The sequence below is a fragment of the Variovorax sp. GW821-FHT09D07 genome (assembly GCF_059416345.1).
Genome location: NZ_JBWKOY010000009.1, coordinates 1 through 57671, shown reverse-complemented (window position 1 = coordinate 57671; position 57671 = coordinate 1). Strand labels below are relative to the sequence as shown.

The window sequence follows — 57671 nt, the reverse complement described above, 5'->3', positions numbered from 1 at the left end:
TCGAGTGCGGCTTGGGCGGCCTGTGCGCGCGCCAGCGTGGGGGCGGCGATGGCCGCCACGAGGCCGGCCATGGCCAGCACGGTGGCGAGGCGGCGGCGAGCCGGGTTGAAGGAAGAAGCGAAAGCGGGGAGGGCGCGCGGGATCATGAAGGGGGTGTCCTTGTTGTCGATCGGTCGGTCAGTCATTGGCCTGGAAGTTCACGGCCTTCATGATGCCGGCCCAGCGGGCAATGTCTTCGCGCATGGTCTTCACGAGCGCCTCGGGGCCGTCGGCCACGGGGTACATGCCGTTCTGCAGCAGCAGCTGGCGCACCTCGCGCGAGTTCACGGCGCGGATGATTTCGGTGCGCAGTTTCTCGGCGGTGGCGGGCGGCGTCTTCAGCGGCGCGTAGTAGGCGAACCAGGCGGTGGCCACCACGTCCTTGTAGCCGCTCTCCACGAAGCTGGGCAGCTGCGGCATGAGCGGCGAGCGCTTGTCGCCGCTGGTGGCCAGCACCTTCACGCGGCCGGTGGGCAGCATCTGCTGCGCGCCGCCGATGGTGTCGAAGTACACGGGCACGGTGCCGCCCATCACGTCCTGGCGCGCGGGCGTGGAGCCGCGGTAGGGCACGTGCACCATCTTCAGGCCGGCCGCGCGGTTGAGCATTTCGCCCAGGAAGTGCGAGGGCGTGCCGGCGCCGTACGAGCCGAAGCTCACCTTGTCGCCCTGCGCCTTGGCCCAGGTGATGAACTCGGCCAGGGTGTTGGCGGGCACGTCCTTGTGCACGGTGAGCGCCAGCTCGAAGCGCGCGGCGTTCACCAGCGGCACGAAGTCCTTGATGGGGTCGTACGACAGGTTGCGGTAGGCGCTGGGGAACATGGTCATCATGCTCGCGGTGCCCAGCAGCAGGGTGTGGCCGTCGGGCGGCGCGGTCTTCACGGCGTCCACGGCAATGCGGCCGGCCGCGCCCGAGCGGTTGTCGATGATGAGCGGGCCGAGCGAATCGCGCACCTGGTGGGCAATGGCGCGGGTCAGCACGTCCTGCGTGCCGCCGGCGGGCACGCCGATGAGCACCTTGATCGGCTGGCCGGGGGTGAAGGCGGCGGGCTGCTGCTGCGCGAACGCAAGCGGTGCGAAGGATGCAAGGGGGGCAAGGGCCAGCCCGCCAAGGGTGGTCAGGGTGCGGCGGCGGGTCGGGTCGGGAAGCTGGGGCATCGTCAATCTCTCCGGGGTCTCGTTCGGCGTTCGGCAGGGTCTGTGCGTGGCCGGGGCGGGTGGCCGCGGCTGCGGACGATTCTGGAGACGCTACATTCGATTGATCAAATCAACCATCGCCCGGATTTACCCGGCCTTTCGAGACGCCACCCCATGAAAGCCGAAGACGCCGCCACCCCGCCGCGCCGCCCGCTGGACGACCTGCTGCTGTACCGGCTGTCGCGCCTGCTCGCGGTGGCGGGCAGCATGGTGATCCGGCTGTGCGAGGGCCGCTTCGGCATCACGCGGCGCGAGTGGCGCCTGATCGCGGTGCTGGCCAGCCGGGGCGAGCTGGGCTCGTCGCAGCTGGCCGAGCACGCGCAGCTGGACCGGGCGCGCACTTCGAAGGCGGTGGGTTCGCTGGTGGCCAAGCGGCTGGTGTCGCGCACGGCGCTGGCGGGCGACCGGCGGCAGGTGCGGTTGGGCCTCACGGCGTCGGGGCAGGCGCTGTACGACGAGCTGTTTCCGCTGGTGACGCGCATCAACGCCGAGCTGATGGGCACGCTCGACGCAGACGATGCCGCGCGCTTCGACGACGCGCTGCACCGGCTGCAGGCGCACGCCGAAACCATGGTGGCGCAGGCGGTGCTGCCCAAGGCCGACCGGGGGCGCCATGCGGCTGCGGCTGCGGCGGCAGCAGCAGGCCAGGGCAAGAAGAACAGCACGGCGCGCAGCGGCAAGGCCGTCAGTCCACCTTCATCCCGGTCGCCTTGACGATGCGGCCGTAGCGCGCCTGCGCCGTGGCCAGGCGCGCGGTGGCGGCGGCATCGGTTTCGGCCAGCGGCACCATGTCGAGCGAGGCCAGGCGGGCCTTCAGTTCGGGCAGGGCAAGCGCCTTGTGCAGCGCCTGGCGCAGGGTCTGCATCACGGGCTCGGGCGTGGCGGCCGGCACCATGGCGAGGTAGAGCACTTCGAACTCCAGGTCTTTCAGGCCCAGCTCGCCCACGGTGGGCACCTCGGGCAGCAGCGGCGCGCGCTGGCGGCCGGTGACGGCCAGGGCGCGCAACTTGCCGCCCTGGATCTGCGGCAGCACACCGGGCGTGGCGACGATGCCGGCCTGCACCTCGTTGCCCAGCATGGCCATCACGGCCGGGGCGTTGCCCTTGTAGGGCACGTGCACGATCTTCGCGCCCGTGGCGCTCGCGAAGATCTCGGAGGCAATGTGGCCCGGGCTGCCGTTGCCGGCCGAGCTGAAGGTGGCGGGCTCGGCCTTGGCCTGCGCGATGAAGTCGGGCAGCGTCTTGGCCTTCACCGAGGCGGCGGTGGTGAAGCTCAGGCCCGACGAGCTGAAGATCATCAGCGGCTTGAGGTCCTTCGCCGCGAAGGGCATCGACGCATACAGGTGCGGGTTGACGGTGAAGGTGCTGTCGATGCCCAGCAGCACGGTGTAGCCGTCGGCCGCGCTCTTGGCCACGGCGTCGGCGCCGATGTTGCCGCCCGCGCCGGGGCGGTTGTCGACCACGAAGGGCTGCTTCAGGTCTTTCTGCAGCGCGTCGGCCAGCGCGCGCCCGAGGATGTCGATGGGGCCGCCGGCCGGGAAGTTGACGAGGAACTTCACGGGCTTGGCGGGGTAGCTCGCCTGGGCCTGCGCGGCCGGCGCGGCGAGGCCGAGGGCCAGTGCGGCGCAGGCGGCGGCGAGCGTGAGGCGGCGGCGCGTGCCGAAGATTGAAGAGGAAGGCTTCGAGGAAAAAATCGTGGTCATGGGCTGCTTTGTCTGTCTCCGTATCCACGGCACTCTAGAAGGCTGCGCGGCGCGGCACAACTGAAGTCTCTTCCGCCAGCTATTCCCTCTGGTTATATTTGAAAGCACACCGCACCCGAGGCTTCGAGGAGAACCGCATGTCAGCCATGAACTTTGAGCGCCTGAAGATGCGCCACCTGCAATGCCTCGTCATGGTGGCGCAGGAGCGCAACCTGGTGCGCGCGGCCGAGGCGCTGTCGCTCACGCAGCCGGCGGTGTCGAAGACGGTGGCCGAGCTCGAAGAGATCGTGGGCCGCCAGTTGCTGCTGCGCCGCCGCCGCGGCGTGGAGCTCACGCCGGCCGCCGAGGTGCTGGTGCGCCACGCGGTGTCGGCGCTGCGCGGCCTGCGCGAAGGCCTGGGCCTGGCGATGGACCAGCCCGAGGCCGACCAGCTGCGCGTGGCGGTCGGCGCCTTGCCGAACATGGCGGCGCACCTGCTGCCCGAGGCGGTCGCGCGGCTGCATGCGGCGCACCCGGCGATGCGCGTGCGCGTGGTGAGCGGCACCAACGCGCAGCTCATGACGCAGCTGCGCCAGGGCGAAATCGACCTTGTGCTCGGCCGGTTGGCGCAGGCCTCGGCCATGGCCGACCTGGCCTTCGAGCAGCTGTACAGCGAGGTGCTGCTGCTGGTGGTGCGCCCCGGCCATCCGCTGGCGTCGCGGCGCAAGCCCACGCTCGACGCGCTGGCCGCGTACCCGCTGGTGCTGCCGGTGTCGGGCACGCTGATCCGGCACACGGCCGACGCCTTCCTCATCGCGCAAGGGCTGGCGCTGCCGGCGCGGCTGGTGGAGGCGACCGACACCAGTTTTGCGGTGGGCCTGCTGCAGCGTTCCGACGCGGTGTGGTTTGCGCCGCAGGGCGCGGTGGAAGGCTTCGTGGCGCGCGGCGAACTCAAGCGCGTGGCCATCGACACGGCGAGCACCGAAGGCCCGGTGGGCGTGACCGTGCGGCGCGGCAGCGAGACGGGCGAGGGCGCGCGGCTGTTGCTGGACACCATCCGGGGCATTGCGGCCACACGCGCTGCCTGAAGGGTTTCTTCAGGCTTCCTTCAGAATAGATCGAGCGCTCGGTCTAATAATTCGGGCATGACCGAATTCCGCGAGAACCACCGTGCGCAAAGTTGACCCCGAACGCCAGCAGGCCAAGCGCCGCCAGATCCTGGAGGCCGCGGGCGACTGCTTTGCGCGGCGCGGCTTTCATGCCACCACCACCGCCGAGATCTGCACCGCCGCGGGCATGAGCCCCGGCAATCTCTTTCATTACTTTCCCAGCAAGAACGCGATCATCGAGGCCCTGGCCGAAGAGGAGTGGCGCGACACGGCCGCGTACTTCGCCGCGATCGACGACGACCCGCCCGACCCGCTGGAGGTGGTGCTGTCGTTCCTCGACGTGGTGATGGTCTTTGCCTCCGACCGCAGCTACTCGCGGCTGGCGCTGGAGGTGGCGGCCGAGACCCTGCGCAACCCGGTGGTCTGCGCCAGCGTGGCCGCGGGCGACACCGAAATGCGCGACGGCCTCGCGGCCCTGCTGCGCAAGGCGGCGGCGCGCGGGCAGATCGACCCCGAGCTCGACCCCGTGCAATCGGCCAACTGGATCGCCGCACTCATCGACGGCGTGTTCTCGCGCCTGGCACTGGACACGGGCTTCGACCCGGCGCGCGAGGCGCCGATGCTGCGGCGCGTGGTGGGCCGCTTTCTCGCGAAGCCGGGGCGGGGCGCATGAACCCCACTCCAGTAGCGGTCGAGCGCCAGTCGCTCGTCGATGCATTGCGCGGCTTTGCGCTCTTGGGCATCCTGGTCGTGAACATCGCGGCCTTTGCCTCGCCGTACTACGGCCAGCCGCTGCCCGACCCGATGATGCGTTCGGGGCTGGACCGCGTGGCGGCCTTTGCCGTCGCGTTCCTGTTCGAGACCAAGTTCTACCTGCTGTTCTCGTTCCTGTTCGGCTACAGCTTCACGCTGCAGATGCAGTCGGCGCAGCGCAGCGGCAAGCCCTTCGTGCCGCGCCTGGCGCGCCGGCTGGTGGCGCTGTGGTGCATCGGCGTGCTGCATGCGGTGCTGCTGTTCCATGGCGACATCCTCACGACCTATGCGGTGCTCGGCGCCGTCCTGCTGGCGCTGCGCCACCAGAGCGACGCCGTGCTCGCGCGCTGGGCGCTGCGGCTGGTGCTGGCGACCGCGATGGTGTGGGGGGCCATCGGCATGCTCGCGATGCTGGGCGGCCCGGCGACCGAAGACGTTCTTCGCACCGCGAGGGCCGACGCGGCCTCGGCGCTCGCGGCCTACCGCGGCACGGCGGCGACGGTCATCCGCCAGCACCTGCGCGAGCTGTCGCAGGTGTGGATCGTGCTCGGACTGGTCCAGGCGCCGATGGCGCTGGCGATGTTCTTCGCGGGCGTCATCGAGGGCCGCCGCAACCTGTTCGCGCGGGCCGACCGATATCGGCCGCTGTTCAAGCGCCTGCTGGTGCCCGGGCTGGTGCTGGGGCTGCCGGGCGCGGCCGTGTATGCGTGGACCGCGTCGGTCGTGCCGGGCTCGCGCTGGGACGTGCTGGGCCTGGCGGTCGGCGTCTTCACCTCGCCGCTGCTCACGGCGACGTACGTGGGCGCGATGATGCTGCTGTTCCAGTCGCGCTGGGGCGGCTGGCTGGCGGATGCGCTCGCACCGGCGGGGCGCATGGCGCTGTCGAACTACCTGCTGCAGTCGGCGGTGTGCGCGTGGCTCTTCCTGGCGTATGGGCTGCGGCTCATCGGCGAGTTCGGGCCGTTCATGAGCCTCATGGTCGCCTTCGGCATCTTCGGCGCGCAGATGCTGATCAGCCGCTGGTGGCTGGCACGCTTTGCGTACGGCCCGGTGGAGTGGGTGCTGCGCGCCTTCACCAACCTCGAGTGGCCCGCCCTGCGGCGTATGCAACGGTCACGTTGAACGACGAGAATGCCCTCGTTCCAACGAGGAGGATGCGCCGATGAGTTCCATGGAAGACGTGTGGGCCTACCGCGAAGAGACGCTCTACCCGCGCCTGTTCGGCCCCGAGCGCACCGGCATCTACGTGCTGGACTTCGACGAGTTCAAGGCGCTGGGCGCCGAAGACGTCGACCCGCGCTGGCTGCACCTGGGCGTGTTCGAGTTCGCGCCCACGCCCGTGCGCAACACCTGGCTGTACGCGACCTCGGGCGGCTCCACGCCCTGGGAGACCGAGCCGGCCGACTACGACCCGGAAGACTATTCGTGGATCGGCTCCGAGCTGGTCATCGAAGTGCCGTCGCAGCCGCAGGACCAATGGGCCATCAAGCTGCTGCGCCGCCTGCTCGCCTACAACGTGCTGCTCGCGCACTCGCATTTCGGTGAAGACAAGCAGCCCTTCGACTACGGCGACCGCATTCCCGTCGGCGAAGCGATCCGCGAGAAGGGCACCGTGGCCCTGCGCCATGTGGTGCTGATGGAGCCGAAGCACTACCCCGCGACGGCGCAGCTCGATTCGGGCCGCTTCGACTTCCTGCACCTCGTCGGCATCAACGACTCCGAACGCGACTGGGCCAAGGCCCACAGCTCCGAGGCGCTGCTGCGACTGCTCGAAGTGCATGGCGGCGCACCCGTGACCGACGCGCGGCGCAAGGCGGTCGTTTGAGCCGCGCCAAAGGTGCGGCCGCCGCCGGCGGTGCCGAGCGTTCGCACGGGCGAGCGCTCGAGCTGGCCGAGTCGCTCGGCGCGATGGGCCCCATCGAGGTCAAGCGCTTCTTCGGCGGCTTCGGCCTCGTGCAGGCCGGCGTGCAGTTCGCTTTCGTGATGAAGGGCACGCTGTACCTGCGCGTGGACGACGCCACCCGGCCAGAATTCGAACGCCTGGGCGCGGTGCCGTTCTCGTACGCGACCAGCGCCTCGACCGTGAAGGTCGCGAGCTACTACGAGGCGCCGGTCGATGCGCTCGAAGACCCGCACGCCTTGCGCGAGTGGGCGACGAAGGCGCTGGCGAGCGCACTGGGTGCGCGCAAGCCCGCGCGCCGCAAGCCGGCGGTTAAAGCCATCTAGTCGATTCCTCAGCGCGACAGCAACGTCGACAGCTGAAACACCGCAAAGCCCAGCAGCAGTGCGCCCGACAGCTTGTTGATGCCCTGCAGCACGCGCGCGCCGAGCTTGTGCCGCACCATCGACACGATGCTCGACAGCCCCAGCCACCACAGCGCCGAGCCGAGGAACACGCCCATCACCATCGTGAGCGCCGCACCGCTGCCGCTGCCCACGTGGCCGCTGCCGAGCGAAGCGAACACCGCGACGAACGACAGGATCGTCATCGGGTTGGCCAGCGTGAGCACGGACACCGACAGCAGCGCCTTCACCGGCGTGGCCGCGTCTTCCGCGGTGCGGGCCTGCGTGGCCGCCGGCGCGCGCAGCAGCTGCACGCCCATCCATGCGAGAAAGGCCGCACCGCCGAGCGCCAGCGGCACGCGCGCCGCGACCATCGTCGACACCACGGCCGACACGCCGAACGCACCGATGGCGCCGTAGCAGGCGTCGGCCAGCGCGGCGCCCAGGCCGCTGAGGAAGCCGATGGTGCGGCCATGCGCGAGCGTGCGCTGGATGCACAGCAGGCCGATGGGGCCCACGGGTGCGGCGATCGAGAGCCCGATGACGAGGGCCTTGAGAAAGAGAGGGAAGTCCATGCCGTCGATTGTTCGGCGCTGCCTGCATGGCGAGAATGGCGAAATTCAGGCACACGGCATGCCTTGCCTGAAATCGGAAGCGAAATTCTCAATCAGGCCTGAAATCCATGGAAATCGACGCCAAGAACTGGCAGATCCTCGATGCGCTGCAGCAGGACGCGCGCACCTCGCTCACGGCGCTCGCACGGCAGGTGGGGCTGTCGGTGCCATCCACTTCCGAGCGCGTGAAGCGCCTCGAAGAGGCCGGCGTCATCGAGGGCTACCGCGCCGTGGTGCCGCCGCGCAAGGCGGGCTACACCGTCACCGCGCTGGTCGGCATCACCACCGCGCAACCCGACAAGGCCCGGCTGCTGAAGCTGCTCGACAGCCGGCGCGAGGTGCTCGAGTGCTTTCACGTCACGGGGCAGGACTCGTACGTGCTGAAGGTGGTCGCGCGCGACATCGAGCACCTTGAATCGTTCGTGAGCAGCATCAACCACCTGGGCGAGACGCGCACCTCGATCGTGATGTCGGTGCCGATCGCGGCGCGCGCGGTGGCGGCGCCGGCGGGCACTGTGCCCGACTGAGGCGCGCTTCTCTCGCCCCAAAAAAATGGTCCGCACAAAGGCGGACCGAATGGACCCGCCTGACGGGCTCCTGGAGAAACGGAACATCCGCGGGCGCAGGGCCGCCCGCGGTCATTCACTCACTTGCTTCCTTGCTTGCGCGTGACAGTCTTCCCTGATCAGAACGAGTGGCGCAGCCCGACGTCGTAGCCCGTCGAGGTCTTGGGCACGAACACCCCGGTGTTCACGAAGGCAGGGCCGCCGACCGTGAGCGCCGCGCCGTTCTTGTTGCTGATGCGCGCGACGGTGGCGTACAGGGCGGTGCGCTTGGACAGGTTGTGGATGTAGCCGATGGCCAGCTTGTTGGCCTTGGGGTCGGCGACCGACGGCGTGAACGGCAGGTTGACGGTGTTGAGGTCGTACTTGACCTGCGAGTACGAGGCGCGGATCAGGCCCGGGCCGACGGGCGCGGTCACGCCGATCAGGTAGCCCGTGAGGTCGACGTCCGGCGCGCCGCCGACCAAGGGCGTGACGGCGTAATCGCGCGTTTTCTTGATTCGTGACAATTCGCCGAACAGCTTGACCACGCCGAAATCGTAGGAGCTGCCGAGATTGAAGGTCTTGACGTTGTCGGTGGTGCCCGCATAGAAATTGTCGGCCGCCGTGCTGTTGCCATACGACACGGCCACGTCGAACGGGCCATTGGCATAACCGACACGCCCGCCCAGGTAGCGCCCCGCACGCGATGCGGCCGAATTGCCCGAATTGAGCGCGCCCGACGCATTGACGCCGGGCGGCGTTGCCGTGCCGGGATCGTATTTGGTGTTTTCATGCAGCGCGTACATGAATTGACCATAAAAGCCGCCGAGATTCTTCGGCAGGAAATAGCCGATCGAATTGCTGGCGCGGTTGTAATTGAGGTCACCGCCGAAGCCGCCCGAGCCGCCGCCGGCATTCGTGTTGGCGGCGGTGAAGATCAGGCTGCGGCCCACGCCGACGATGCCGAAGGGGTCGAACACGATGTCGTTCCAGGCGGTGGGCACGTAGTCGCGGCCCAGGCGCAATTCACCGAAACCGCCCGACAGGCTGACCGTGGAACGGCGCTGGAAGGTGGTGATGCCGGTCTTGCCGTCGTCGGGGCTGATCGGCGCCTCGAGCCAGAAGCTGGCCGCGAGCCCGCCGCCCAGGTCCTCGGTGCCGCGAAAGCCCAGCCGGCTCGTGGAGTAGCCGCCCGAGCTCAGCGCGGTCTGGCTCGCGGTGCGCGTGCCCTGGTTCACGTAGAACGGGTTGAACAGCGTGGCGCCGTTCATGTCCTGCGATTTCGAGGAGTAATTGCTGATGCCCGTGTCCACCACGCCAAACAGCGTGACGGAAGACTGCGCATTGGCGAACCCGACACCGAACAGTGCGGCGGCCGTGAGGAATTGTCTTTTCATTGTTGCCCTTGAATTGAATATGAAATTCATCGCTCCCACGCACCGCGTTGGAGCTCCGGTTCGGCGTACGGAAATACGTTCAATTGATTTCTTCTGCCTTCCGCATGGTTCATGCGTCTGGGCAAATCATATCGATCGATTGCGACAGGAAAAGACCGAAACCGCCTTTTTCAATTACGTTTTCCGTGCAGCCGGGTTACGAGTTGGAAAGCTCCGCTTGCCCCTTGCAGAGAATTGATGAATTGGTCTTCATCCTGTCGTTTTTGTAATTGAACCGTTCGCGCGGCGACGGTCCGAATTCCTAGCGTGTCGGCATGGCGAAGCAAAACCGCCATCGCCGAAGCGGGTGGTCCTCTTCGGCGTTCAACGAAGGAGATGACACATGACGAACAGGAAGATGGCCTTTGCGCTGGCGGCGATGGCCGCCGCAGCCCTCCCGCTGGTGGCTGGCGCACAAACCAGCCAGCAGCACGTCGAGGGCCCCGCGCATTTCGCGGCGACCGAAGCCGGCATCAAGGAGCACCCCGAAAACGCCGGCCCGGGCAAGACCGACGCCCAGGTGGTGGCCGAACTGCGCGCCGCGCAGCAAAGCCCCGAGTGGGCCGGCGTGCTGCGCTGGGGTGCGCCGATCCCCGTGAAGGCCACGCAACCGCGCACGCGCGCCGAGGTGGTGGCCGAGCTGGAGCGCGCGCAGTCGCAACCGGGCTGGGAGCGCGCCTCGCGGCTGGGCGCGCCGATGGTGCTGCCTGCGGCGGCGCCTGCGCGGTAGGGGAGAAGAAAGGCGGCGCCGGTCTGTAGACGATCGGCGCCGCTGCCTTGGTTGATGTCGTCGACCAAGGCGAGAAAAGCTTCCAGGCCTCTTAGGGCAGCTTGGCCCGCAAGTTGTCGAGGCGGGTGGGCGGGAGCTGAATGGAGCCTTCGTCGTAGGACGTGTCGGAGGTGTCGTAGATCAACCACCCGTCGTCCGTCCAACTGAGCGCGACGCCGTGCTCCCTGTAGGTGCGCTCCGCGAGCAGCGTGGGACTACCCGTGCGATAGAGCCTCAGCAGGATCGTGTCACGGCTGACGAAGGCGAGCCTGGCCGTGTAAGCCCCGCCCTGAATGGGCGACACCTCGCTCCACCACCTGTCGGGATGGTTGTCGGCACGGACGCGGGCCTTCACCTCGAAGCAGTACTTGATGCCAAAGAGAAGGATGGCGATGCAAAGCGTCCATCGAAGGAGGTGGGCGCTTCGGCGAAGCATGACGCGAGCGCCTCTCAAGGCAGTCTTGCCAAAAAGCGGTCGAGGCGGGTGGGCGGGAGTTGGATGCCGCCGCCGAGGTAGGAGTCGTCTGCGGTGTCGTAGATCAACTCGTGTTCCGTCCAAAGGATCTCGACACCATGCTTCTGGTAGCTGCGTTCAGCGAGCAACGTCGGATCGCCTGTGCGATAGAGCCGCAGAAGAATCGTGTCGTTGCTGACGAAGGCGCGCCTGGCCGTGTAGGCCCCATCTTGGACATCTGAAACACTGCTCCACCACCCGTCGGGATTGTTGTCGGCGCGGACACGGGCCCTTGCCTCGAAACAGTATTTGATGCCGAGGAGAAGGATGACGATCAAGAGCGTCCATCGAAGGATGCGGGCGCCTCGTCGGCACATGGAGTGGAAGTCGGGCATCACAAAGCCACCGTGATCGGCGTGTCGAGTTTTAGCGTGGCCATGTCGGTATAGATGATGAAGTCGCCGCCTTGGTTGTGTTTGCGTTGCCACGCGCGAAAGTCCGAGTTCTTGACCGGGTACAGCACGGCGTCCTTGGCATGCACGTCGCCTTGCGCCACTGGATAGTCGAGCCACCCGATGTTCACCATCGCCGCAGTCTGATGGGCCGGGACGATCGCCACATGGCTGCGGCTCCAGTGGCCAAGGTACTGCGAAGCATGGCCCGCCTCGTCCGTGAATGTGAAGTTGTCCTTCACGTAGACGGAGATGTGGGTCACGACGGCCGACTTGTTCTTGTGATCGAACCAGGCCTGTGAGACCGCCGCGTAGAGGTTGAAGGAGCCCAAGGCGCATGTCAGGTCATTCGGAAGGCCCTCGTTGAAAAGGGACTGCGTGATGAACTGCGTCAACTTCTGACTGAGAGTGCCCTCGACAGGCGACTGTTGAAACTGGAAATCCTTGTGAAACCTCACGATGTCGCTCTTGCATTCCAGCCAAGGCCGAATGTCCAGCCGATTGCGGTAAGGCCGCAGCTTCTTCGCCATCGCATCTCGCGCCCTCGGGGTCTCAAGTTGGGACATCAGGTGGGCCAGTCCCTTTCGGGCTCTGGCAAATTTCAGCACCCAGTCGATCTTGACCGAGGTGGTGTCGAACATGCCCGGCGGATAGGGCACGCCGTTCTGGTTGATGCCGTTTTGTTCGTCAGCCGGCGTGGGCGGATAGTTCAACGCCCCCGCAAACCACTTGTCCATCAAGTCCGCCCCGACCGGCGCGCCGATCTTGCGCATCGCGCCGGGGATGTCCTGGATGTCGAACGGCGGGACGGCCTGGACAGGCTTCGGCTTTTCTTTTGGAGGAGGCGGGGGCGCAGGTGGTGAGTTCAGCCAGTGCCGCACGCTGCCCACGGCATTCGACACTGCCTCGGCGGCGTGGATCGCTCCGCGCACCGTGTTGACGTAGGGGTCTTGCTTGGCGGTCCTGCGTGCAGGCACCTCCACCGATTTTCGCGCGGTGGGGGCTGCTGCAGGCCGGCCCCGCACGGGTGGGGGTGCCCGGCTCGTGGAAAGCGCGATGTGCTCGCGGCAGATTTCGCCGGTCTGCGGCGACCAGGAGCGCATGAAATTGTTCGACTTGCGAAAGTCGATCTTCTCGCCTGCTAGCGATGGCATTGTCTGGATCCTCCCTGCAGCCTTCGAGCGCTGATGTGCGTCGTTTCGGCAGACAGGGATGGTCGATGCATGACGCCTCTTTCGGCGCTTTCCGGCTCGCGGAGAAAAGTCCTTTTCGTGGAATCCGATCGACTTTCGGCGTGCGGTGCGACGCCGCCGTCGCCCGTCTCAGCGCGGTATTCCCGGCCGCTTGGCCTCTCAGCCCGCCGCCGCGCCCTGCATCACCGGCGGCTGCCCCATCGCCGGATCGTTGCCCTCGAAGCGCATCTTCGGCAGGAACTGCGGGTACTCGCGCTGCATGAAGTCGATGACGCCTTCGCGCACGTAACAGCGCAGGTCGAAGGCCAGGCCGGAGGTCGCTGCGGTGCAGAGCACGCGGACCTGCATGGTGCGTTCGGTGGCGTCGGTCACGCGCAGGTTGAAGAAGCGGCCGTCCCACTCGGGCGCGGCCTTCACGAGGCGTTCGACCTCGGCGCGCAGCGGCGCCAGCGGCGTGCCGTAGTCCAGGTAGAAAAAAACCGAGCCGAGCAGTTCGGCCGAGTGGCGGGTCCAGTTCTGGAACGGCTTCTCGATGAAGTAGGTGAGCGGCAGGATGAGGCGCCGGTCGTCCCAGATGCGCACGACCACGAAGGTGCCGGTGATTTCCTCGACGCGGCCCCATTCGCCCTCGACCACGAGCACGTCGTCGATGCGGATCGGCTGCGACAGCGCGATCTGCAGGCCGGCGATGAGGTTGCTGAAGACGGGCTTGGCCGCCAGGCCCGCCACGATGCCGATCACGCCGGCCGAGGCCAGCAGGCTGGCGCCGACCTGGCGCGCGCCCGGGAAGGTCATGAGCATCATGGCGCCGCCGGCCACGACGACGACCGACATGGCGGTGCGCGCGAGCACGCGGGTCTGCGTGAGCACGCGGCGCGCCTGCAGGTTGTCGGAGATGTCCGAAGGGTGCTGCGCGAGCACGCCGTCGGCAAAGCCGCTGATGGCCTTGAGCACGAACCAGGTGCTGGCCGCGATGAGCAGCAGCCCCGTGAGATGCCGCACGCTGCCGATGAAGCGCAGGTCGTCCGGCGCCGCCTGCCACACCATCATGAGCGCCGCCAGCGGTAGCACCAGCCGCGCGGGGGCGGTGCAGTTGAGCACCATCGCATGCACGGCGGGCGCCGGGCGGGTGATCCGCCTGAGGACCATGCCCCCGATGCGGTGGGCGAGAAGGGCGAGGGGCGCGGCGATCAGGGCGGCAATCCAGGTGCCGAACCAGGGGTGTGCGAGGAGCTCTTGGGTCATCAGGCGGGGGTGGTCTTTGCTTCTGGGGTGTTGTCGTTCAGTGGTTGAAGAATGCGCGCTGCGTCGTCGCGCAGCTGCGTGGCGAGCGCCGTGGCCAGGTCGAGCCGGCGCACCAGCCAGGGGCTGATGTCGTTGTCGAACGGGTCAGGCAGTGGAATGGGGCCGCCGACGGTGGTGGCCCCCGTGCTCTCGGGGTGAGAGGGCCCTGCGATCGGAATGGTTCCCAGGGCGGCCTCGATGCGTTGCGCGGTGCGCACGAGCGGGCCTTCGATGTCGCCCGGCGTGAGGCGGTCGCGCCGCAGCACGAGCATCGACTTCACGGCGCTGAGCTGCGCGAGCAGCTGGTAGCTGTGGGCCTGCAGATGCTCGAGCGGTTCGAGCGGCGGCTGCACGGCGCGCGGTTCGGAGAGCGAACGCTGCGTGGCCTGCACGAGCGCCGAGAGGCTGTCGTAGGCCTCGCGGCGCGCGAGCCGCCATTCGAGCTCGGGGCTGCTCTGGATGGCCTGCAGCTGGCCCAGGCCGAGCGCGAGCCGCGCATGGCGCGCCTGCGCGGTGAGCACGCGCGCCACCAGCGCCGGAATCTGCGTGCGCTCCCACGAGGGCAGCACGTAGCAGAAGCCCCAGGCCAGCGCGGCGCCGATGAGCGTGTCGGCGATGCGCTCGAACAGCGCAAAGATGGGCGCGGTGCCTGTGTTCAGCATGTGGGCCTGCAGCAGGCCCAGCACGGTGGCGGCCACGGCGGTGACGAGGTAGCGCCGCACCGCGAAGCTGTGGGCGATGGCCTGTGCGATGGTCACGGTCACGAGCAGCATCAGCGCCGAAGGGTGCGCGGACAGCAGGCCCACCGCGAGCACGCAGCCCAGCAGCGTGCCGGCGACGCGGCTGTTGCGCCGCTCCAGCGTCTGCGAGAGGCTGCCGCGCAGCACGACCACGATGGTCAGCAGGATCCAGTAGTCGTGCGACCCCCAGGGCATCGACACGGCGATGCCGTAGCCGGCCGCGATGGCCAGCGCGGCGCGAATGGCGTGGCGCAGCGGCGGCGCGTCCCAGCGCCACAACGCGAGGAAGGGGCGCAGCGACCAGTCGGTCGGGCTCACGAAGAGCTGCCAGTTGGCGCGCACCACGGCCAGGTTGGGCTCGGCGTCGCCGCGCGCCATGGCCGCCAGGCGCAGCACCTCGTCGTTGATGTGGCCGATGCGGCTGGCCAGCCCGCGCGCGAGCATGGCGGCCGAGGGGCCCATCTGACCGTGCGTGTCTTCGTCGTCCGCCGTCACGTGGATCGCGGCCAGGCGCGGCCGGCGGTCGGCCACGGCGGCAGGGTGGCGGCGCATGAGCAGCGCATCGGCCAGGCCGGTCGTTTCGTCGGCCAGCTCTTCGAGGATGCGGCGCATCTCGACCAGCGCCTGCGCGTGCGACGGATGGGCGCGCAGGGCATCGAGGTCGAGTTCGCTGGCGAGCAGTTGGTCGCGCATCTCGAGCACGATGACGAGCATGCCGGCCAGGCGCTGGCGGCGCGGCGTGCGCGGCGATTCGAGCACGATGTCGCGCGTGGCCTGCAGCTGGTCGGCCAGCGCGGCCTGCTCACGCAGCAGTTGGCCGAGCAACGAGGCGGGGGTGTCGCGGATGTCGCGGGTTTCGTCCTGCGGCGTGAACTGGCTGGCCTCGGTACGCATGAGCGCGGCCAGCGAAAACAGCACGTCGGCGATCGACTGCGTGCGAAAGCGTCCGTTGAGCAGCAGGTTGGCCAGCGTGGCCCACACCACGTACAGGCCGGCGCCCAGGCCGAATTCGGTGGTGCGCGCGATGGCGTCGGACAGCCCGGCGGGGGCTGGCGTGGCCATGGAGAAGACCATCGAGAACATCACCGCGATGGCGATGGGAATGCCGCGCTTGCCCCAGGCCATGGCCACGAAGGCCATGAAGGTGGCGGGCACCAGCAGCAGCCCGAGGCGGATCGGTGCGCCGTGCAGCATCTGCACCGCGAAGAACAGCGGCAGGCCGATGAGCGGCGCCGGCAGCATCTGCAAAAACTTGCCGCGGCGCGGGCCGGGCAGGTCGGGCGGCGCCGTGACGATCACGCCGGTGGCGGCGGCCGAGGCGGCCAGGGTGCCCAGCCACAGGTGCACCCCGCCCGAGATCACGAGCAGGCCGAGCGCGACGGTGAGCCCGCTCGCGACGTAGTGGCTCAGCGCAATGCGCAACGCCGCACGAACCCGCGCGGCGGCGCCCGGCCCCGTCATCACTTGGCGGAGGCGTCGCCCTCGGCGGGCGCCTCGCGCTTGATGCGGGTGAGCTTGCGCGGGGCGGCCGGCGCGGCGGGGGCTGCGGCGGCCGGGGTCTCGGCGCTGCCGTCGAGCGGGGCGGCCGTGGCTTCGGTCACGGTGCTGCGGGCGTACAGGTCGACCGAGGCGTCGGCGGGGCTCGACTTGGTCGAGGCCGACACGGCGCGCACGCGGTCGCTGGCGCGCAGCTTGTCGTCCACGTTGGCGAACTTGGAGTACTTGGCGAGCAGCGGCACCAGCTGGCCGTACACGCGCGGAGCGCCGGCCAGGCATTCGCGCTGGTCGAGGAAGTCGGGCTCGCCCGTGAAGTTGCCGATGAGACCACCGGCCTCGGTCACCAGCAGCGAGCCGGCGGCCACGTCCCAGGGGTTCAGGCCGGTTTCGAAGAAGCCGTCGGTGAAGCCGGCGGCCACGTAGGCCAGGTCGAGCGCGGCGGCACCGGGGCGGCGCAGGCCGGCCATGCGGGGCATCATGTCCGCCATGATGGCCAGGTACTGCTTGAAGTTGTCGCCGGTGCGGAACGGGAAGCCGGTCGAAATGAGGCACTCGCTGAGCTTCACGCGCTTGGACACGCGGATGCGGCGCTCGTTCATGTAGGCGCCGCGGCCCTTGGTGGCCGTGAACAGGTCGTTGCGCGACGGGTCGTACACCACCGCCTGCTCGATCTTGCCGCGCACCGACAGCGCGATGGACACGCAGTAGACCGGGAAGCCGTGGATGAAGTTGGTGGTGCCGTCGAGCGGATCGATGATCCAGACGAACTCGGAGTCTTTGGCGCCGTATTCGGTGCCCGATTCTTCGGCCAGGATGCCGTGCCCCGGGTACGCGCCCAGCAAGGTCTCGATGATGACCTTCTCGCTGGCGTGATCGACTTCGGTGACGAAGTCATTGACCTGCTTCTGGGAGATGCGCACGGCCTCGACGTCGAGGGCAGCGCGATTGATGATGGCGCCGGCGGCGCGTGCGGCCTTGACGGCCACATTGAGCATGGGATGCAGGTTGGGGGACGACATTCTGGATTGTGAGAAGAACGGGTGGGAGAGGTCCCCAAGAATGCAATCTGGGCGACCCTGCGGTCCGGCGATGCGGGCGGCGAGAATCGGGCATTTTACCGGCTCAGCCCGTTTGTGTCTTCCCCACCCGTCATGCGCACCCGTTTCATCCTCATCCAGACCAGCCACGCCGGCAATGTGGGCGCCGCCGCCCGCGCCATGAAGACCATGGGTTTCGACGACCTGGTGCTGGTGACGCCGCGCTGGGCCAACGTGCTGCGGCGCGAGGAAACCATCCAGCGCGCCAGCGGCGCCCTGGACGTGCTGAACAACGCCCGCATCGTCGAGACGCTGGACGAAGCCCTCGACGGCGTGACCCACCTGTGCGCCACGGCCATGATCCCGCGCGACTTCGGCCCGCCCACGCGCACGCCGCGCGAGCACCTCGAACCGCTGGGCAAGCAGGGCGACCAGCACGTGGCCTTCCTGTTCGGCTCCGAGCGCTTCGGCATGCGCAACGAGGACGTCTACCGCTGCAACGTGGCCCTGAGCATCCCGACCGATCCGAAGTTCGGCTCGCTCAACCTGGGCGCGGCGATCCAGGTGGTGGCCTACGAATGGCGCCTCGCGCTGGGCGGCTACGGCGTGCGCGAGGCCATCGCCCCGGTGCAGGCGGCCGACGCGCAGGCCGTGGCCGGCATGCTCGACCACTGGGAGCGTTCGCTGGTGGACATCGGCTTTCTCGACCCGGCGGCGCCCAAGAAGCTCATGCCGCGGCTGCAGCAGCTGTTCAACCGCGCGCAGCCCACGCCCGAGGAAATCCACATCCTGCGCGGCATCGCCAAGGCCATGAGTGACGCGACCCGGCCGCCGCGCGGCAGCTGAACTGTCACAAAACCCCATCGCGCGTAAGCGAAGACGCCCGGCTTTAGACTGCCCGGCCCCTATCGATATAACGACAACAAAGGCAGCGATGTTCTCTCGACTGCGCGCCGACATCCGGTGCATCCTCGAACGCGACCCGGCCGCCCGCAGCGCCTGGGAAGTGATCACGGTCTACCCCGGCTTCCATGCCGTGGTGCTGCACCGCTGGGCGCACGCCTGTTGGACCCACGGTTTCAAGTGGCCGGCCCGCTTCATCTCGCACTGCGCGCGCGCGTTCACGGGCATCGAGATCCACCCGGCCGCCAAGATCGGCGAGCGCGTGTTCTTCGACCACGCCATGGGCGTGGTGGTCGGCGAAACCGCCGAGATCGGCGACGGCTGCACCATCTACCAGGGCGTGACGCTGGGCGGCACCTCGCTCTACAAGGGCACCAAGCGCCACCCGACGCTGGGCAAGAACGTGGTGGTGAGCGCGGGCGCCAAGGTGCTGGGCGGCTTCGTCGTGGGCGACGGCGCCAAGATCGGCTCCAACGCGGTGGTCATCAAGCCGGTGCCGGCCGGGGCGACCGCGGTGGGCATTCCGGCGCGCATCATCCCGTCGAAAGAGGGCGAGAGCGCCGACGTGGCCGCGCCGCAGAAGTTCTCGGCCTACGGCATCACGCAGGACGACGACCCGCTGAGCCAGGCCATGCGCGGCCTGATCGACAACGCCTCGAGCCAGGAGCACCAGATCGCGCTCCTGTGGCAGGCCATCGAGAAGCTGTCGGCGCAGCCGGGCACCAAGGACTGCGTGCCGGGTGACGCGGCGCGCGGCGAGTCGTTCGAGGCCGACAAGCTGACGCAGCTGATCGGCAAGTAGAAGAGGGGCGCAGGGGCGCTGCTGCCCTTCAGGCGGGCGACGCCCTGTCTCGCCGCAGGTTGTCTTCCAGCTGGTCCAGCGCATCGCCGTGGTCCAGCGCCCAGCCATAGAGCGCGCGCAAGGGCTCGACGAAGACGTCGCCCAGCGGCGTCAATGCGTACTCCACGCGTGGCGGCACCACCTGGAACACCTCGCGGTGGACCAGCCCGCCCGCTTCCGCCTCGCGCAGGGTCAGGGTCAGCATCTTCTTGGAGATGCCTGGCAGGGCGCGCTCCAGTTGGCCGGTGCGCATCGCGCCGTGGCTGAGGGCGTACAGCACCATCGAGGTCCACTTGCCGTTCAGGACGTAGTGGATGCGCCGCTGCGCACAGTCCTCGCGCAGAACGAACGGCGTGTCGCCGGGCGGCGCCGCGACGCGCGGGACACGGCCCGCACGGTTCATCCGGTTCTTCATGGTCACTTTTTTATCCCTATCGCACTTTTACGTCACTACTTCCAGATTGGTGACGTGAAATCTACCATTCCCCTTTCGTTGCGAGGCATGGTGCCCGCCACACGACAGGAGCAGATTTTCATGAAAGCAGCCGTCATCCGATCCTTCGGCGACCCCGATCAGATCCAACTCGAAGAGGTCGCCACGCCGGTGCCGGGACCGGGCGAAGTCCTGGTCAAGGTGCTGGCCGTCGGCGTCAACCGACTGGATCACTATGTGCGTCTGGGGCAGATCGCCCCGGTCCTGCCGTTCCCGCACATCCTGGGTTCGGATGCGGTGGGCGAGGTCGCCGCACTGGGCGCTGGCGCTTCACGCTTCGCGGTGGGCGAGCGCGTGATTGCCATGCCCGGCTACCCGACCGACCCCGCGCAGTGGGACACCCGCCCGGTCACGGCGGCGGCCAGCTATGCGATTCCCGGCATCCACATGCCGGGCACCTATGCCCAGTACATCGTCGTGCCCGAGCACTGGCTGCTGCGCGACACCACCGGCCTGCCCGCCGAGCAGATGGCCGCGCTGCCGGTGTCGCTGCTGATCGCGATCCGCGCGGTGCAGGTCGTCGGCGAGGTCAAGGCCGGCGACCGGGTGCTGGTGCATGCCGGCGCATCGAGCACCGGGATGATGAGCATCCAGGTGGCCCGCGCGCTGGGGGCGCGCGTCGTCACCACGGTGCAGAACGCGGCGTCCGCCGAACTGGCCCTGCGTCTGGGCGCCGAGCTGGCGATCGACACCGGCACGCAGGACTTCGTCGAGCCCGTGCGCGCCTGGAGCGGCGGGCAGGGTGTCGATGTCGCGATCGACAACCTCGGCGGCGATGTGCTGTCCAGGACCCTCGCGGCCGTGAAGCCCATGGGCATCGTGGTGGCGATGGGGTTCATGGCGGGCACCGACGTGCACTTCGACATCCGCAGTTTCTTCTTCGCCCAGCAGCAACTGCGCGGCACGCTGGTGGGCGACATCGAAGACTTCGCCGCCTGGCTCGACGCGATTCGGCTGGGCCAGATTCGTCCGCAGATCGACAGCGTGCTGCCGCTCTCGCAGGCCGCCGAGGCGCACCGGCGCATCGCCGCCAACGAGGCGCGGGGCAGCATCGTGCTGCAGCCCTGGTCGACCTGAAGAGGCGCGCACCATGGCCATGGACGCGTCACTTGCGACCGGGGACGACGAGGTGCTGCAGCGGCTGCAGGCCCTGGGACTCGCACTGCCCGAACCGCCGCCGCCGCTCGGGGCCTACCGCGCGGCGATCGAGGCGGCCGGCCTGCTGCATGTCTCCATGCAGGGGCCGGTGGTGGCGGGGCATCCGCTGCCGCGCGGGCTGCTCGGCGCCGAGCTGACGCTGGAAGAAGGCCGCCCGGCGGCCCGGCTCGCGGTGCTCAATGCGCTGGCGCAGGTGCGCCTGCACCTGGGCGGTTTTCAACGGGTGCGGCAGGTCGTGCGGCTCGAAGGCCATGTCGCCTGCGTGCAGTCGTTCACCCAGCACCCGCAGGTGCTCGACGCCGCCTCCGAGTTGCTGGCAAGCTTGTTCGACACGCGCGCAGGCCATGCGCGGTCGGTGTGCGGGGTGCGCAACCTGCCGGGCAACCTGCCGGTGGCCGTGACCCTGACCCTTGAAGTGGAACCCTCACGTCGCTGAGGTTGCCGACACTGCTGACGCCGCCTGGGCGTTCAGCGGTGCTCATCCCCCCACGCCTCACTCATTGAAGCGGTGCCGAGCGGCCCGTCGCCGACGTGTTCAGTTCGCTGAGCATGTGCACCAGGCGCGCCGTCGAGCGCGTGCCGAGCTTCTCGCGGATGCTGCGCAGCTGGTGGTCGATCGTGGAGAGCGATCGGTCCAGCTGGCGCGCGATTTCCTTGTAGCTCAGGCCGCCGGCCGCCAGCTTCGCCACCTTCAGCTCCGCCGGCGTCAGTGCCGCGAGGTTCGCCGGCTGGTCCGTGGCGCCTGCTCGCTCGCTCTGCGCCTGCGCGAACCGGTGGGCGGCGCTCAGCAGCGGGCCCAGTGCGGTGCGGGCCAGGTCAGGCAACTCGTCGCACACGGCGTGCTTCCAGCGCGGGGCCCTGTGGTGCCAGTCGGCGCAGATCATGCCCACCGGCCGGTCTTCGTCGTGCACGGGAACCGCCAGCTTCGAGGCCGTGCCGGCCTGCATCAGCGTGGCGCGCAACTCCTGCGTGAAGCTGCGCTCCTGCGACACGTCGATGATGGGCGCGATGCCGCTGCCGCTCCAGACGGCGCGGATGCCCGGGTTGGCGGCGCTGAAGCGCAGGCCGATCACCGCAGGCAGTGGTTGCGACGGGCGCTGCACCTCGGCCGCGACCACGTAGTCATGCAGGCGGCCGCTGGCGTCGACATAGCCGCCGAAGCCGGCGTCGACGCGGTCGGCGTCGAGCGTGTCGCGCAGCCATTGCACCGAGATGCGCCAGCAGGCCTGCGGGTCGTCCAGGTACAGCAGCAGCTGCGCGGCCAGCTCGCGGCCCGGTCGCCAGGTGATCGCGCGCTCGCCTTCGAACAGGCGCCGCCGGAGCTGGCGTTGAAGCACAAGGATGTCGTGGTCTTCGAGCATGGGGCCGGGCTGCAGTGCGGAAGTCGAATGCTACGGCCCGGCGTCCCCGGGCGGAAGGGGCCTGCGTCCGATGGCACGCCGGTGTGGCCCCACGACGCTGCCGCCGGTCAGGCGAAGGCGCCGGGGCGCGTCGGCCCTGCGGCCGTCACGCCGCACCGCTGGCCGTCAGCGGGTCGTAGTCCGGCGAGCGCAGCAGCTCGTGCAGCTGGCGCCGGCGCACGCCCATGTTGCCGCCGTCGAACAGCGGGAGCACCAGGGCGTCCTGGAGCATGCCGGCCAGCGGCAGGTCGTGGTCGTAGCTGTCGATGCCCACCACGCGCATCAGGTCGGTGATCACGCGCACCGCGGTTTCGGAGCCGTAGATCTTCGCCTGCAGCGCCAGCTCCAGCGCCGCGGGCGATTGCGTGTCCAGCGCGTGGCACGCGCGCCAGTTGAGGTAGCGCGAGGCTTCGATGGCGGTCTTGGCATCGGCCAGCGCATACCCCACGGCCTGGTGCTCGATGATCGGAAGGGCGCCGCCGCGGCATTGGGTCTTGGCGAAGTGCAGGGAGAAATCGAAGGCCCCTTGCATCAGGGCCGTGCCGAACACGCCGACCAGCGCCGCCGTCGCCGAGAAGCTGGCGGCCACCAGGCCCTTGCCGCTGCCCACCGGGCCCAGCACGTTGGCCTGCGCGGTGCGCACGCCCTCGAGGCGAAAGCGGGGCGTGAGGTGCGCGCGGTGGCCCATCGAATCGTGATAGCGCTCGACCACGATGCCGCCCTCGGGCCGCGGCACGACCAGCACCGACAGCCCGCTGTCGGGCGGCGCGTCGGCGTCGGTGCGGCACACCACGCACAGCAGGTCGGCGCCTTGCTCGTCCCATCCGGTCGCGCTCGAAATCCACTGCTTGGTGCCGTCGATGACCCACTGCCCGCCCTCGAGCCGGGCGCGCGTGCGCGTGCCTTCGCCAGGGGCCGCGGCATCGAAGTTGGCGCTGCCGCCGGGCTCGCTGTTGCACAGGGCGGCCAATGGCGCGCCGGAGCCCTCCAGGAACGGCCCGAGAAAGGCCTTCTGCTGCTCGGGCGAGCCGCCGATCGTCACGGGCAGCAGGCCCAGCAGCGTGGCGAACATCGTGAGCGACACGTTGGGGTCGACGCGATAGAACTCCTCGGCCACCACGGCCATGTCCAGCATGCCCGTGCCTTCGCCGCCGAACGGCATCGGGATGATGCGCCGCAGGAACCCGGCCTTCACCAGCTGTGCATAGAACGGACGCGTGGCGACGAAGCGCGCCAGCGGCGTGGGCAGGTGGCGCGTGGCCGGTGCGACCTCGGTCAGTACGCTGCGCGCGAAACGGCGGGCCGAGAGTTGCAACTCGCGCTGCGCGGGGGTGAGGGTGAAGTCGATCGGCATGGTGTCTCCGTTGTAGGTCTGTCCGGCTCGCGGCCCCAAGGTCGCAGGGCGGATGCGCCGGGTCGGCGGAATTGTCTGCCGGGGTCGGCCGCACCGCCTTCGCGAACATTCGCGATGCCGGTGGGCGCGTCAGACCCTGCCCAAGGGAGAAAAAGAGGCCGTGCGGCACGCATGCGCATCGGCGCGGAGCCCGGCCGCACAGCTTCCACGCGAACCATTGAAGTTCGCTCGACGGCGGCGAAGCACGACCCCCGCATCGCCCAGCGTTGCGCTGGGCCCGACGTCAGGAGCGCTTGGCGGAGGCGCCGTGCAGCGTGCCGTGCACGTGCCCAGCGTGCTGGCCGAAGGTCTCGGGTGCGAGCGCGGCGGTGTCCAGCTCCTGCAGGATGCCGCAGGCGCTCGCCGATTCGGGGCCGCCGCACTGCAGGCGCAAGGCCTTCAGCTGCTTTTCGAGCGTCTTCAGCTCGGCGATGCGTGAGGCCACGTGGCCGATGTGGTCGTCCAGCAGCTGGTTCACCTCACCGCAGTCCTCCTGCGGCGCATCGCGGAATTTCAGCAGGCTGCGGATCTCGTCGAGCGTCATGTCCAGCGAGCGGCAGCGGCGGATGAAGCCCAGGCGCTGCGTGTGTTCGTCGTCGTAGATGCGGTAGTTGCCGTCGGTGCGCGCGGGCGCGGGCAGCAGCTGTTCGCGCTCGTAGTACCGGATGGTTTCGACCGGCGTGTTCGTGGCCCTGGCCAGGTCACCGATTTTCATGATGCGGCATCTCAAGGAAGTGGCAATCAACGGTTGACTCTACACCTGCTTCAGGGTTTCCAATGAATGCATGACGAATCAGAACACCCTGAATCAGCCGGTGCCGCGCGCTGCGCCGCATGACCACGCTCACGACCACGGGCACAGCCACGGACCCGACCACGGGCACGACCGTGCACACGATCACGCCCCCGCCGCGCCGGCAACGGCCTGCTGCGGCAGCGCGGTGTGCGGCAGTGCCCCGGCATCGGCCGAGCCGGCCGATCTGCCGAAGGGCGCCGTGCTGTTTCGCATTCCCACCATGGACTGCGCGGTGGAAGAGTCCGAGATCCGCCGCGCCCTCGAGCCCGTCGCGGGCGTGAAGGCCCTGCGCTTTCGTTTAAGCGAACGCACGCTGGCCCTCACCACCGAAGACGGCGCGCTGCCCGCCGCGCTCGAAGCCATCCGCCAGGCTGGCTTCAAGCCCGAGCCGGTGGCATCGTCGGCGGGGCAGAAGGCCGAGCCCGCGCGCTTCGCCGGCATGTCGACCGGCCTGGCGCGCCTCGTGGCCGCGCTGGTGCTGGCCATCGCGGCCGAGACCGTGTCCTTCCTGGCGCTCGACGGCGTGGGCTTCATGGCCGCCGAGATGGGGCTCGCGCTCGCGGCCATCGCGCTGGCCGGCCTGGACACCTACAAGAAGGGCTTCGCCGCGCTGGTGCGTGGGCGCCTCAACATCAATGCGCTGATGGCCGTCGCCGTCACGGGCGCCTTCATCATCGGCCAGTGGCCCGAGGCTGCGATGGTGATGGCGCTGTACGCCATCGCCGAGCTCATCGAGGCCCGCGCCGTCGACCGCGCGCGCAACGCCATCCAGAGCCTGCTCGCGCTCGCGCCCGAACAGGCCGAGGTGCGGCAGCCCGACGGCAGCTGGCAGACCGTGCGCGCCGACGCGGTGGCGCTCGATGCCGTGGCCCGCATCCGCCCCGGCGAGCGCGTGCCGCTGGACGGCGTGGTGCTCGAAGGCACGAGTGCCATCGACCAGGCGCCGGTCACGGGCGAGAGCATTCCGGTCGACAAGGCCGCGGGCGACGCGGTGTTTGCCGGCACCATCAACCAGACCGGCGCGCTGGTGTTCCGCGTGACGGCCGTGGCGGCCAACACCACGCTCGCGCGCATCATCCACGCGGTCGAAGAGGCGCAGGGTTCGCGCGCGCCCACGCAGCGCTTCGTCGACAGGTTCGCCGCCATCTACACGCCCACCGTCTTCGTGCTGGCGCTGGCCATCGCGGTGCTCACGCCGTGGCTGCTGGGCTGGACCTGGGTGCAGGCCGTCTACAAGGCGCTGGTGCTGCTGGTCATCGCCTGCCCGTGCGCACTGGTCATCTCCACGCCCGTGACGGTCGTGAGCGCGCTGGCCTCGGCCGCGCGGCGCGGCATCCTCATCAAGGGCGGCACCTACCTCGAAGAGGCGCGCAAGCTCAAGGCCGTGGCGCTCGACAAGACCGGGACCATCACCGAGGGCAAGCCCAAGCTGGTCGAGTCGGTGCTGATCGACAAGGCGGCGGGCGATGAAGGCGCGGTGTACGCACTGGCCGCCAACATCGCCGGCCGCTCCGACCACCCGGTCTCGAAGGCCATTGCCCAAGGCTTGGGCGGGCCGGTCGAAGAGGTCGGCGACTTCACCGCGTTGCCCGGACGCGGCGTGCAGGCCACGCACGCCGGCCAGACCTACGTGCTGGGCAACCACCGGTTGATCGAAGAGCGCGGCCTGTGCTCCCCGGAACTCGAAATCGAACTGAAGCGCCACGAAGAAGCCGGCCGCACGGTGACGCTGCTGGCATCTGAAAAGTCGGTGCTGGCGCTGTTCGCAGTGGCCGACACCATCAAGCCCTCGTCGCAGGCGGCCGTGGCCGAGTTGCGCGCGCTGGGCGTGACGCCCGTCATGCTCACCGGCGACAACACCGCCACCGCGAAGACCATCGGCGCGCACGCCGGCATCGACGACGTGCGCGGCAACCTGCTGCCCGAAGAAAAGCTCGATGCCATCCAGGCGATGCAGCAACGCTACGGCGCCGTCGCGATGACCGGCGACGGCATCAACGACGCCCCGGCACTGGCCAGGGCCGACATCGGCTTCGCCATGGGCGGCGCCGGCACCGACACCGCGATGGAAGCGGCCGACGTGGTCATCATGAACGACGACCTGCGCCGCATCCCCGAGACCATCCGCCTGTCGCGCCGCTCGCATGCCGTGCTGTGGCAGAACATCACCCTCGCGCTCGGCATCAAGGGCGTGTTCTTCGTGCTCGCGGTGTTCGGCAGCGCGACCATGTGGATGGCGGTGTTCGCCGACATGGGGGCGAGCCTGTTGGTGGTGGCGAACGGGTTGCGGTTGATGCGGACCGAAAAGTGAGCGCGCTACGTCCCGTTTCTTGAGGACGTGTCGGGCGGGGCCTGGCGGGCCTCGAGCGCGGCGGCGATGCGTTCGAGGTTGGCGTTCATGCGCCGCGTTTCGACGATGTGATCCGACAGATAGTGGCGCACTTCTTCGATGTACTGGCCTTGTTTCAGGCCGCCGCTGCGGCGCATGAAGAAAATCCAGACGCCGATGAGCAGCAGCATGGGGCCCCAGCTGATGATGAGTTCTACAAAGGTTTGCATGTTTCTCCCGGAAGCGTGAGATGTGATGAAAGGGGCAATCGGCACGGGCCGCGGCGCAGGTTAGCGCAAGGTGGCCGGTTGCCGGCATCCCCAGCGCGTGGAACTCACTAACATCGGGCGAGTTTTTTCCCCAGGCCTCACGACCGTTCCGCCCATGTCCGTCACCACCCTCCTGCTGCAACTCGTCGTCATCCTCACCACCGCGCGCCTGTGCGGCTGGGTGCTGCGCCATGTGGGGCAGCCGAGCGTGGTGGGGGAGATGGCGGCGGGGCTGATGCTCGGGCCGGCGGTCATGGGCCTGCTGTTCCCGTCGCTGCACGCGCAGCTGTTCGCCAAGGAGTCGCTGCAGGGGCTGTCGTCACTGGCGACGGTGGGGCTGGTGCTGTTCATGTTCGTGGTGGGCCTGGAGCTGCGGGCCACGCGCAACATGCGCGCGCAGCTGCAGGCGGCCGGCGCGGTGGGCGTGCTCAGCGTGCTGGTGCCGCTGGTGCTGGGCCTGGCGATCTCGCCGGCGCTGCACCCCACGCTCGCGCCGGCCGGCGTGGGCTTCTGGCCCTTCGCGCTGTTCATGGCGGCGGCGCTGTCGATCACGGCCTTCCCGGTGATGGCGCGCATCCTGAAAGACCGCGGCATGACGCGCACGCCCTTCGGCCAGCTCTCGCTGAGCGCGGCGGCGGTGGTCGACGTGTTCGCGTGGATCCTGCTGGCCTTCGTGGTCGCGCTGGTGGGCACCAGCGACGGCTACGCAGGCCTGATCAAGATCACGGTCGGCGTGGTGGTGATGCTCACGGTGCTGTTCCTCGGGCTGAAGCCGGCCTTTGCGTGGCTGCTGCGCGTGAAGGCGCCCGACGGCGAGCCGTCGACCACGCTGATGGCCGCGCTCATGATCGGCCTGCTGGTCACCGCGCTGCTGACCGAGTGGCTGCACCTGCACGCGGTGTTCGGCGCCTTCCTGTTCGGCGCCTGCCTGCCGCGCGACGACCGCCTGCTGCGCTCGCTGAGCGAGCGCATCGAGCCGATTTCCATCGTGGTGCTGATGCCGCTGTTCTTCGCGCTCGCGGGGCTGGGCACCACGGCCAACGCGTTCTCGGGCGCCAGCCTGGGCGCGATGCTGCTGATCGTGGGCGTGGCCACCGTGGGCAAGATCGCGGGCGGCGCGGCGGGCGCGCGCATCGCCGGCTACAGCTGGCGCGACAGCCTGGCCACCGGCTCGCTCATGAACGCGCGCGGGCTGATGGAGCTCATCGTCATCAAGATCGGCCTGGACGTCGGCCTGATCGGCCCCGAGCTCTTCACGATGCTGCTGGTGATGGCGCTGGCCACCACCGCGATGACCGGGCCGCTGATGACGCTGTGCGTGGGCCGCAAGCCGAAGCCCGCCGAGACGGCGGCGCACGCCGAGCCCTGAAGCCCTTCAGCTGCTGCGGCGCACGCTGAACCCGATGCGCGTCTCGCCGCCCTGGCTCGACGCGAACACCTGTCCGCCGTGCATGCGCGCGATCGCCTCGACGATCGACAGGCCCAGCCCGTGGTGGCGCGTGGAGCCGTCGCGCGCCTGGGCCGCGCGGTAGAAGCGCTCGAACAGGCGCGGCAGGGCCTCCGGGTCGATCGGCGCGCCGCGGTTGATCACGGCGATGGTGTCGTGTTCTCCGCCAGGGGCGGCCGCGATCTCGATGCGCAGCGTCGAGGCCGGCTCGGCAAAGCGGATCGCGTTGCCCAGCAGGTTGAAGAGGGCGCGCCGGATCAGCCCCGCGTCCACCTCGGCCACGGCCTCGCCGTGCACCTCGGCACGCAGGCCGGCCTCGTCGAGCATGGCGTCGTAGAAGTCGATCACGTCGCGCGCCTGCTCCGCCAGGCTCACCGGGGCCATCGAGCGCGCCGAGGTGCCGCGGTCGGCCTTCGAAAGAAACAGCATGTCGGTCACGATGCCCGACAGCCGCCCCATCTCCTCGAGGTTGGAGGCCAGCACGGCCTGCAGCTCCTCGTTGCTGCGCGGGCGCGTGAGCGCCACCTCGGTCGAGCCCAGCAGGTTGGCCAGCGGCGTGCGCAGCTCGTGCGCCACGTCGGCGTTGAACGACTCCAGCTGCACGTAGGCGCGCTGCACCCGCGCCAGCAGCGCGTTGAACTGCGTGATCCAGGGCCGCAGCTCCTGCGCGAAGGCGCCGGGGTCGATCGACTGGTGAACGTGGTCGGGCGTGATGGCCGCGGTGCGCTCGGCCAGCGCCTTCAGCGGCCGCAGCCCGCGCCGCACCAGCCACATGCCGGTGAGCGACACCAGCGCCGTGCCCAGCACCACCGCGCCCAGCAGCGTCCAGGCCAGGCGTTCGAGCAGCCGGGAGTCCTGCGCGATGTTCACGCCGACCTGCACCGACAGGTCGGTGTGGAAGTCGCCGTTCTGCCAGGGCACCACGATGGCGCGCCGCAGCCAGCGGCCCTGCGGCGGCGGCGTGGACTGGAACAGCGGCTTGCCGGCGTTGGCGATCGACAGGGTCACGTCGTCCTGCATCGAGAAGAAGTCGTCGAGCTTGTGCCGCAGAAAGACGAGGTCGCCGCCTTTCTCGGCCTCCTTGAGCAGGTGCTCGACGAGCACCGTCTTCTGGTCGAGCGCGTCGCGCTGCTTGGCGCCGAAGCTCCAGGCGGTCACGAGGTAGATCGCCAGGCAGATGATGCTCAGGCCGGACAGCGTCTGCGCGGCGAACCAGAACGAGAGCCGGCTCTGGATCGAATGCGGCTTCGGGCTCATGCCCAGGAACGGTCTTCCAGGACGTAGCCCATGCCGCGCACCGTGTGCAGCAGCTTCACGTCGAAGGGGTCGTCGATCTTGCTGCGCAGGCGGCGAATGGCCACCTCGACCACGTTGGTGTCGCTGTCGAAGTTCATGTCCCACACCTGCTCGGCGAGCGTGGAGCGCGACAGAATCTGCCCGCGCCGGCGCAGCAGCACCACGAGCAGCGTGAACTCCTTGGCCGTGAGGTCCAGCCGCGTGCGGTTGCGCATGCACTTGCGGCTGACCAGGTCCAGCTCCAGGTCGGCCAGGCGCAGCACCGTGGGCTCCTGCGTCTTGCCGCGCCGCAGCAGCGCCTGCACGCGCGCCAGCAGCTCCGAGAAGGAGAAGGGCTTCACCAGGTAGTCGTCGGCGCCTTGCTGCAGGCCCTGCACGCGGTCTTCGACCTTGTCGCGTGCGGTGAGCACCAGCACGGGCACGTTCTTCGTGCGGCGAATGGCCTGCAGCACGGCAAAGCCGTCGATGCCCGGCAGCATCACGTCCAGCAGCACGAGCGCGTAGTCGCCCTCGGTGGCGAGGTAGCGGCCTTCGATGCCATCGCGGGCGATGTCGACCACGTAGCCGTTCTCTTCCAGCCCCTTTTTCAGGTAATCGCCCAGTTTGGGTTCGTCTTCGATGACAAGAATTCGCATGGTACGGATCGTACCCAAGGCCTTTCGAGACGCTGGTTACGATTTAGTAATCCTATTGAAGGACAAAGCGCCGACACGCTGTCGTACAGTGGGCCGGGCCCTCGGTTCGCAGGGCTTTTCTTGGTCGGCGCGCCACGCCCCGTCGATATACTTTTGTCAACAATGCGCCGCTGGCTCCTGATTTTCCTGCTGTTTCTCCTGCCTTTCCAGTACAGCTGGGCGGTGTCGGCCGCCTATTGCCTGCACGAAGGCGACCAGGGCAGCGGCCACTGGGGCCACCACGAGGACGAGCCGCGCGGCACCGACCGCACCCACGCGGGCGACGGCGCCAAGAAAGACAGCACCCGCCAGCCCAACGCGGCGGTCGGCCATTGCATCGTTGCCCACTTCGGGCAGGCCCAGCATGCGGACACCGCCGCCGCGCTGCCGGCCCAGGCGCCCGTGGCTTCGCAGCCGCTGCGCGCCGCTTCCACCGAACGCTTCGCCTCGCACATCGCCGAAGTGCCGGTGCGCCCCGACTGGTTGCTCTCTGCCTGATTCGGCGAGAGCACAGCCCCTTTTCTTCTTTCTGATCTCACTCATCAGCTGAGCGCTCCTCGCCGAATTCGTCCGTCCGTTGTTTCGCAACCCAGGAGAATTCGATGCGCACGCTTTTCGTGCCGCTGGCCGTGTTGGCCTTGGCGGTACCCCCGGCCTTTTCACAGCAGACCCCGCAGGCGGCCGGTCCCTCGTCGTCCTTTTCGACACCCGCCCGCACGCTGGAGCCCGAAGGCCCGCTGACCCTGCGCACCGCCGTCGCGCTGGCGCTGCAGGCCAACCCGGGCCTGTCGGCCGCGCGCCATGAGCAGGCCGCCGCCGACGGCGCCGTGGTGCAGGCCGGCGCCTGGCCCAACCCCACGCTGGACACGCAGCTGGAAGACCTGCGCCGCAACAACCGCACGACCACGCTGCAGCTGAGCCAGCCCCTGGAGCTGGGCGGCAAGCGCGCCGCGCGCGTCACGGCGGCCGAGCGTGCGCGCGACCAGGCGACGTCGGCGCTGTCGGCGCGGCGCGCCGAACTGCGCGCCGCGGCCGTCACCGCCTTCTTCGACGTGCTGACCGCGCAGGAGCGCCTGCGCCTCGCGCAAGACTCGGTGGGGCTCGCGCAGATCGCCACCCGCGCCGCGGCCAACCGCGTGGCGGCCGGCAAGGTGTCGCCGCTCGAGGAAACCAAGGCGCGCGTGGCCGAGGCCGGCATCCGCGTCGAACTGCTGCAGGCCGAAGGCACGCTGCGCGCGTCGCGCCAGCTGCTGGCCGCGCTGTGGGGCAACCCGGCGCCGCGCTTCACGCAGGTGGACGGCGCGGTCGACCAGCTGCCCGTCCAGGCCGCCGCGCCCGAGGTGGCGCGCCGCCTGCCCGATGCGCCCGTGCTGCGCCAGGCCCGGCTCGAGGTCGAGCGCCGCCGCGCGCTGAGCGACCTGGAGCAGGCCAAGCGCATTCCCGACGTGACCGTGTCGCTCGGCGTCAAGCGCGTGCCCGCGTCCGAAGGCGAGGCCGTGAGCAGCAGCCGACGCAACCAGGTGGTGGTGGGCCTGTCGGTGCCGCTGCCGATCTTCGACACCAACCGCGGCAACATCGCCGAGGCACTGAGCCGTGAAGACAAGGCGCGCGACGAGCTCGCCGCCGCCGAGCTGCAACTGGGCGCCGACGTGGCCCAGGCCAGCGAGCGCCTGCGTTCCGCGCGCGCCACCGCCGAGACGCTGCAGCGCGACGCACTGCCCGGCGCCGAGACCGCCTACCGCGCCGCCACCAAGGGCTTCGAGCTGGGCAAGTTCAGCTTTCTCGAGGCGCTCGACGCGCAGCGCACGCTGTTCCAGGTGCGCAACCAGTACCTCGTCGCGCTGGCCGAGGCGCACCGCGCGGCCGGCGAGCTCGACCGCCTGCTGGGCACGGAGGGCGACGACATCGCCTCGAGCGCGACGCCGAACGTGATGCCGATCGCGCGCTGAAGAAGAACACCGAACCGATTCCGACCATGACCACACCACACAACCGCACATCGTCCGCCGGCCGCAAGCAGTGGATCGCCATTGCCGCCGTTTTGCTCGCCGGCCTCGTTGCCGGCGCGCTCATCCTGCGCACCGCGCCGTCCAAGCCCGAGGCGGGCGGGCACTCGGAGTCCGCCGGCCATGCCGACGGCGAGCATCACGAGGAAGACAAGGGCCACGCCAAGGGCAAGGAAGACGACCACGGCCATTCGCATGACGAAGGCCATGGCGACAAGGAACACCACGCGGAAGAAAGCAAGGATGCCGGCAAGGACGCAGGCAAGGAAACGCCCGCATCGGCAGAGCCCCAGAAGGCCGCCGCCAACGCCCACAAGGAAGACGAGGAAAAGATCCCCTTCACCGACGAGCAGGTCAAGGCCGCCGGCATCGCCATCGACAGCGTTGGCCCGGCGCGCATCAAGACGTCGCTGCAGCTGCCCGGCGAGATCAAGTTCAACGAAGACCGCACGGCCCACGTGGTGCCGCGCGTGGCGGGCGTGGTCGACAGCGTGTCGGCCAACCTGGGCCAGGAAGTCAAGCGCGGCCAGGTGCTGGCCGTGATCTCCAGCCCCGCGCTCTCGGAGCAGCGCAGCGAGCTGCAGACCGCGCAACGCCGGCTGGCGCTGGCGCGCACCACCCACGACCGCGAGAAGAAACTGTGGGAAGAAAAGATCTCCCCGCAGCAGGACTACCTGCAGGCGGAGCAGGCCATGCAGGAGGCGCAGATCGCCGTGGCCAACGCCAACCAGAAGCTGCTGGCGCTGGGCGCCACGCCCGGCTCGTCGGCACTGGGCCGCTACGAGCTGCGCGCACCCTTCGACGGCATGGTCGTCGAGAAGCACATCTCGCTGGGCGAATCGGTGGGCGAGGCGGTCAACGTGTTCACCATTTCCGACCTGTCGACCGTGTGGGCCGAGATCAGCGTGCCCGCCAGCAGCCTGAACCTCGTGCGCGTCGGCGAGGCCGTGACCATCCGCGCGGGTTCCTTCGAGCAGGCCGCGCGCGGCACCGTGTCGTACGTGGGCTCGCTGCTGGGGGCGCAGACGCGCACCGCCACCGCGCGCGTCACGCTCACCAACCCGCAGCGCACCTGGCGCCCGGGCCTGTTCGTGAACGTGGAGCTGGTGGCGTCGGAAGCCGACGCGCCCGTCACCGTGTCGGCCGAAGCCGTGCAGACCGTGGACGACCAGCCCACCGTGTTCCTGCGCGTGCCCGGCGGCTTTGTGCCGCAGCACGTGAAGACCGGCCGCAGCGACGGCCAGCGCATCGAGATCGTGGGCGGCCTGAAGCCCGGCGCGGCCTATGCGGCCAGCGGCAGCTTCGTCGTGAAGTCGCAGCAGGGCAAGAGCTCGGCCACGCACACCCACTGAGGACGACCGCATGTTCGAACGCATCATCCGCTTCTCCATCGAGCAGCGCTGGCTGATCCTGCTGGCCGTGCTCGGCATGGCGGCGCTCGGCGTCTTCAGCTACCAGAAGCTGCCCATCGACGCCGTGCCCGACATCACCAACGTGCAGGTGCAGATCAACACGTCCGCGCCCGGCTACTCGCCGCTCGAAGCCGAGCAGCGCGTCACGTACCCCATCGAGACCGTCATGGCCGGCCTGCCGGGCCTGCAGCAGACGCGCTCGCTGTCGCGCTACGGCCTGTCGCAGGTCACGGTGATCTTCAAGGACGGCACCGACATCTACTTTGCGCGCCAGCTCGTGAACGAGCGCATCCAGTCGGCGCGCGAGAGCATGCCGCCCGGCGTGTCGCCGGTGATCGGGCCCATCTCGACCGGCCTGGGCGAGATCTACCTGTGGACCGTCGAGACCGAAGAGGGCGCGAAGAAGGCCGACGGCAAGCCCTACACGCCGACCGACCTGCGAGAGATTCAAGACTGGATCATCAAGCCGCAATTGCGCAACGTGCCGGGCGTGACCGAGATCAACTCCATCGGCGGCTACGCCAAGGAGTTCCAGATCGCACCCGACCCCGCCAAGCTGCTGGCGCACGGCCTCACGATGACCGACCTGGTCACCGCGCTGGAGCGCAACAACGCCAACGTGGGCGCGGGCTACATCGAGAAGCGCGGCGAGCAGTACCTCATTCGCGCGCCGGGGCAGGTGAAGTCGGTGGAAGACATCGGCAACGTGATTCTGGGCAACGCCGGCGGCATTCCGCTGCGCGTGTCCGACGTGGCCGAGGTCGGCATCGGCCAGGAGCTGCGCACCGGCGCCGCCACCGACAACGGCCGCGAGGTGGTGCTGGGCACGGTGTTCATGCTCATCGGCGAGAACAGCCGCACCGTCTCGCAGGCGGTCGACAAGAAGATGCAGGAGATCAACCGCACGCTGCCCGCGGGCGTGAAGGCCGTGACGGTGTACGACCGCACCGTGCTGGTCGACAAGGCCATCGCCACCGTGAAGAAGAACCTCTTCGAGGGCGCGGTGCTGGTGGTGGCGATCCTGTTCCTGTTTTTGGGCAACATCCGCGCGGCCATCATCACGGCGACGGTGATCCCGCTGTCGATGCTCTTCACCTTCACCGGCATGGTGAACCAGAAGGTCAGCGCCAACCTCATGAGCCTGGGCGCGCTCGACTTCGGCATCATCATCGACGGCGCCGTGGTGATCGTGGAGAACTGCGTGCGGCGCCTGGCGCATGCGCAGGAGAAACACGGCAGGGCGCTCACGCGCAGCGAGCGTTTCCATGAAGTGTTCGCGGCATCGCAGGAGGCGCGCCGGCCGCTGCTGTTCGGCCAGCTGATCATCATGATCGTGTACCTGCCGATCTTTGCGCTCACCGGCGTCGAGGGCAAGCTGTTCCACCCGATGGCCTTCACCGTGGTGATTGCGCTCTTGGGCGCAATGATTTTGTCGATCACCTTCATCCCGGCCGCCGTGGCGCTGTTCATCGGCAACAAGGTCGCCGAGAAGGAAAACCGTTTGATGCTGTGGGCCAAGCGCGGCTACGCGCCGCTGCTGTCGCGCGCGATGAACGCCAAGCCGCTGGTCATCACCACGGCCGTGGTGGCGGTGGTGCTGTCGGGCCTGCTGGCCACGCGCCTGGGCACCGAGTTCGTGCCCAGCCTGAGCGAGGGCGACTTCGCCATCCAGGCGCTGCGCATTCCGGGCACCAGCCTCACGCAGTCGGTCGAGATGCAAAAGCAGCTCGAGCGCACGCTGAAAGACAAGTTCCCCGAGATCGAGCGCGTGTTCGCGCGCACTGGCACGGCCGAGATCGCGTCCGACCCGATGCCGCCGAACATCTCCGACGGCTACATCATGCTCAAGCCCGAGAGCGAGTGGCCCAAGCCGAAGCGCACGCGGCCCGAGCTGCTGGCCGCCGTGCAGGAAGAGGTCGAGAAGCTGCCGGGCAACAACTACGAGTTCTCGCAACCGATCCAGCTGCGCTTCAACGAGCTGATCTCGGGCGTGCGCAGCGACGTGGCCGTGAAGATCTTCGGCGACGACATGGACGTGCTCAACCAGACTGCGGCGCAGGTGTCGAACGCACTGGGCAAGGTGCCCGGCGCCGCCGAGGTGAAGGTGGAGCAGACCACCGGCCTGCCGATGCTCACCGTGAACATCGACCGCCAGAAGACCGCGCGCTACGGCCTCAACGTGGGCGACGTGCAGGACGCCATTTCGACCGCCGTGGGCGGTCGCGAGGCCGGCACGCTGTTCGACGGCGACCGCCGCTTCGACATCCTCGTGCGCCTGCCCGAGACCCTGCGCACCGACCTGGACGCCATCCGCCGGCTGCCGATCGCATTGCCGAAGGGCGTGGGAGGCGCGGGCGGCGAAGGCCTGCGCACCAGCTTCATCCCGCTGGGCGAGGTGGCCACGCTCGACCTCGCGCCCGGCCCCAACCAGGTCAGCCGCGAAGACGGCAAGCGCCGCATTGTGGTGAGCGCCAACGTGCGCGGGCGCGACCTCGGCTCCTTCGTGGCCGAGGCCGAAGAGGCCATGCGCGCCGTGCGCATTCCGCCGGGCTACTGGACCGTGTGGGGCGGCCAGTACGAGAACCTGGCCTCGGCCACGCAGCGCCTGCAGGTGGTGGTGCCCGTGTCGCTGCTGCTGGTGTTCACGCTGCTGTTCGCCATGTTCGGCAACCTGAAGGACGGGCTGCTGGTGTTCACCGGCATTCCGTTCGCGCTCACGGGCGGCATCGTCGCGCTGTGGCTGCGCGGCATTCCGCTGTCGATCTCGGCGGCCGTGGGCTTCATTGCGCTGTCGGGCGTGGCGGTGCTCAACGGGCTGGTGATGATCTCCTTCATCCGCAACCTGCGCGAAGGCGGCCTGCCGCTGGACGAAGCCATTCGCGAAGGTGCGCTCACGCGGCTGCGCCCCGTGCTCATGACCGCGCTGGTCGCCTCGCTGGGCTTCGTGCCCATGGCCATCGCCACCGGCACGGGCGCCGAAGTGCAGCGCCCGCTGGCCACCGTGGTCATCGGCGGTATCCTGTCGTCGACCGCGCTGACGCTGCTGGTGTTGCCGCTGCTGTACCGCATCGCGCACCGGCGCGATGAAGACGAGGTGCAGGAAGCCAACGCCGAGCAGCAACACGGCGCACCTCTCGATCCCGCACTGCAAGGTTCCCATGGCCCATGAGCATTCACACGCCACAGCCGTTGCTGGTGGCAACGAGAAGGCGCTGCGCTGGGCGCTGGCGCTGACCTCCACCTACCTCGTCGCCGAGGTGATCGGCGGGCTGGTGTCGGGCAGCCTGGCGCTGCTGTCCGACGCGGCCCACATGGCCACCGACACCGTGGCGCTGGCCATCTCGCTGGCCGCCATCTGGCTGGGCAAGCGGCCGGCGGACAAGCGCCGCACCTTCGGCTACTACCGCTTCGAGATCCTGGCGGCCGTGGTCAACGCGGTGCTGCTGTTCTTCGTGGCGATCTACGTGCTCTACGAGGCGTACCGGCGCATCTCGCAGCCGGCCGAAATCCAGTCGACCATGATGCTGCTCGTGGCCATCGGCGGCCTGGTGGTCAACCTCATCGGCATGCGCCTGCTGGCCAGCGGCAAGGACGAGAGCCTCAACGTGAAGGGCGCCTACCTGGAAGTGTGGGCCGACATGCTCGGCTCCGTCGGCGTGATCGTGGGCGCGCTCGTCATCCGTTTCACCGGCTGGGCCTGGGTCGACTCGGTGATCGCCGTCGCCATCGGCCTGTGGGTGCTGCCGCGCACCTGGCGCCTCTTGCGCGAGAGCCTCAACGTGCTGCTCGAAGGCGTGCCCGACGAGATCGACCTGCCCGAGGTCGAGCGCGCGCTGCAGGCCCAGCCGGGCGTGGCCGGCCTGCACGACCTGCATGTGTGGGCGCTGTCCAGCGGCAAGGTGAGCCTGAGCGTGCACGTGGTGTGCACGCCCGACGTGGTCGACCTGGCACCGCTGATGCTGCAGCTGCGCGGCTTGCTGGCCGAGAAGTTCGACATCCACCACTCGACCGTGCAGGTGGAGCGGGTGCCGTGCGAGCAGGCGGGGGAGACTCATGGGTTCGGGCCTGCGGTGACGGCGGGCTGACGCGAGGGCGGGGCACAACAACAAAAAACGCGACAGTCGCACGGGGCAACTGTCGCGTCGGGGGCGGCGCCGATGGGGCGCCGCATGGCCTGTCTGCAGGCTTAGAGGATGGTCACGTGGACCTTGTCTTCGACCAGCAGTTCGGCGGTGCCGGCGAGGTTGGTGTAGACGCTGTAGGTCACGCCGCCGACCGTGGCTGCATTGCCCAGGGTCCAGCTGTCGTTGCCGCTGAGCAGGTTCACATCGCCGTTGGCGCCGTTGACCAGCATCTGCACCTTGCCGTCGGCCGAGACCATGTCGCGCATGCCACCGGCGAGCACGTCGCTGGCGTGCAGGGCCAGCGTGTTGCCGCCAGCGCCCAGGTCGAACTTCTCGAAGCCCTGGATCTTCAGGCCGAAGGCTGTCAGGTCGATGTGCATGGCCTTGCCGTCCATGACCAGGGTGTCGATGCCAAGACCGCCTTCAATGCGCTCGAAGTCGCCGCTGTTGATGCGGATCGTGTCGTCGCCCGAGCCGCCGTGCACCGTGTCGCCCGTGCCGACATTCATGAAGGTGTCGTTGCCGGCGCCGCCGCTGAGGCGGTCGGCGAAGCCGAGCTTGGCGATGATCGTGTCGTCGCCTTGGGTGTAGCCCTGGGTCGAGTGGCTCAGCACCTCGTCATCGGGGAGCGCGTCCGGCATGGCATCCGACGGTGCCTCGAACGTGCCGACCGCGCCGACCAGCGTCGAGTTGGTGACCTTGACGGTCACGCCTTGCTGCACCAGCAGTTCGGCGGCGAGCGACGAGTGCTGGTAGCTGTCGTACGCCACGCCCTGCACCGTAACGCTGCTCTTCTTGACCCAGTCACCCTGGTCAATGCCGCCGGCCAGCAGGTCGTTCAGGTTCACGATGTCACCGGCGTTGCCCTTGACCATCATCTGCACGCGGCTCTTGTCGCCCGTGTAGAACAGGTCGACGCCGCCGTTGTTCAGCACCTCGGCCAGCGACAGGGTCAGCGTGTTGTAGTTGGTGCCCGTGATGTCGATGATCTCCATCGAGCTCAGCTTGGTGCCGACCTTGGTCAGGTCGAGCACGTGCGCGTAGCCCATGAGCTTGAGCGTGTCGATGCCGCTGCCGCCGTGGATGGCCGCGGTGGCCTGGTTGAAGTAGGTCGTCGCGCTGACCGACAGCGACACCACGTCGTCGCCTGCGCTGCCGTAGAAGGTCTCGGGTGCGTAGTCGATCAGGTTCGGGTCGCGCGTTTCGGCCACGTGGTTCACCACCTTCTGGCTGAACGCATCCAGCGTGACGCTCGTGCTCAGCGAGATGACCTTGAACGAGCCGATGTCCGCCAGTTCCGCCGAGGTGTAGGTGAACACCTTGGTGTGGCGCGCGTCGGTGCCGCCGATGAAGTTCTCGGTGTGGATGAGATTGCCCTTCACGTCGAACACCTGGATCTGCGCACCCATGTCGTTGTCGATGCCGGTCAGGCGCAGCGTGAAGTAGTTCGCCGGCTTGTCCAGGGTGAACAGTGCGTTCGCCTGTGCGGTGTCGTTCAGCGTCAGGCCGGCCAATGTCGTTGTCGTCGCGGCCTTGTAGCTCAAGCTGCCCGTGGTCGTGACCTTGAAGCCGGTGCCGGTGTACACGTCGCTCATCGGTGCCTTCTGCAGCGTGTCGCTCACCGCCGTCAGTGCGGCCGTGACCACCACCTCGTAGGGCTTGGACACCGCGCCCAGTGCTCCGTCCTTGCTGATGATCTGTGCGGTGACAGCGAAGTCCTTGGCATAGCCCTGATACGAGTAGGTCACGGTCGAAGGAACGTTGATGGTCGCGATGCCGGTGTTGATGTCCAACTGCGTCAGCACCTGGTCGTAGGTGCTCATGCCCCATTGGATGTGCACCGTGTCGCCGGCCTTGGCACCCGTGCCGGCGAGCGACAGCAGCACCTGCGAGCCGTCGGATGCCTTGGTGGAGGTGTAGATGCCTTCGGCATCTGGAATGCGCACGATGGCCGGCGCCCCTGGCACATCGACCAGAGTCACATCCTTGGCCAATACATCGGCCCCATGCTTGACCCCGTCGCTGATGCGCACCTGGTAAGCCCAGTCGCTGGTGTGCGCCGAAAGATCCACAAAGGCCCAGTTCTTTCCGTTGACCACGGCGTCTTTCCAGGTCTTGCCGCCATCGACGGACACCTGGACCTTGAGGCCCGCAGCCAGAGACATCGACAGCGTGCCGGTGATCGCACGACCGGCGCTGCCGTCGGCCGTGACCGAGTCGCCCGCGACGCCCGTGTCCTTGCTCAGGCTCGAGATCTTCAACAGCTCGCTGGGGGAAGGCTGCTGGATGCCGATATGCAGCTTGGACGTTTGCGAGGTCTCCTTGCTGTCGACCACGGAGTAGCCATAGACCTCCTTGACCGAACTTTCCAGGTTGTATAGGGTGGCGAATTTGGCCGCGTATGAGTAATCCCCGGCCTTGTGATCGGCGGAGTTCTGCATGTAGACCTTCAGCCAGCCGTTGGCGGTGGCGACGGTCAGCAGTCCACTGCTGGCGTCGTAGGCCGCGGAAATGACCTTGCCACTGGCGTTCTCCACGACCAGCTTGTTGTCGTTGGTGACGCGGAACACGCCGCCTTCGAATGTGATCTGGCTCAGGCGTTCCTTGCCGTCCACCGTGATCTTCACGTCGTTGGCCAGCAGGTTTCCGGAAATGGTGTCTGGAACAGCGGAGCCCAGCAGAATTTCCGGCAGCATCTCGGGCGTCGGCATGCCGATCGCCTTGTCGCTGGCCAGCCACTCGAATGAGTAGACGTTGGAGTGGTCCAGCGGGGCGAAGGATATCGGTGTCGAGACGATGGGCATCGCCAACGGGTTTCCATCACCGTCGGGGTCTTTCAACATGGCTTGCCATTTGTCAGCTGTCGCGCGTGAAAGACTGTTGTGTGTATCGCCAAGGATGAAAACCTGGCTCGGCCCTTTCCCCGCAAGATAGTCAGCCTTGATGCTGTTCATGGTTGCCAGCACGGTTGTCTCGTAAGAAGCCGTGGCGTCGGGCCCCAGCGCGTTCACTGCAGCGATGTACTTCAAATAGTCGGCATCGGTTGCGCTGGCGAAGGTGTACTTCGCTGGCGTGTTCGAAGTCATGCTCAGAAGCGTCAGAGTGACGGACTCCCCGACGTCGAGGTAGGCCGTTGCCAGATCCTTCAGGGTCTGCTGGACCGATGCGAGCGGTGCGCCAGCCATGCTGCCTGACGTATCAATCAGCAGGGTGGCGTTGAAGCTTCCCTTGCCGTCAAGCAACTCGCGCGGATGGTCGTCGCCCGTGCTCAGGTCCTTGTCGAGCACGAAGTTGAAGTCATTGGACGGCACGCTGATGTTGCCCGCTGCATCGACGGCCTTCGCGGTCAGCTTGTAAGCGCCGTTTTCCAGCGGCGGATTGGGTTCGAAGGTCCACTGGCCTGCGCCGTCGACCGGGGCACGGCCCAGTTCCACGCCGTTGCCATAGACGATGACCGTGCTGTTCGGTTCGGCCTTGCCACTGATCGCAGGCGTGGCATCGTCGGTGACGCTGCCAGAAACCACGGTGCCGTGGTCCGGGCCTTCGTTGTCGAAGACGCTGTCGATGGTTGGCGCGAGCGGTGCCTTGGCGTCCACCGTGAGATGGAACGCCTCGGAAGGCGCACCGGCAATGCCATCCTTGCCTACGGCGGTGGCGGTCAGGCTGTGGGCTCCGTCGGCCAGAAGCATCGGTGACTTGAAGGTCCAGTGGCCCGATGCGTCGGCCTCCGTCTGGCCGATCACCACGCCGTGGTCCTTGATGATGACGGTGCTGTTGGCCTCGGACGTGCCGCTGATGTCGGGCTGGTTGTCGTCCGTCACGGCACCCGAAAGCAGGTCGCCCGTGATGCTGCCCTGGTCGTCGTACACCTTGTCGATGGTCGCGCCGGCGGTCGGCGTGCGTGCCGGCGAGACGTTGCCTGCGGGATCGATGATCACAGCTTTCGATGGCTGCCCTGCGTCGGCCAGGGAGATCTTGCCGGCGGCGACGTCGGCTCCGGTCAGCACGTGATCGACTTGCCTGTCGCCGAAGAACACGCGCACCGTGTCGCCGGCCTTCGCGTCGGTGGCGTCGAAGTACACATCCACATTGGCACCGTCGGCGAGAAGCTTGATCGGCGTCTTGGGGGCAACGGTGTCCACCACGAGATTCCAGGTGTTGCTCGCGCCGCTGGTCTGGCCCTTGGGGCTGGTGGACGTGGCGGTGATGCCGTGCGTGCCATCAGTCAGACCGACCGTGGGCGTGAAGCTCCAGTTGCCCGAAGCGTCAGCCACGGCCTCGCCCAGGTAGGTGGCGCCGTCGTAGAACTTGACCGTGTGGTTCGCCTGGGCCATGCCCGCCAGCGTCGGCCTGGCGTCATTGGTGGCTTCACCTTGCTGCAGCATGTGCGGCTCGCCCACGTCGTCGAACACGCTGTCGATCACAGGCGCGTTTGGCTTGTCGGTGTTGACGGTCACCTTGTAGCGCCCGGTGGGCATGGTCTCGTTGCCGGCGGCGTCGCGTTCCACGAGCATGAAGGTGTTCAGGCCCGCGGCCAGCGGGGTGTCGACCTGGAAAGTCCACCGGCCGTTCTCGCCGATGATGGCCTGGCCCAGCTCATGGGTGCCGGTGGCGTCTTTCACCATCACGGTGACGGTGTGGCCGGGCGTGCCGTTGCTGATGCCGCTGAGCAGCGGACGCGTTTCATCGGTGGTGCCGCCCGAGATCACGTTGCCCGTGACCCCGCCCACGTTGTCCGTGAAGCCGCTGACGTTCAGCCGGCTGGCGTCGGGCGGGGTGACGTCGATCTCGAAGTTGAAGGCGGGGGAGGGAGCACTCTCGTTGCCATTGGTGTCGAGCCCGGCGACCGTGATGGCATGAAGGCCCTGCAGCAGGTCGGTCGACGGCGTGAAGGTCCACGTGCCGTCGTCGGCCACTTCGGTCGTGCCGATCTCGTTGCCGTTGTCGCGGATGACGATGGTGTCGCCTGGCGTGCCCTGGCCGTAGAAGCCGGGCTGGCGGTCGTCGGTCATACCGCCGGGGGCGATGGGGCTCTGGATGTCGCCGGCGTCGTCGAGGGCGCCGCTCACGATGGCGGGAGGGGCTGCAAAGGTGGTGCTCGGGTGGTCGATGGCGACCTGAGTTTTCTCGGAGGGCATGGAGTTTCTCTGTTCTGAAAAGGAAAGAAAAGACCGCATCGGCGCGCAAATGAACGCAGTGCAAATCAAACGGTCTGGGGGAATGGAGCACTCTAGGAAGAACGGCTCTGCGAGACCATCGGACGAGTCCGAAACCTAAGCGCGAAGGAATAAGTCGGTGCTCAAAGCGCGCACAAAGTCGTGCGGGAAGGCACAACACGGCGTGATGGCCCAGAACTGGGCATCGCCACGTAGCAGAAACAAAAAACGCGACAGTCGCTGGTGGCGGCTGTCGCGTTGTCGGCTGTACCGGCGCGGGTTGCGCCGGTGAGTGCGGTGGCTTACATGAGGGTCACGTGGACCTTGTCTTCGACCAGCAGCTCGGCGGTGCCGGCGAGGTTGGTGTAGACGCTGTAGGTCACGCCGCCGACGGTGGCGTTGCCGCCTTGGCTCCAGCCGTCGTCGCCTGCGCTGCCGCCCAGCAGGTTCACATCGCCATTGGCACCGTTGACCAGCATCTGCACCTTGCCGTCGGCCGTCACCATGTCGCGCATGCCGCCGGCGAGCACGTCGCTGGTGTGCAGCGCCAGCGTGTTGCCGCCCGCACCCAGGTCGAACTTCTCGAAGCCTTGCAGCTTCAGGCCGAAGGCCGCCAGGTCGATGCGCATGGCGGTGCCGTCCATGACGAGGGTGTCGATGCCCAGGCCGCCATCGACGCGCTCGAAGTCGCCGCTGAGCACGTGGATGACGTCGTTGCCCGCGCCACCATGCACCACGTCGCCCGTGCCGACCTTCGTGAAGGTGTCGTTGCCGGCACCGCCTTCGAGACGGTCGGCAAAGCCGAGTCTGGCGATGAGCGTGTCGTCGCCTTGGGTCCAGGCCTGCGTCGCGTGATCGAGCGCACCGTCCGAGACGAGGTCGAGGCTGAAGGCCTTGAGCGCGACGTTGCTGAGCTTGACGGTCACGCCTTGCTGCACCAGCAGCTCGGCGGCGAGCGTGGAGAACTGGTATACGTCGTACGCCACGCCCTGCACGGTGACGCTGCCCTTCTTGATCCAGTCGCCCTGGTCGTTCTTGTTGGGCAGCAGGTCGCTCAGGTTCACGATGTCGCCGGCATTGCCCTTGACCATCATCTGCACGCGGCTCTTGTCGCCCTGGTGGAACAGGTCGAGGCCGCCGTTGTTCAGCACCTCGGCCAGCGACAAGGTCAGCGTGTTGTTGCCTGATCCCGTGAGGTCGATGATTTCCATGGAGCCGAGCTTGCCCGCCGCCTTGGTCAGGTCGAGCACGTGCGAGGCGCCCACGAGCTTCAGGGTGTCGATGCCGCTGCCGCCGTGGATGGCCGCGGTGGCCTGGTTGAAGTAGCTCGCGGCGCTCACCTGCAGCGACACCACGTCGTCGCCCGCGCTGCCGTAGAAGGTCTCGGGTGCGTACTCGATCAGGTTCGGGTCGCGCGTTTCCGCCACGTGGTTCACCACGCGCTGGCTGAACGCGTCGAGCGTCACGCTCGGGCTGAGCGCCGTGACCTGGAACGAGCCGATGTCCACCAGCGCCACCGAGGTGTAGGCAAACACCTTGGTGTGGCGGGCATCGGTGCCGCCGATGAAGTTCTCGGTGTGGATGAGGTTGCCCTTGACGTCGAACACCTGGATCTGCGCACCCGTGGCGTTGTCGATGCCGGTCAGGCGCAGCGTGAAGTAGTTCGCCGGCTTGTCCAGGGTGAACAGGGCGTTGGCCTGCGTGGTGTCGTTCAGTGTGAGGCCGGCCAGTGCCGTCGTGGTCGCGACTGTCTTGGCCAGCGTGCCCGTGGTCGTGACTTTGAAGCCGGTGCCGGTGTACACGTCGCCCACCGGTGCCTTCTGCAGCGTGTCGCCCACCGCCGTCAACGTGGCCGTGCCCACCACCTCGTAGGGCTTGGACACCGCGCCGAGCGCGCCGTCCTTGCCGATGATCTGCACGGTGACCGCGAAGTCCTTGGCCGCGCCCTGGTACGAGTAGGTCACGGTCGCCGGCACCTTGAGGGTGGCGGTGCCATTGGTGATGTCGGCCTGCGTCAGCACCTGGTCGTAGGTGCTCATGCCCCACTGCACATGCACCTTGTCGCCGGCCTGGGCGCCGGTGCCGGCGAGCGACACGTTCACCAGCGAACCGTCTTGCGCCTTCGTGGTGGTGTAGATGCCTTCGGCCTCCGCAATGCGCGTGATGACGGGGGCCCCGGGCGCGTCGAGCAGCGTGACTTCGCGCTCGACCACCGGGCTGCTGTGCCCCTGGCCGTCGCTCACGCGCGCCTGCACGCGCCAGTCGCCGCCGTGCGCCTGGGTGTCCACGAAGGCCCAGGCCTTGCCGTTGACCACGGCGTCGTGCCAGGTCTGGCCGCCGTCGACCGACACCTGGACCTTCAGGCCGGCGGGCAGGGCGCCGCTGAGGCTGCCCGTGAGCACGCGGCCCGCGCTGCCGTCGGCGGTCACGAAGTCGGTGGCGATGCCGCTGTCCTTGCCCAGGCTGTCGAGGGTGAGCGTCGTGCCCACGCCCAGCGTGACCGTCACGCCCTGCTGCACCAGCAGGTCGGCGCCGAAGCCCGAGTGCGCGTACACGGTGTAGACCACGCCGTCGAGGGTGACGGTGCCGTTCTCGACCCAGTCGCCCGGGAAGGTGCCGTCGGGCAGCAGGCCGCTCAGCGCGACCGCGTCGCCGGCATTGCCCTTGACCAGCATCTGCACGCGGCCGTTGGCCACGAACTGGTCAACCGCGCCGTTCTCCATCACGTTGGCGAGCGACAGGTTGAGCGTGTTGTTGCCCGTGCCGGTGAGGTCGACGACCTCGACCGAGCTGAGCTTCGCGCCGAGCGCGACCAGGTCCAGCGTCTGGTTGGCGCCGGTCAGGTTCAGGGTGTCGAGCCCGCCGTTGCCGGCAATGCCCGAGTCGCTGAAGTCGGCCACGGCCCCTACCTTGAAGACGTTGTTGCCCGCATCGCCGTTCAGCACGGCTGCGCTGTCGGCCGTGAGCGTGAACACGCCCGTCGTGGCGACCTTGCCGCTGCTGGAGATCTGGATGTTGTCGATCCACAGCTGGTCGTTGCCCCGCTGCCCCGCGTTGTAGTAAGTGACGATCTCGAACCTGGAGAACGACTTGCCGGTCGACGCGACATCGATGTTGATGGTGCCGTTCAGGGGCGCCATGCTGGCGCTGTGCAGCAGGCTGCCGTCCTTGGCGTACAGCCGGATGGTGGCGTAGTTGTTGTTGTCGCCGATGTAGAAGCTGAGCTTGTCGCCCACCAGGCCGCCGTCGAGCGACACGCGGATGCTGCCGGCGACCCAGAGCGCGTTCGAGTACGGCTTCTGGTGCATGTAGGGGGTGTAGTAGCTGGAATACAGGCCTTGCGGATAGGTCATGCCGTTGACCGAGCCGCCGCTGGAGGACAGGCTGTAGAAAGTCAGGCTTCCGAGCTTGTAGGAGGCACCCGTCGGCAGGCTGATCGCGCCGGTGACGGCGTTGAAGTTCTCCAGGTACACCGATTCGCGCAGCGACTCGGCCGACACGTTGCCGGCCTTGTCCACCAGGCCGGCGGTGGTCTGGCTGCCCAGTGCGAAGGGCGCGTTGATGACGACGCGCCCGGCCGCCACGTCCGCGGCCGTCAGCACGTGGTCGTAGCGCTTGTCGCCTTGGGTCAGGGTGATGCGGCCACCGACTTCCGCGTTGGCCTTGTCGAACGCCACCGTGGCCTGCGAGCCGTTGATCGTCATCGCGGTCGGGGCTGCGGGTGCGGTGGTGTCCAGGGCCACGGTGTGCGAGTTCGTGGCGCCGGTGTTGCCCGCCGCGTCGACCACGCGTGTGTGCACCGTCCACCCGCTGGTGTGGGCGTGGTCGTCCTGCGCGCTCCACTTGTCGCCCGTGACGATGGCCGGCTTCCAGGTGGTGCCGCCGTCGGTCGACACCTGCAGGGTCTCGCCCGCGCCCAGGGGCGCCGACAGGCTGCCGCGCATCAGGCGGCCCGCGCTGCCGTCGTTGGTGAGGAAGTCGCTGTCGCTCGTGCCGCTGTCCTTGCCGAGGGCGGTGAGCGTGGCGGTCTGCGTCGGCGCCGTCGTGTCCACGGTGAAGCCGAACGGGTCGGACGGTGCGCTGGTGTTGCCCGCCCGGTCGATGGTGGCCACCGTGATGCGGTGCGGGCCTTCGCTCAGCGCCGTGGTCGGCGTGAACGTCCAGTGGCCCGAGGCGTCGGCCGGCACGCGGCCGATCTCCACGCCGTCGTCGTACACGACGACGGTGCTGTTGGCCTCGGCCGTGCCGGTGAAGGCGGGGCGTGTGTCGTCGGTGGTCGCGCCGTCGGCCATCTGGGGGGTGACGATGCTGCCCACGTCGTCGGCCACCGACACGATGACCGGTGCCTGCGGCGGCGTGGTGTCGACCACGAAGTCCCAGGCGTTGCTGGCGTCGCTGGTCTGGCCCAGCGGGCTGGTGGACGTGGCTGTGATGTGGCGCGGCCCGTCGGGCAGCGCGGCCGTGGGCGTGAACGTCCAGCGGCCGTTGGCATCGGCCATCACCTCGCCCAGGAAGGTGGCGCCGTCGTAGAGCTTGACCGTGTGGTTCGCCTGCGCCGTGCCGGCCAGGGCTGGCCGGGCGTCGTCGGTCACTTCGCCCTGCTGCAGCATGTGCGGCGTGCCCACGTCGTCGTACACGCTCTCGATCACGGGCGGCGGGGGCGCGTCGGTGTTGACCGTCACGCGGTACGGCGCCGTGAGTGCGGTCTCGTTGCCCGCCGCGTCCTTCTCGTAGACACGGATCACGTTCAGGCCCGGAGCCAGCGGCGGGTCGACCTGCAGCGTCCAGCGGCCGCCTTCGCCGATGGTGGCGTGGCCCAACTCACGTTCGCCGCTGGCGTCCTTCACCATCACGATGACGACGTGGCCGGGCACGCCGGAACTGGCGCCGCTGATCACCGGGCTCGCGTCGTCGGTGGTGCCGCCCGAGGCCACGTTGCCGGTGACGCTGCCCACGGCGTCCGCGACGCCGGTGATGCTCAATTGGCTGGCGTCGGGCGGGGTCACGTCGATCTCGAAGTTGAACGCAGCGGAGGGCTCGCTCTCTTCGCCGGCCGCGTTGCGTGCGACGACCGTGATGGCGTGCAGGCCCTCGAGCAGGTCGGTCGATGGCGTGAATTCCCACTGGCCGTTCTCGGCGACTTCGGTGATGCCGATCAGCACGCCGTGGTCGCGGATGAGGATGGTGTCACCCGGCGTGCCCTGGCCGTGGAAGTCGGGCTGGCGGTCGTCGGTGACGCCGCCGTGGGCAATCGGGTCCTGGATGTCGCCGGCGTTGTCGAGGGCGCCGTCGATCACGGGACGGGTCGGCGCGCTGCGGCCGGTGCCGGCTTCGAATGGTGCGCGTTCGTCAGCGGGCATCGGCGACGAGGCGGTGGTCCATCCGTCTGCACGCACCGTGCGGTCGATGTTCTTGTTGTTGTCGTCGAGGGCGACGTTTGTTCTCGGGGAGGCCATGCAGTTCCTGTGTTCTCAAAGGGGGGCGACCGGATCGGCGTGCTCATGCGCGCGCTTCGATCACGGTCTGGGGGAGCGGGCACTCTAGGGAGGCGCAGCGGGCAAGGCCATGGGACGAGTCTGAAAGACAGGCACGAAGGCATAGGCCGGCGCCGAAGCGCGAACAAAGTCGCGGGCGAAGGCACAAGGGCGAACGGGGCTGCTGTCCGGAAAGAAAAAACGCGACAGTCGCACGGGGCAACTGTCGCGTTGGGGGCGGCGCCGATGGGGCGCCGCGTGGCCTGTCTGCAGGCTTAGAGGATGGTCACGTGGACCTTGTCTTCGACCAGCAGCTCGGCGGTGCCTGCGAGGTTGGTGTAGACGCTGTAGGTCACGCCGCTCACCGTGGTGTTGCCGCCCTGGGTCCAGCTGTCGTTGCCGCCCAGCAGGGTCACATCGCCGTTGGTGCCGTTGACCAGCATCTGCACCTTGCCGTCGGCCGAGACCATGTCGCGCATGCCACCGGCGAGCACGTCGCTGGCGTGCAGTGCCAGCGTGTTGCCGCCCGCGCCCAGGTCGAACTTCTCGATGCCCTGGATCTTCAGGCCGAAGGCCGTCAGGTCGATGTGCATGGCCTTGCCGTCCATCACCAGGGTGTCGATGCCCAGGCCGCCTTCGACGCGTTCGAAGTCGCCGCTGTTGATGCGGATCGTGTCGTCGCCTGCACCACCATGGACCGCGTCGCGGGTGCCGACGTTGGTGAAGGTGTCGTTGCCGGTGCCGCCGCTCAGCCGGTCCGCGAAGCCGAGTTTGGCGATGAGCGTGTCGTCGCCATGGGTGTAGCCTTGGGTCGAGTGGCTCAGCACCTCGTCATCGGGGAGGGCGTCCGGCATGGCATCCGACGGTGCTTCGAACGTGCCGACCGCACCGACCAGCGTCGAGTTGGTGACCTTGACGGTCACGCCTTGCTGCACCAGCAGCTCGGCGGCGAGCGACGAGTGCTGGTAGCTGTCGTACACCACACCGCCCAGCGTGATCACGCCGACCTTCTTTACCCAGTCGCCCTGGTCGATGCCGCCGGCCAGCAGGTCGCTCAGGTTCACGATGTCGTCGGAACTGCCCTTGATCATCATCTGCACGCGGCTCTTGTCGCCCTTGTAGAACAGGTCGACGCCGCCGTTGTTCAGCACCTCGGCCAGCGACAGCGTCAGCGTGTTGTAGTAGCTGCCCGTGATGTCGATGACCTCGATGGAGCTGAGTTTGCCTCCCACCTTGGTCAGGTCGAGCACGTGTCCGTAGTTCTCGAGCTTCAGCGTGTCGATGCCGCTGCCGCCGTGGATACCCGCCGTGGCCTGGTTGAAGTAGGTCGTAGCGCTGACCGACAGCGACACCGCGTCATCTCCAGTGCCGCCGTAGAAGGTCTCGGGTGCGTACTCGATCAGATTCGGGTCGCGCGTTTCCGCCACGTGGTTCACCACCTGCTGGCTGAACGCGTCCAGCGTCACGCTCGTGCTCAGCGAGATGACCTTGAACGAGCCGATGTCCACCAGTTCGGCCGAGGTGTAGGTGAACACCTTGGTGTGGCGGGCATCCGTGCCGCCGATGAAGTTCTCGGTGTGGATGAGGTTGCCCTTCACGTCGAACACCTGGATCTGCGCACCCATGGCGTTGTCGATGCCGGTCAGGCGCAGCGTGAAGTAGTTGGCCGGCTTGTCCAGGGTGAACAGGGCGTTGGCCTGCGTGGCGTCGTTCAGCGTGAGACCTGCCAGCGCCGTCGTGGTCGCGGCCGTCTTGGCCAGCGTGCCCGTGGTCGTGACCTTGAAGCCGGTGCCCGCGTACACGTCACCGACCGGCGCCTTTTGCAGGGTGTCGCTCGCGCCCGTCAGGGCCGCCGTGCCCACTACGTCGTAGGGCTTGGACACAGCACCGATCGCACCATCCTTGCCGATGATCTGCGCGGTGACCGCGAAGTCCTTGGCCGCACCCTGGTAGGAGTACGTGACTGTCGAGGGCACGTTGATCGTGGCCAGACCGGTGTTGATGTCCAGCTGTGTCAGCACCTGGTCGTAGGTGCTCATGCCCCACTGGATGTGCACGGTGTCACCGGCCTTGGCACCCGTGCCGGTGAGCGACAGCGCCACCTGCGAGCCGTCCTGGGCCTTCGCCGTGGTGTAGGTGCCTTCGGCGTCCGCAATGCGCAGGATGGCGGGCGCTGCCGCCGGGGCCGTCCACGTCATGTCCTGGCTGGTCAGCACGCCGCTGGTGTGGCCCTTGTCGTCGACGATGCGGGTCTGGATCTTCCAGTCGCCCGGGTGTGCCTGCATGTCGACGAAAGCCCAGTGGCCGCCGTTCAGCGTCGCGTTGTGCCAGCTGGCGCCACCGTCGGTCGACACCTGCAGCGACAGGCCGCTGCCCAGCGGGGCCTTGAGGGTGCCGGCAATGAGGCGGCCGGCGCTGTCGTCCGCGGTGGCGTGGTTGCCGGCCACCCCTTCGTCCTTGCCCACCAGGGTCACGGTGACCGCGTCGGCGCCGAGCGCCGGCGCCTTGTCGGTGATGTACAGCTTCGACGTCTGGCTCTCGCCCTTGCTGTTGACGGCGGTGTAGCCATAGACGTACTCGATGTCGTCCACCAGCTGCAGCGTGTCGCTCGCATACTTGCGGAAGATGTAGTCGCCTGCGGCATGGCCACTCGCGGTCTTCATGTACACGGTGAGTTGCCCCGCATCGGTGCGCAGTGTCAGCACACCGGACGCCGCGTCGTAGAGCGCGGTGACCTTGCCGCTGGGGTTGTCCACCACCAGCTTGTCCGCGGCGGTGATGCGGAACACCTCGTTGCCGATGGTGAACTGGCTGATCTTCGACTGGGCGTCCATGACCACCTGCGTGTCGTTCTCCAGCAGGCTGCCGTAGGCCCAGGCCACGAACATCTGGTCGATCACCGTGTCTTTCAGCTTGGCCGGATCGGCGACGGCCACCGTCGTTCCGCTGGTCGACACCTGGTTCAGGGCGGCCAGGCCGGCGTCCGAGCCGATGGCCACCGTGGTGACCTCGATCTGGTTCGCCGTCGCCGTCTTGCCGTCCGGGTCGCTCATCAAGGCCTGCCATTGCTTCAGCGTTGCGGCGCTGGTGGCGTAGGGGTAGGGGTGGCCGTCCGACAGGAAGAACACCTGTTTCGTCTTGAACGGGTTATTGCCCGCAGCCGCGTACTCCGCCTTGATGACTTGGCTTGCCAGGGTCAGCGCAGCATCGAAGTTGGTGGTTTCGCTGCGCGAGACCGTCGAATCGATGGCCGCGAGCAGCTTGATGTAGTTCGGGTCTTTCTCGCCGTTGAAGGTGAAGGTTCCCTCGTGGGTCGCGCTGCTCCCGAACGCGATCAGGCTGAACGTCGCCGGCACGTTCATCTTGGCGTACGCCTCGGCCAGCGCCCGCATGGACTGGACCTGGTTCGCGCTCTTGGCCCCCGCCATGCTGCTGGAAACGTCCGCAACGAAGGTCACGCTGATCGACTTCTTGCTTTCGAGCAGGCTGGCGTAGTCGTCGCCGCTGTTGTCCACGCTGAAATCGATCGCCTTGGAGGGCGCGCTGCTGTTGCCCGCCGCGTCGACGACCGTGTGGCTGAAGCTGTGCTGGCCGAGGTCCAGCGGCACGGAAGGCGTGAATGTCCAGTCGCCTGTGTCGTTGGTCTGCGTGTGGCCGATTTCCTTGCCGTGGTCGTAGATGAAGACGGTGGTGTTCGGCTCGGCCTTGCCCGAATACGTCGGAGTGATGTCATCGGTGACGGAACCATGGGAAATGGGGCCTTGAATCGCCCCGGCGTCGTCAGTCAGTACAGCGTCCGACGCTGAAGGCGCCGTGTAGTCGGTGCTCAGCACAAACTCGCTGGAAGGCGCGCTCACGTTGCCTGCCTTGTCGGTGGCAGTGACCGTGAACTTGTGTTCACCCTCGGCCAGCGGCGACGTCGGCGTGCAGTTCCAGTTGCCGCTGCTGTCGGCCACGACCGTGCCGAGCTTGATCGCACCGTCGTACACCGTCACGGTGCTGCCGGGCTCGGCCTTGCCCGCCAGCGTGGGCGAGGGGTCGTCGGTCACGCCGCCGTTGGGCAGCAGGCCCTGCTTGCTGCCCACGTCGTCGACCGCCGTGTCGATGGTCGGCGTGTTCGGTGCCACGGTGTCGATCGTGAAGCCGAAGACCGGCGTCGGGTTGCTCACGTTGCCCGCCAGGTCGGTGGCGGTGGCGGTGATGTTGTGCCGGCCCTGGGCCATGTCGGTCAAGGGCGTGAAACTCCATGTGCCATCGGCTTGCACGACGGCGCTGCCCAGGAAGTACCCGCTGGCATACACCTTGATGGTGCTGCCGGCCTTGCCCGAGCCCTGGATCTCGGGGCGCAGGTCGTCGGTCAGGCCGTCGGCCGCGATCGGGCCCTTGACGCTGCCCTGATCGTCCATGACCCGGTCGATCGACACCGTCACATTCTTGGTGTCGATGACGAGGTTCAAAGGCTCGCCCTGGCCGCTGCTGTTGCCTGCAGGGTCCACCACCCCGGTGGTCAGCGCGTGCGGGCCGTCCGCCAGCGGCGTGATCGGCGTGAACGTCCAGTCGCCGTGGGCGTCGACCGGTGCATCGCCGATCTTCACGCCGTTGTCGTACACGTTCACCGTCGCGCCGGGCTCCGCCTTGCCGTTGAGGGTGGGCTTGTTGTCGTCGGTGGTATCGCCGTTCGAGAGAGGGCCGGTCTTGCTGCCCACGTCGTCGATCACCTCCAGGCCCGTGACCTGGCCGGGGGGCTGCGTGTCCACCGAGAAATTCCAGATGCCGGTCGCATCGCTGGTCTGGCCCAGCGCGTTGGTCGCGGTGGCGGTGATGTCGTGCGGGCCATCGGCCAGCGGGACGTCGGGCGTGAAGTGCCAGGTGCCGGTGGGGTCGGTCACGGTCTCGCCCAGGTAGGTGCCGTGGTCGTAGACCTTGACCGTGGTGCCTGCCTGTGCCGTGCCGATGATGGTGGGCCTGGCGTCGTCGGTCACTTCGCCCTTTTGCAGCATGTGCACCTCACCCACGTCGTCCTTGACGTTCTGGATCGACGGAACCTCCGGACGCCCTGTCTCCACATTCACCTGGTAGCGCCCGGTGGGCGCGGTCTCGTTGCCGGCGGCGTCGCGCTCCACGAGCATGAAGGTGTTCAGGCCCGCGGCCAGCGGGGTGTCGACCTGGAAGGTCCATTGGCCGTTCTCGCCGATGGTGGCCAAGCCCAGTTCATGGGTGCCGGTGGCGTCTTTCACCATCACGGTGACGGTGTGGCCGGGCGTGCCGTTGCTGATGCCGCTGAGCAGCGGGCGTGTTTCGTCGGTGGTGCCGCCCGAGATCACGTTGCCGGTGACCCCGCCCACGTTGTCCGTGAAGCCGCTGACGTTCAGCCGGCTGGCGTCGGGCGGGGTGACGTCGATCTCGAAGTTGAAGGCGGGCGAAGGCGTGCCCTCGTTGCCGCTGTCGTCGCGCGTGACGATGGTGATGGCGTGCTGGCCTTCGAGCAGGTCGGTCGAGGGCGTGAAGGTCCAGTTGCCGTTGGCGTCGACCTCGGTGGTGCCGATCTCGGTGCCGTTGTCGCGAATGACGATGGTGTCGCCTGGCGTGCCCCGGCCGCCAAATTCGGGCTGGCGGTCGTCGGTGACGCCGCCGTGGGCGATGCTGCCCAGGATGTCGCCGGCGTCGTCGGCGGCGCTGCCCACATGAGGAGGCGGGGGCGCAAAGGTCGATGCGAGGTCGATGTTCTGGGAAAGGGCGACGCTGTTCGTCTGCTCGGAGGCCATGGAATTCCTGTGCTCTGAAATGAAGAAACCAGACCGCATCGGCATGCGAGCGAACGCAATCCGATCGTGGGGTCTGGTGGGGTAGGGCACTCTAGAAAGAAGCCCTGTGCAAGGCCATCGGACGAATCTGAAAGCGGCACGCGAAGAAGTCAGTCGGCGCTGAAAGCGCGAACAAAGTCGTGCCGAAGGGCACAAGGCGATGTGTTGCCAGGCAGAAATGAAAAAACGCGACAGCTGCACGGGGCGGCTGTCGCGTTGTCGGCTGCACGCGGCGCTGGGTGCGCCGGCGAGTGGGAGGCCTAAAGGATCGTCACGTGGACCTTGTCCTCGACCAGCAGCGCGGTGCCGGCGAGGTTGGAGTAGACGTGGTCGGCGGTGCCGCTCACCGTGGCATCGCTGCCGTGGACCCCGCCGCCGTCGAGCGGGTCGACCTCGCCGTGGGTGCCGGTGGCCTGCATCTGCACCGTGCCGTCGGGGGACACCGGGTTCTGCGCGCCCTGCGCCGTCTTCAGGTCGAGGGCCGACAGGTCGATGTGCATGGCCTTGCCGTCCATCACGAGGGTGCCGACGCCCAGGCCGCCAGGGACGCGCCCGAAGTCGCCGTCGCCATGGAGGCGGACGGTGCCGTCACCCGCGCCGTCTTCCAGCCGGTCTGCATAACCGAATCGGGCGATGTGTGTTTCATCGCTGTCGGCGAGCGTTGGTGTTGCCCCGGGTCCGGCATCGCTGAACGTGTCGGAGGTGTTTTGCAGGTTGACCGTTACGCCCTGCTGCACCAGTAGTGCCGCGTCGAAGCCCGAGTGCGCGTACTCCTCGTAGACCACGCCGTCGATGGTCACGTGGGCGCCCCTCACCCAGTCGCCGGGGTCGGTGTCGTTGGGCAGCGCGTCCGACAGCGTCACCGCGTCGCCGGCGTCGCCCTTGACCAGCATCTGCACGCGGCCGTTGGCAACGAACTGATCGACCGCGCCGTTCTCCAACACGTCGGCCAGCGACAGCTTCAAGGTGTTGTCGCCCGTGCCAGTGAGGTCGATGACTTCGACGCCGCTGAGCTTGCCCGTGACCGAGCTCAGGTCGAGGGTCTGGTCCGCGCCGGTCAGGGTGAGGGTGTCGAGTCCCTCGTTGCCGATGACCTTCGCATGGCTGCCCTCGAAATACGACACGTCGGGGACCAGGAACACGTCGTCTCCCGCCCCGCCGTAGTGGACGTCGGAGCCTGCCTGGATTTCCTGCAGGGTGGGGATGTCCACCAGTTCAGGGTGCTGGTACAGCCCGGCGAGGGACACGTTGTCGACCTCGATCCAGTCGGTCTCGATGCCGTCGACGAGCCCGGTCCGGATGTCGAAGGAGGCAAAGGAAAGCCCGTCGGGCATGATGAATTTCGAGTGTCCATCGGCCGGAAGACTGTGGCTTTCTCCGAAGGTGCCTTCGAAGATGACCATGCCCGATGCGTCGTAGAAGGTGACCGACTGCGTGGCTTGGGAGTGCCGCCAGTCGAACTCGATGGCGTTGTAGGTGTTGCCCTTCAGTGAAGCGTTGGTCGTGCCGCTGATGTGCCATGCCTGCCCGTGGTCGGGGGAGGCGCTGTCGAAAACGCCGTTGTTCGACGAAGCGTCGACCGCCGCATCTTTTCTTGTCAGGAGCAGCACACCGGCATCGGCTGTTTGTCCCGGTGCAAGTTGAACTGTCTCACCGGCATCGAAATCCTCCTGTTCGGCGTTCGATCGGATCACCAGGTAGGGCGAATGATTTCCCGCTGCGCTGACCACCGACGCGGCCAGATTCAGTGAGACGTCGGTCACCGCAACGATGGCCTGGCCTGCCGCCATGTCTGCCACCGTCAACAGGTAGTCCACGTTCTGCTTGCCGTTGAGCAGGTGAATGCGGTCGCCCGGCGACACCGCGGCCTTGTCGAAGCTCACGGTCACTTGCCCGTTGCCCAGCGCGACCGCAGTGGGCGCGTGGGGCGTGGCGGTGTCCAGGGTCACCGCCTGCGAGCTCACCGGTCCCACGTTGCCGGCCAGGTCCACCACGCGCGTCTGCACCGTCCAGTCGCCCGCATGGCTGTGGTCGTCCTGGGCGCTCCATTCGGTGCCGCTCACGAAGGCGGTCTTCCAGGTCTGGCCGCCGTCGGTGGACACCTGCAAGGTCTCGCCGGCCGCGAGCGATGCGCTCAGGCGGCCCGTCATGAGGCGCCCCGCGCTGCCGTCGTTGGTGGCGTGGTCGTCGGCGTTCATGCCGCTGTCCTTGCCGATGCCCGAGACGGTGGGGGTCTGCGTGGGCGCCAGGGTGTCGACCTCGAAGTGCCAGCCGTTGCTCGCGTCGCCGGTCTGGCCCACCGGGCCGGTGGCCGTGGCGGTGATGTGGTGCGCACCCTCGCTCAGGTTGTCTTTGGGCGTGAACGCCCAGGTGCCGTCGGCGCCGGTCTGGGTGGTGCCCAGGACGGTGGTGCCGTCGTGGAACGTCACGGTATGGCCGGGCTGGGCCGTGCCGTGCAGGGTCGGCCGGGCGTCGTTGGTGACCTCGCCGGGGGCCAGCATGTGGGGCACGCCCACGTCGTCGTAGACGTGCTCGATCACCGGGGGCGTCGGCTTGCTGGTGTCGATGGTCACCTGGTAGCGCCCCGTCGGCGCCGTCTCGTTGCCCGCCGCGTCCTTCTCCACGAGCGTGAAGGTGTTCAGGCCCGCGGCCAGTGGCGCCATGACCTGCAGCGACCACTGGCCGTTGTCGCCGACGACGGCTTCGCCCAGCGCATGGGTGCCGGTGCTGTCCCGGACCATCACCGTGACGGTGTGGCCAGGCTGTCCGGTGCTCGTGCCGGTGAGCAGCGGGCGCGTGTCGTCGGTGGTCTTGCCGGCGGCCACGTTGCCGGTGATGCCGCCCACGGTGTCGAGGACGCCGGTGATGGACAGCTTGCTGGCGTTGGGTGGCGTGACGTCGATCTCGAAACTGAACGGGCCCGAAGGCTCGCTCTCGTTGCCGGCGGGGTCGCGCGCCACGATGGTGATGACGTGGTGGCCTTCATTCATGTCGGTCGACGGCGTGAAGGCCCATTGGCCATCTTCGTCCACGACGGTCTGGCCGATCTCGACGCCGTGGTTCCTGATGAGGATGGTGTCGCCCGGCGTGCCCTGGCCCTGGAACTCGGGTTGGCGATCGTCCGTGACGCCGCCGGAGGCGAGGGTGCCCATGATGTCGCCTGCGTCGTCGATGACGCTGTCCATGGTGGGCGGCTGTGGCGCGAAGAGCCGTGCGCTTGCGGTCTGATTTGCGGTCTGATCGATGCTCGGGCTGTTGTCGATGAAGACGTTTGCCTTGTTGGATGCCATGCAGTTCCTATGCTCTGAAAGGGGGAAGAAAGATCGGATCGGGCAGCGAATTCACGCTGTTCGATCCGGCGGCCCGGGCGTCAGGAACTCTAGGAAGAACAGGGGAGCGGAACCATCGGACGGGTCCGATAAAAGCCGGAGCGAGCGATGCGGGCGCGAGCGCGCCCTTCGCGCATCGGCGAAGCAGAAAGTCTTCGGTGAAAGCCGCCGCGCGAGAACCGGCGGCGGGGAGGCTAGGGCCTGTTCACCCTATTTCTAGCGTCGCGTTGGCTGGCAAAGGGGCTGGCTGCAAGGCGCCCGTGCGCAGCAAGGCTGAAGCCTTGCAA

General features: G+C 68.1%; 41 protein-coding genes (1 of these 41 running past the window's edge). 19 read left to right on the top strand and 22 right to left on the bottom strand.

The features are described 5' to 3' along the window. Window positions 1-71 carry the beginning of a Bug family tripartite tricarboxylate transporter substrate binding protein gene (locus AC07OX_RS25960; RefSeq protein ID WP_495260409.1) on the bottom strand. Its footprint begins 883 nt before the window's first position, so the window shows 71 of its 954 coding nt (coding positions 1-71); the start codon lies at window positions 69-71; the stop codon falls past the left edge of the window. A gap of 106 nt (window positions 72-177) precedes the next feature. Further along, a complete protein-coding gene (locus AC07OX_RS25955; protein ID WP_495260289.1) occupies window positions 178-1194 on the bottom strand; it encodes a Bug family tripartite tricarboxylate transporter substrate binding protein in 1017 nt (338 codons plus the stop codon). Window positions 1195-1347: 153 nt separating this feature from the next. Between AC07OX_RS25955 and AC07OX_RS25950 the strand changes: the two genes are divergently transcribed. Continuing rightward, window positions 1348-1947, top strand: a complete 600-nt coding sequence (locus AC07OX_RS25950; protein ID WP_495260288.1) for a MarR family winged helix-turn-helix transcriptional regulator — start codon at window positions 1348-1350, stop codon at window positions 1945-1947. On the opposite strand, the gene AC07OX_RS25945 is transcribed toward AC07OX_RS25950, so the two are convergent. Further along, the gene (locus AC07OX_RS25945) at window positions 1919-2935 is read right to left on the bottom strand and encodes a tripartite tricarboxylate transporter substrate binding protein (protein ID WP_495260287.1); all 1017 of its coding nucleotides are present in this window, start codon (window positions 2933-2935) and stop codon (window positions 1919-1921) included. The genes AC07OX_RS25950 and AC07OX_RS25945 overlap by 29 nt on opposite strands. Before the next feature lie 137 nt (window positions 2936-3072). Here AC07OX_RS25945 and pcaQ point away from each other — a divergent pair, with 137 nt between their 5' ends. The 5 genes from pcaQ (at window position 3073) to AC07OX_RS25920 (ending at window position 7002) form a co-directional block, all read left to right on the top strand. Further along, entirely contained in the window at window positions 3073-4002 is a 930-nt protein-coding gene (gene pcaQ, locus AC07OX_RS25940; protein ID WP_062479169.1) for a pca operon transcription factor PcaQ, read from the top strand. Between the two features lie 82 nt (window positions 4003-4084). Continuing rightward, window positions 4085-4696, top strand: coding sequence for a TetR/AcrR family transcriptional regulator (locus tag AC07OX_RS25935; protein ID WP_492684346.1), 612 nt, complete (start codon window positions 4085-4087; stop codon window positions 4694-4696). Further along, window positions 4693-5898 carry a DUF418 domain-containing protein gene (locus AC07OX_RS25930; RefSeq protein WP_495260286.1) on the top strand — a complete coding sequence of 402 codons (1206 nt, stop codon included), beginning with the start codon at window positions 4693-4695 and terminating at the stop codon, window positions 5896-5898. Before AC07OX_RS25935 ends, AC07OX_RS25930 begins: the two co-directional genes overlap by 4 nt. 40 nt (window positions 5899-5938) lie before the next feature. Further along, the gene (locus AC07OX_RS25925) at window positions 5939-6601 is read left to right on the top strand and encodes a suppressor of fused domain protein (RefSeq protein WP_495260285.1); all 663 of its coding nucleotides are present in this window, start codon (window positions 5939-5941) and stop codon (window positions 6599-6601) included. Continuing rightward, complete coding sequence (locus tag AC07OX_RS25920; protein WP_495260284.1) at window positions 6598-7002, top strand: TfoX/Sxy family protein; 405 nt, start codon at window positions 6598-6600, stop codon at window positions 7000-7002. Before AC07OX_RS25925 ends, AC07OX_RS25920 begins: the two co-directional genes overlap by 4 nt. Before the next feature lie 8 nt (window positions 7003-7010). Here AC07OX_RS25920 and AC07OX_RS25915 read toward each other — a convergent pair whose 3' ends face one another. Continuing rightward, the gene (locus AC07OX_RS25915; protein WP_495260283.1) at window positions 7011-7634 is read right to left on the bottom strand and encodes a LysE/ArgO family amino acid transporter; all 624 of its coding nucleotides are present in this window, start codon (window positions 7632-7634) and stop codon (window positions 7011-7013) included. A gap of 107 nt (window positions 7635-7741) precedes the next feature. On the opposite strand from AC07OX_RS25915, the gene AC07OX_RS25910 reads away from it, so the two are divergent. Continuing rightward, on the top strand, window positions 7742-8200 hold the full coding sequence (locus AC07OX_RS25910; protein WP_495260282.1) for an Lrp/AsnC family transcriptional regulator: 459 nt from the start codon (window positions 7742-7744) through the stop codon (window positions 8198-8200). Window positions 8201-8358: 158 nt separating this feature from the next. Here the strand turns inward: AC07OX_RS25910 and AC07OX_RS25905 are convergent, their stop codons facing one another. Next, window positions 8359-9615 carry a porin gene (locus tag AC07OX_RS25905; RefSeq protein WP_495260281.1) on the bottom strand — a complete coding sequence of 419 codons (1257 nt, stop codon included), beginning with the start codon at window positions 9613-9615 and terminating at the stop codon, window positions 8359-8361. Between the two features lie 382 nt (window positions 9616-9997). Between AC07OX_RS25905 and AC07OX_RS25900 the strand changes: the two genes are divergently transcribed. Further along, window positions 9998-10384: a hypothetical protein gene (locus AC07OX_RS25900; RefSeq protein ID WP_070063166.1), complete on the top strand. Its 387-nt coding sequence runs from the start codon at window positions 9998-10000 to the stop codon at window positions 10382-10384. Between the two features lie 91 nt (window positions 10385-10475). Here the strand turns inward: AC07OX_RS25900 and AC07OX_RS25895 are convergent, their stop codons facing one another. The 6 genes from AC07OX_RS25895 to AC07OX_RS25870 form a co-directional block, all read right to left on the bottom strand. Further along, window positions 10476-10859, bottom strand: coding sequence for a hypothetical protein (locus AC07OX_RS25895; RefSeq protein WP_495260280.1), 384 nt, complete (start codon window positions 10857-10859; stop codon window positions 10476-10478). A gap of 14 nt (window positions 10860-10873) precedes the next feature. After that, window positions 10874-11272, bottom strand: coding sequence for a hypothetical protein (locus tag AC07OX_RS25890; RefSeq protein ID WP_495260279.1), 399 nt, complete (start codon window positions 11270-11272; stop codon window positions 10874-10876). Beyond that, window positions 11272-12483: a DUF6402 family protein gene (locus AC07OX_RS25885; RefSeq protein WP_495260278.1), complete on the bottom strand. Its 1212-nt coding sequence runs from the start codon at window positions 12481-12483 to the stop codon at window positions 11272-11274. Before AC07OX_RS25885 ends, AC07OX_RS25890 begins: the two co-directional genes overlap by 1 nt. 198 nt (window positions 12484-12681) lie before the next feature. Next, window positions 12682-13767, bottom strand: a complete 1086-nt coding sequence (locus AC07OX_RS25880; protein WP_495260277.1) for a mechanosensitive ion channel family protein — start codon at window positions 13765-13767, stop codon at window positions 12682-12684. Then, entirely contained in the window at window positions 13767-16007 is a 2241-nt protein-coding gene (locus AC07OX_RS25875; protein WP_390342634.1) for an FUSC family protein, read from the bottom strand. Before AC07OX_RS25875 ends, AC07OX_RS25880 begins: the two co-directional genes overlap by 1 nt. Next, window positions 16007-17062, bottom strand: a complete 1056-nt coding sequence (locus AC07OX_RS25870) for an inositol monophosphatase family protein (protein WP_495260276.1) — start codon at window positions 17060-17062, stop codon at window positions 16007-16009. The genes AC07OX_RS25875 and AC07OX_RS25870 overlap by 1 nt, the downstream gene beginning before the upstream one ends. Window positions 17063-17194: 132 nt before the next feature. Here AC07OX_RS25870 and AC07OX_RS25865 point away from each other — a divergent pair, with 132 nt between their 5' ends. Next, on the top strand, window positions 17195-17926 hold the full coding sequence (locus AC07OX_RS25865; RefSeq protein WP_495260275.1) for an RNA methyltransferase: 732 nt from the start codon (window positions 17195-17197) through the stop codon (window positions 17924-17926). A gap of 67 nt (window positions 17927-17993) precedes the next feature. Beyond that, window positions 17994-18785 carry a serine O-acetyltransferase gene (cysE, locus tag AC07OX_RS25860; protein WP_301179181.1) on the top strand — a complete coding sequence of 264 codons (792 nt, stop codon included), beginning with the start codon at window positions 17994-17996 and terminating at the stop codon, window positions 18783-18785. 28 nt (window positions 18786-18813) lie between these two features. Here the strand turns inward: cysE and AC07OX_RS25855 are convergent, their stop codons facing one another. Beyond that, window positions 18814-19239, bottom strand: a complete 426-nt coding sequence (locus AC07OX_RS25855) for a winged helix-turn-helix transcriptional regulator (RefSeq protein ID WP_495260408.1) — start codon at window positions 19237-19239, stop codon at window positions 18814-18816. Window positions 19240-19359: 120 nt separating this feature from the next. Between AC07OX_RS25855 and AC07OX_RS25850 the strand changes: the two genes are divergently transcribed. Together AC07OX_RS25850 and AC07OX_RS25845 are read left to right on the top strand one after the other, a co-directional pair. Further along, window positions 19360-20394: a quinone oxidoreductase family protein gene (locus AC07OX_RS25850; protein WP_495260274.1), complete on the top strand. Its 1035-nt coding sequence runs from the start codon at window positions 19360-19362 to the stop codon at window positions 20392-20394. 13 nt (window positions 20395-20407) lie between these two features. Further along, entirely contained in the window at window positions 20408-20911 is a 504-nt protein-coding gene (locus AC07OX_RS25845; protein ID WP_495260273.1) for a RidA family protein, read from the top strand. A 61-nt stretch (window positions 20912-20972) separates the two neighbouring features. On the opposite strand, the gene AC07OX_RS25840 is transcribed toward AC07OX_RS25845, so the two are convergent. The 3 genes from AC07OX_RS25840 to cadR all read right to left on the bottom strand — a co-directional run bounded on the left by AC07OX_RS25840 (window position 20973) and on the right by cadR (window position 23983). Further along, a complete protein-coding gene (locus tag AC07OX_RS25840) occupies window positions 20973-21836 on the bottom strand; it encodes a LuxR C-terminal-related transcriptional regulator (RefSeq protein WP_495260272.1) in 864 nt (287 codons plus the stop codon). Between the two features lie 145 nt (window positions 21837-21981). Continuing rightward, the gene (locus AC07OX_RS25835; RefSeq protein ID WP_495260271.1) at window positions 21982-23229 is read right to left on the bottom strand and encodes an acyl-CoA dehydrogenase family protein; all 1248 of its coding nucleotides are present in this window, start codon (window positions 23227-23229) and stop codon (window positions 21982-21984) included. Window positions 23230-23512: 283 nt separating this feature from the next. Beyond that, complete coding sequence (gene cadR / locus AC07OX_RS25830) at window positions 23513-23983, bottom strand: Cd(II)/Pb(II)-responsive transcriptional regulator (RefSeq protein WP_495260270.1); 471 nt, start codon at window positions 23981-23983, stop codon at window positions 23513-23515. Window positions 23984-24053: 70 nt separating this feature from the next. Here cadR and AC07OX_RS25825 point away from each other — a divergent pair, with 70 nt between their 5' ends. Then, window positions 24054-26375, top strand: coding sequence for a heavy metal translocating P-type ATPase (locus AC07OX_RS25825; RefSeq protein ID WP_495260269.1), 2322 nt, complete (start codon window positions 24054-24056; stop codon window positions 26373-26375). Between the two features lie 5 nt (window positions 26376-26380). Here the strand turns inward: AC07OX_RS25825 and AC07OX_RS25820 are convergent, their stop codons facing one another. Further along, window positions 26381-26623, bottom strand: coding sequence for a hypothetical protein (locus AC07OX_RS25820; protein WP_159270994.1), 243 nt, complete (start codon window positions 26621-26623; stop codon window positions 26381-26383). Window positions 26624-26777: 154 nt separating this feature from the next. Here AC07OX_RS25820 and AC07OX_RS25815 point away from each other — a divergent pair, with 154 nt between their 5' ends. Next, the gene (locus tag AC07OX_RS25815) at window positions 26778-28031 is read left to right on the top strand and encodes a cation:proton antiporter (RefSeq protein ID WP_070063158.1); all 1254 of its coding nucleotides are present in this window, start codon (window positions 26778-26780) and stop codon (window positions 28029-28031) included. Window positions 28032-28037: 6 nt separating this feature from the next. Here AC07OX_RS25815 and AC07OX_RS25810 read toward each other — a convergent pair whose 3' ends face one another. Both AC07OX_RS25810 and AC07OX_RS25805 read right to left on the bottom strand, forming a co-directional pair. After that, window positions 28038-29366, bottom strand: a complete 1329-nt coding sequence (locus tag AC07OX_RS25810) for a heavy metal sensor histidine kinase (protein ID WP_159270996.1) — start codon at window positions 29364-29366, stop codon at window positions 28038-28040. Continuing rightward, window positions 29363-30040, bottom strand: coding sequence for a heavy metal response regulator transcription factor (locus AC07OX_RS25805; RefSeq protein ID WP_062481258.1), 678 nt, complete (start codon window positions 30038-30040; stop codon window positions 29363-29365). Before AC07OX_RS25805 ends, AC07OX_RS25810 begins: the two co-directional genes overlap by 4 nt. Before the next feature lie 162 nt (window positions 30041-30202). On the opposite strand from AC07OX_RS25805, the gene AC07OX_RS25800 reads away from it, so the two are divergent. From AC07OX_RS25800 to AC07OX_RS25780, 5 genes are all read left to right on the top strand, one after another. Beyond that, window positions 30203-30577 carry a hypothetical protein gene (locus AC07OX_RS25800; RefSeq protein ID WP_495260268.1) on the top strand — a complete coding sequence of 125 codons (375 nt, stop codon included), beginning with the start codon at window positions 30203-30205 and terminating at the stop codon, window positions 30575-30577. A 104-nt stretch (window positions 30578-30681) separates the two neighbouring features. Then, complete coding sequence (locus AC07OX_RS25795; RefSeq protein ID WP_495260267.1) at window positions 30682-32028, top strand: TolC family protein; 1347 nt, start codon at window positions 30682-30684, stop codon at window positions 32026-32028. A 26-nt stretch (window positions 32029-32054) separates the two neighbouring features. Further along, window positions 32055-33437: an efflux RND transporter periplasmic adaptor subunit gene (locus tag AC07OX_RS25790; protein WP_495260266.1), complete on the top strand. Its 1383-nt coding sequence runs from the start codon at window positions 32055-32057 to the stop codon at window positions 33435-33437. Window positions 33438-33447: 10 nt separating this feature from the next. Beyond that, on the top strand, window positions 33448-36666 hold the full coding sequence (locus tag AC07OX_RS25785; protein ID WP_495260265.1) for a CusA/CzcA family heavy metal efflux RND transporter: 3219 nt from the start codon (window positions 33448-33450) through the stop codon (window positions 36664-36666). Continuing rightward, entirely contained in the window at window positions 36656-37582 is a 927-nt protein-coding gene (locus AC07OX_RS25780) for a cation diffusion facilitator family transporter (protein WP_495260264.1), read from the top strand. The genes AC07OX_RS25785 and AC07OX_RS25780 overlap by 11 nt, the downstream gene beginning before the upstream one ends. Window positions 37583-37683: 101 nt before the next feature. Here the strand turns inward: AC07OX_RS25780 and AC07OX_RS25775 are convergent, their stop codons facing one another. From AC07OX_RS25775 to AC07OX_RS25760, 4 genes are all read right to left on the bottom strand, one after another. Further along, window positions 37684-42759 carry an Ig-like domain-containing protein gene (locus AC07OX_RS25775; protein ID WP_495260263.1) on the bottom strand — a complete coding sequence of 1692 codons (5076 nt, stop codon included), beginning with the start codon at window positions 42757-42759 and terminating at the stop codon, window positions 37684-37686. A gap of 320 nt (window positions 42760-43079) precedes the next feature. Further along, complete coding sequence (locus tag AC07OX_RS25770) at window positions 43080-48233, bottom strand: Ig-like domain-containing protein (protein WP_495260262.1); 5154 nt, start codon at window positions 48231-48233, stop codon at window positions 43080-43082. A gap of 293 nt (window positions 48234-48526) precedes the next feature. Continuing rightward, a complete protein-coding gene (locus tag AC07OX_RS25765) occupies window positions 48527-54016 on the bottom strand; it encodes an Ig-like domain-containing protein (RefSeq protein ID WP_495260261.1) in 5490 nt (1829 codons plus the stop codon). A gap of 299 nt (window positions 54017-54315) precedes the next feature. Next, complete coding sequence (locus AC07OX_RS25760) at window positions 54316-57240, bottom strand: Ig-like domain-containing protein (protein WP_495260260.1); 2925 nt, start codon at window positions 57238-57240, stop codon at window positions 54316-54318. Between the last annotated feature and the right edge of the window lie 431 nt (window positions 57241-57671).

Excerpts from the sequence above, each read along its gene's own strand:
- AC07OX_RS25955 (WP_495260289.1), bottom strand. The coding sequence starts at position 1,194 with ATGCCCCAGCTTCCCGACCCGACCCGCCGCCGCACCCTGACCACCCTT.
- AC07OX_RS25950 (WP_495260288.1), top strand. The coding sequence starts at position 1,348 with ATGAAAGCCGAAGACGCCGCCACCCCGCCGCGCCGCCCGCTGGACGAC.
- AC07OX_RS25945 (WP_495260287.1), bottom strand. The coding sequence starts at position 2,935 with ATGACCACGATTTTTTCCTCGAAGCCTTCCTCTTCAATCTTCGGCACG.
- pcaQ (WP_062479169.1), top strand. The coding sequence starts at position 3,073 with ATGTCAGCCATGAACTTTGAGCGCCTGAAGATGCGCCACCTGCAATGC.
- AC07OX_RS25930 (WP_495260286.1), top strand. The coding sequence starts at position 4,693 with ATGAACCCCACTCCAGTAGCGGTCGAGCGCCAGTCGCTCGTCGATGCA.
- AC07OX_RS25925 (WP_495260285.1), top strand. The coding sequence starts at position 5,939 with ATGAGTTCCATGGAAGACGTGTGGGCCTACCGCGAAGAGACGCTCTAC.
- AC07OX_RS25915 (WP_495260283.1), bottom strand. The coding sequence starts at position 7,634 with ATGGACTTCCCTCTCTTTCTCAAGGCCCTCGTCATCGGGCTCTCGATC.
- AC07OX_RS25910 (WP_495260282.1), top strand. The coding sequence starts at position 7,742 with ATGGAAATCGACGCCAAGAACTGGCAGATCCTCGATGCGCTGCAGCAG.
- AC07OX_RS25905 (WP_495260281.1), bottom strand. The coding sequence starts at position 9,615 with ATGAAAAGACAATTCCTCACGGCCGCCGCACTGTTCGGTGTCGGGTTC.
- AC07OX_RS25900 (WP_070063166.1), top strand. The coding sequence starts at position 9,998 with ATGACGAACAGGAAGATGGCCTTTGCGCTGGCGGCGATGGCCGCCGCA.
- AC07OX_RS25895 (WP_495260280.1), bottom strand. The coding sequence starts at position 10,859 with ATGCTTCGCCGAAGCGCCCACCTCCTTCGATGGACGCTTTGCATCGCC.
- AC07OX_RS25890 (WP_495260279.1), bottom strand. The coding sequence starts at position 11,272 with ATGCCCGACTTCCACTCCATGTGCCGACGAGGCGCCCGCATCCTTCGA.
- AC07OX_RS25885 (WP_495260278.1), bottom strand. The coding sequence starts at position 12,483 with ATGCCATCGCTAGCAGGCGAGAAGATCGACTTTCGCAAGTCGAACAAT.
- AC07OX_RS25880 (WP_495260277.1), bottom strand. The coding sequence starts at position 13,767 with ATGACCCAAGAGCTCCTCGCACACCCCTGGTTCGGCACCTGGATTGCC.
- AC07OX_RS25875 (WP_390342634.1), bottom strand. The coding sequence starts at position 16,007 with ATGACGGGGCCGGGCGCCGCCGCGCGGGTTCGTGCGGCGTTGCGCATT.
- AC07OX_RS25870 (WP_495260276.1), bottom strand. The coding sequence starts at position 17,062 with ATGTCGTCCCCCAACCTGCATCCCATGCTCAATGTGGCCGTCAAGGCC.
- AC07OX_RS25865 (WP_495260275.1), top strand. The coding sequence starts at position 17,195 with ATGCGCACCCGTTTCATCCTCATCCAGACCAGCCACGCCGGCAATGTG.
- AC07OX_RS25855 (WP_495260408.1), bottom strand. The coding sequence starts at position 19,239 with ATGAAGAACCGGATGAACCGTGCGGGCCGTGTCCCGCGCGTCGCGGCG.
- AC07OX_RS25850 (WP_495260274.1), top strand. The coding sequence starts at position 19,360 with ATGAAAGCAGCCGTCATCCGATCCTTCGGCGACCCCGATCAGATCCAA.
- AC07OX_RS25845 (WP_495260273.1), top strand. The coding sequence starts at position 20,408 with ATGGCCATGGACGCGTCACTTGCGACCGGGGACGACGAGGTGCTGCAG.
- AC07OX_RS25840 (WP_495260272.1), bottom strand. The coding sequence starts at position 21,836 with ATGCTCGAAGACCACGACATCCTTGTGCTTCAACGCCAGCTCCGGCGG.
- AC07OX_RS25835 (WP_495260271.1), bottom strand. The coding sequence starts at position 23,229 with ATGCCGATCGACTTCACCCTCACCCCCGCGCAGCGCGAGTTGCAACTC.
- cadR (WP_495260270.1), bottom strand. The coding sequence starts at position 23,983 with ATGAAAATCGGTGACCTGGCCAGGGCCACGAACACGCCGGTCGAAACC.
- AC07OX_RS25825 (WP_495260269.1), top strand. The coding sequence starts at position 24,054 with ATGACGAATCAGAACACCCTGAATCAGCCGGTGCCGCGCGCTGCGCCG.
- AC07OX_RS25820 (WP_159270994.1), bottom strand. The coding sequence starts at position 26,623 with ATGCAAACCTTTGTAGAACTCATCATCAGCTGGGGCCCCATGCTGCTG.
- AC07OX_RS25815 (WP_070063158.1), top strand. The coding sequence starts at position 26,778 with ATGTCCGTCACCACCCTCCTGCTGCAACTCGTCGTCATCCTCACCACC.
- AC07OX_RS25810 (WP_159270996.1), bottom strand. The coding sequence starts at position 29,366 with ATGAGCCCGAAGCCGCATTCGATCCAGAGCCGGCTCTCGTTCTGGTTC.
- AC07OX_RS25805 (WP_062481258.1), bottom strand. The coding sequence starts at position 30,040 with ATGCGAATTCTTGTCATCGAAGACGAACCCAAACTGGGCGATTACCTG.
- AC07OX_RS25800 (WP_495260268.1), top strand. The coding sequence starts at position 30,203 with ATGCGCCGCTGGCTCCTGATTTTCCTGCTGTTTCTCCTGCCTTTCCAG.
- AC07OX_RS25795 (WP_495260267.1), top strand. The coding sequence starts at position 30,682 with ATGCGCACGCTTTTCGTGCCGCTGGCCGTGTTGGCCTTGGCGGTACCC.
- AC07OX_RS25790 (WP_495260266.1), top strand. The coding sequence starts at position 32,055 with ATGACCACACCACACAACCGCACATCGTCCGCCGGCCGCAAGCAGTGG.
- AC07OX_RS25785 (WP_495260265.1), top strand. The coding sequence starts at position 33,448 with ATGTTCGAACGCATCATCCGCTTCTCCATCGAGCAGCGCTGGCTGATC.
- AC07OX_RS25780 (WP_495260264.1), top strand. The coding sequence starts at position 36,656 with ATGGCCCATGAGCATTCACACGCCACAGCCGTTGCTGGTGGCAACGAG.
- AC07OX_RS25775 (WP_495260263.1), bottom strand. The coding sequence starts at position 42,759 with ATGCCCTCCGAGAAAACTCAGGTCGCCATCGACCACCCGAGCACCACC.
- AC07OX_RS25770 (WP_495260262.1), bottom strand. The coding sequence starts at position 48,233 with ATGGCCTCCCCGAGAACAAACGTCGCCCTCGACGACAACAACAAGAAC.
- AC07OX_RS25765 (WP_495260261.1), bottom strand. The coding sequence starts at position 54,016 with ATGGCCTCCGAGCAGACGAACAGCGTCGCCCTTTCCCAGAACATCGAC.
- AC07OX_RS25760 (WP_495260260.1), bottom strand. The coding sequence starts at position 57,240 with ATGGACAGCGTCATCGACGACGCAGGCGACATCATGGGCACCCTCGCC.